Source organism: Parapedobacter koreensis (assembly GCF_900109365.1).
Taxonomy (GTDB): Bacteria; Bacteroidota; Bacteroidia; order Sphingobacteriales; family Sphingobacteriaceae; genus Parapedobacter; species Parapedobacter koreensis.
Map to the genome: position 1 here is coordinate 57,672 of NZ_FNZR01000003.1, position 57,671 is coordinate 115,342.

Annotated in this window: 53 protein-coding genes, 1 tRNA gene and 1 pseudogene (2 of these 55 cut by a window edge); 37 read left to right on the forward strand and 18 right to left on the reverse strand. The window is 48.5% G+C overall.

The window, feature by feature from the left end; genetic code table 11:
- Positions 1–475, forward strand: the 3' portion of a protein-coding gene (locus BMW65_RS07930) for a D-alanine--D-alanine ligase (protein WP_090604385.1). The gene continues 527 nt to the left of window position 1, outside the view; only the last 475 of its 1,002 coding nucleotides appear in the window; the start codon falls outside the window, past its left edge; its stop codon occupies positions 473–475.
- A 10-nt stretch (positions 476–485) separates the two neighbouring features.
- Here BMW65_RS07930 and BMW65_RS07935 read toward each other — a convergent pair whose 3' ends face one another.
- Positions 486–6,074, reverse strand: coding sequence for an alpha-2-macroglobulin family protein (locus BMW65_RS07935; protein ID WP_090604386.1), 5,589 nt, complete (start codon positions 6,072–6,074; stop codon positions 486–488).
- A 37-nt stretch (positions 6,075–6,111) separates the two neighbouring features.
- Positions 6,112–7,035 (reverse strand): helix-turn-helix transcriptional regulator, encoded by a 924-nt coding sequence (locus BMW65_RS07940; protein ID WP_090604388.1) that lies wholly within the window; start codon positions 7,033–7,035, stop codon positions 6,112–6,114.
- Between the two features lie 210 nt (positions 7,036–7,245).
- On the opposite strand from BMW65_RS07940, the gene BMW65_RS23870 reads away from it, so the two are divergent.
- Complete coding sequence (locus tag BMW65_RS23870) at positions 7,246–7,497, forward strand: hypothetical protein (RefSeq protein ID WP_143053839.1); 252 nt, start codon at positions 7,246–7,248, stop codon at positions 7,495–7,497.
- Positions 7,498–7,513: 16 nt separating this feature from the next.
- Here the strand turns inward: BMW65_RS23870 and BMW65_RS07950 are convergent, their stop codons facing one another.
- On the reverse strand, positions 7,514–8,635 hold the full coding sequence (locus BMW65_RS07950; protein WP_090604393.1) for an MBL fold metallo-hydrolase: 1,122 nt from the start codon (positions 8,633–8,635) through the stop codon (positions 7,514–7,516).
- 74 nt (positions 8,636–8,709) lie between these two features.
- A complete protein-coding gene (locus tag BMW65_RS07955; protein WP_090604395.1) occupies positions 8,710–9,546 on the reverse strand; it encodes an alpha/beta fold hydrolase in 837 nt (278 codons plus the stop codon).
- Between the two features lie 156 nt (positions 9,547–9,702).
- On the opposite strand from BMW65_RS07955, the gene BMW65_RS07960 reads away from it, so the two are divergent.
- From BMW65_RS07960 to obgE, 3 genes are all read left to right on the forward strand, one after another.
- Positions 9,703–9,776: transfer RNA gene (locus tag BMW65_RS07960), tRNA-Arg, on the forward strand.
- Positions 9,777–9,842: 66 nt separating this feature from the next.
- Positions 9,843–10,418 carry an adenylate kinase gene (locus tag BMW65_RS07965; protein WP_090604397.1) on the forward strand — a complete coding sequence of 192 codons (576 nt, stop codon included), beginning with the start codon at positions 9,843–9,845 and terminating at the stop codon, positions 10,416–10,418.
- 29 nt (positions 10,419–10,447) lie between these two features.
- A complete protein-coding gene (gene obgE / locus BMW65_RS07970; protein ID WP_090604399.1) occupies positions 10,448–11,446 on the forward strand; it encodes a GTPase ObgE in 999 nt (332 codons plus the stop codon).
- Here the strand turns inward: obgE and BMW65_RS07975 are convergent.
- From BMW65_RS07975 to panB, 3 genes are all read right to left on the reverse strand, one after another.
- Positions 11,436–12,512, reverse strand: coding sequence for a mechanosensitive ion channel family protein (locus BMW65_RS07975; RefSeq protein ID WP_090604401.1), 1,077 nt, complete (start codon positions 12,510–12,512; stop codon positions 11,436–11,438). The genes obgE and BMW65_RS07975 overlap by 11 nt on opposite strands.
- Before the next feature lie 130 nt (positions 12,513–12,642).
- Positions 12,643–14,115, reverse strand: coding sequence for a S10 family peptidase (locus tag BMW65_RS07980; RefSeq protein WP_090604403.1), 1,473 nt, complete (start codon positions 14,113–14,115; stop codon positions 12,643–12,645).
- A 164-nt stretch (positions 14,116–14,279) separates the two neighbouring features.
- Positions 14,280–15,095, reverse strand: a complete 816-nt coding sequence (gene panB / locus BMW65_RS07985) for a 3-methyl-2-oxobutanoate hydroxymethyltransferase (protein ID WP_090604405.1) — start codon at positions 15,093–15,095, stop codon at positions 14,280–14,282.
- Between the two features lie 159 nt (positions 15,096–15,254).
- On the opposite strand from panB, the gene BMW65_RS07990 reads away from it, so the two are divergent.
- The gene (locus tag BMW65_RS07990; RefSeq protein WP_090604407.1) at positions 15,255–16,079 is read left to right on the forward strand and encodes a universal stress protein; all 825 of its coding nucleotides are present in this window, start codon (positions 15,255–15,257) and stop codon (positions 16,077–16,079) included.
- Positions 16,080–16,097: 18 nt separating this feature from the next.
- Here BMW65_RS07990 and BMW65_RS07995 read toward each other — a convergent pair.
- Positions 16,098–16,381 (reverse strand): annotated as a pseudogene (locus BMW65_RS07995) (ROK family protein); the annotation flags it as partial.
- Between the two features lie 5 nt (positions 16,382–16,386).
- Here BMW65_RS07995 and BMW65_RS08000 point away from each other — a divergent pair.
- From BMW65_RS08000 to BMW65_RS08035, 8 genes are all read left to right on the forward strand, one after another.
- On the forward strand, positions 16,387–17,172 hold the full coding sequence (locus tag BMW65_RS08000) for an MFS transporter (RefSeq protein ID WP_090604408.1): 786 nt from the start codon (positions 16,387–16,389) through the stop codon (positions 17,170–17,172).
- Between the two features lie 3 nt (positions 17,173–17,175).
- Positions 17,176–18,261: a Gfo/Idh/MocA family protein gene (locus BMW65_RS08005; protein ID WP_090604410.1), complete on the forward strand. Its 1,086-nt coding sequence runs from the start codon at positions 17,176–17,178 to the stop codon at positions 18,259–18,261.
- 63 nt (positions 18,262–18,324) lie between these two features.
- Positions 18,325–19,212, forward strand: a complete 888-nt coding sequence (prpB, locus tag BMW65_RS08010; RefSeq protein WP_090604412.1) for a methylisocitrate lyase — start codon at positions 18,325–18,327, stop codon at positions 19,210–19,212.
- Between the two features lie 67 nt (positions 19,213–19,279).
- On the forward strand, positions 19,280–20,440 hold the full coding sequence (prpC, locus tag BMW65_RS08015) for a bifunctional 2-methylcitrate synthase/citrate synthase (protein ID WP_090604414.1): 1,161 nt from the start codon (positions 19,280–19,282) through the stop codon (positions 20,438–20,440).
- A gap of 36 nt (positions 20,441–20,476) precedes the next feature.
- Positions 20,477–21,931 carry a bifunctional 2-methylcitrate dehydratase/aconitate hydratase gene (locus BMW65_RS08020; RefSeq protein WP_090604416.1) on the forward strand — a complete coding sequence of 485 codons (1,455 nt, stop codon included), beginning with the start codon at positions 20,477–20,479 and terminating at the stop codon, positions 21,929–21,931.
- Between the two features lie 38 nt (positions 21,932–21,969).
- Positions 21,970–22,665 (forward strand): RluA family pseudouridine synthase, encoded by a 696-nt coding sequence (locus tag BMW65_RS08025; protein WP_090604418.1) that lies wholly within the window; start codon positions 21,970–21,972, stop codon positions 22,663–22,665.
- Positions 22,666–22,696: 31 nt separating this feature from the next.
- Positions 22,697–22,978 carry a hypothetical protein gene (locus BMW65_RS08030; protein ID WP_317040437.1) on the forward strand — a complete coding sequence of 94 codons (282 nt, stop codon included), beginning with the start codon at positions 22,697–22,699 and terminating at the stop codon, positions 22,976–22,978.
- An 8-nt stretch (positions 22,979–22,986) separates the two neighbouring features.
- Entirely contained in the window at positions 22,987–23,400 is a 414-nt protein-coding gene (locus BMW65_RS08035; protein WP_090604422.1) for a DUF983 domain-containing protein, read from the forward strand.
- 18 nt (positions 23,401–23,418) lie between these two features.
- Here BMW65_RS08035 and rfbC read toward each other — a convergent pair whose 3' ends face one another.
- The gene (rfbC, locus tag BMW65_RS08040; RefSeq protein WP_090604424.1) at positions 23,419–23,967 is read right to left on the reverse strand and encodes a dTDP-4-dehydrorhamnose 3,5-epimerase; all 549 of its coding nucleotides are present in this window, start codon (positions 23,965–23,967) and stop codon (positions 23,419–23,421) included.
- Between the two features lie 7 nt (positions 23,968–23,974).
- A complete protein-coding gene (locus BMW65_RS08045; protein WP_090604426.1) occupies positions 23,975–24,271 on the reverse strand; it encodes a DUF4286 family protein in 297 nt (98 codons plus the stop codon).
- A gap of 157 nt (positions 24,272–24,428) precedes the next feature.
- Between BMW65_RS08045 and BMW65_RS08050 the strand changes: the two genes are divergently transcribed.
- The 9 genes from BMW65_RS08050 (at position 24,429) to BMW65_RS08090 (ending at position 33,173) form a co-directional block, all read left to right on the forward strand.
- On the forward strand, positions 24,429–26,312 hold the full coding sequence (locus tag BMW65_RS08050) for a S9 family peptidase (RefSeq protein WP_090604428.1): 1,884 nt from the start codon (positions 24,429–24,431) through the stop codon (positions 26,310–26,312).
- Positions 26,309–27,976, forward strand: coding sequence for a sensor histidine kinase (locus tag BMW65_RS08055; RefSeq protein ID WP_090604430.1), 1,668 nt, complete (start codon positions 26,309–26,311; stop codon positions 27,974–27,976). Before BMW65_RS08050 ends, BMW65_RS08055 begins: the two co-directional genes overlap by 4 nt.
- A gap of 36 nt (positions 27,977–28,012) precedes the next feature.
- Positions 28,013–28,705, forward strand: coding sequence for a response regulator (locus BMW65_RS08060; protein WP_090604432.1), 693 nt, complete (start codon positions 28,013–28,015; stop codon positions 28,703–28,705).
- Positions 28,706–28,833: 128 nt separating this feature from the next.
- On the forward strand, positions 28,834–29,307 hold the full coding sequence (greA, locus tag BMW65_RS08065; RefSeq protein ID WP_090604434.1) for a transcription elongation factor GreA: 474 nt from the start codon (positions 28,834–28,836) through the stop codon (positions 29,305–29,307).
- A gap of 122 nt (positions 29,308–29,429) precedes the next feature.
- The gene (locus BMW65_RS08070) at positions 29,430–29,843 is read left to right on the forward strand and encodes an HIT family protein (RefSeq protein WP_090604436.1); all 414 of its coding nucleotides are present in this window, start codon (positions 29,430–29,432) and stop codon (positions 29,841–29,843) included.
- Between the two features lie 67 nt (positions 29,844–29,910).
- Positions 29,911–30,570 (forward strand): DedA family protein, encoded by a 660-nt coding sequence (locus BMW65_RS08075; protein ID WP_090604438.1) that lies wholly within the window; start codon positions 29,911–29,913, stop codon positions 30,568–30,570.
- A gap of 11 nt (positions 30,571–30,581) precedes the next feature.
- Complete coding sequence (locus BMW65_RS08080) at positions 30,582–31,133, forward strand: inorganic diphosphatase (RefSeq protein WP_090604440.1); 552 nt, start codon at positions 30,582–30,584, stop codon at positions 31,131–31,133.
- Entirely contained in the window at positions 31,133–32,446 is a 1,314-nt protein-coding gene (locus BMW65_RS08085) for a hemolysin family protein (RefSeq protein ID WP_090604442.1), read from the forward strand. Before BMW65_RS08080 ends, BMW65_RS08085 begins: the two co-directional genes overlap by 1 nt.
- Positions 32,447–32,468: 22 nt before the next feature.
- On the forward strand, positions 32,469–33,173 hold the full coding sequence (locus BMW65_RS08090) for a 16S rRNA (uracil(1498)-N(3))-methyltransferase (protein WP_317040455.1): 705 nt from the start codon (positions 32,469–32,471) through the stop codon (positions 33,171–33,173).
- A 13-nt stretch (positions 33,174–33,186) separates the two neighbouring features.
- On the opposite strand, the gene BMW65_RS08095 is transcribed toward BMW65_RS08090, so the two are convergent.
- Genes BMW65_RS08095 through BMW65_RS08105 form a run of 3 tightly spaced genes read right to left on the reverse strand, consistent with a single transcriptional unit; the run spans position 33,187 to position 35,717 of the window.
- Positions 33,187–33,669, reverse strand: a complete 483-nt coding sequence (locus BMW65_RS08095; protein WP_245747556.1) for a hypothetical protein — start codon at positions 33,667–33,669, stop codon at positions 33,187–33,189.
- A gap of 5 nt (positions 33,670–33,674) precedes the next feature.
- The gene (locus BMW65_RS08100) at positions 33,675–35,015 is read right to left on the reverse strand and encodes an ABC transporter permease (RefSeq protein ID WP_090604446.1); all 1,341 of its coding nucleotides are present in this window, start codon (positions 35,013–35,015) and stop codon (positions 33,675–33,677) included.
- Positions 35,016–35,039: 24 nt separating this feature from the next.
- The gene (locus BMW65_RS08105) at positions 35,040–35,717 is read right to left on the reverse strand and encodes an ABC transporter ATP-binding protein (RefSeq protein ID WP_090604447.1); all 678 of its coding nucleotides are present in this window, start codon (positions 35,715–35,717) and stop codon (positions 35,040–35,042) included.
- A gap of 390 nt (positions 35,718–36,107) precedes the next feature.
- Between BMW65_RS08105 and ald the strand changes: the two genes are divergently transcribed.
- The 5 genes from ald (at position 36,108) to BMW65_RS08130 (ending at position 43,297) form a co-directional block, all read left to right on the forward strand.
- A complete protein-coding gene (ald, locus tag BMW65_RS08110; protein ID WP_090604449.1) occupies positions 36,108–37,220 on the forward strand; it encodes an alanine dehydrogenase in 1,113 nt (370 codons plus the stop codon).
- A 224-nt stretch (positions 37,221–37,444) separates the two neighbouring features.
- Positions 37,445–38,665, forward strand: coding sequence for a right-handed parallel beta-helix repeat-containing protein (locus BMW65_RS08115; RefSeq protein WP_143053840.1), 1,221 nt, complete (start codon positions 37,445–37,447; stop codon positions 38,663–38,665).
- A 102-nt stretch (positions 38,666–38,767) separates the two neighbouring features.
- A complete protein-coding gene (locus tag BMW65_RS08120; RefSeq protein ID WP_090604453.1) occupies positions 38,768–41,587 on the forward strand; it encodes a TonB-dependent receptor in 2,820 nt (939 codons plus the stop codon).
- A gap of 412 nt (positions 41,588–41,999) precedes the next feature.
- Positions 42,000–42,716, forward strand: coding sequence for an MIP family channel protein (locus BMW65_RS08125; RefSeq protein WP_090604455.1), 717 nt, complete (start codon positions 42,000–42,002; stop codon positions 42,714–42,716).
- A gap of 110 nt (positions 42,717–42,826) precedes the next feature.
- On the forward strand, positions 42,827–43,297 hold the full coding sequence (locus tag BMW65_RS08130) for a Dps family protein (RefSeq protein WP_317040439.1): 471 nt from the start codon (positions 42,827–42,829) through the stop codon (positions 43,295–43,297).
- A 47-nt stretch (positions 43,298–43,344) separates the two neighbouring features.
- Here the strand turns inward: BMW65_RS08130 and BMW65_RS08135 are convergent, their stop codons facing one another.
- Positions 43,345–45,261 carry a TonB-dependent receptor plug domain-containing protein gene (locus BMW65_RS08135; protein WP_090604459.1) on the reverse strand — a complete coding sequence of 639 codons (1,917 nt, stop codon included), beginning with the start codon at positions 45,259–45,261 and terminating at the stop codon, positions 43,345–43,347.
- 64 nt (positions 45,262–45,325) lie between these two features.
- On the opposite strand from BMW65_RS08135, the gene BMW65_RS08140 reads away from it, so the two are divergent.
- Complete coding sequence (locus BMW65_RS08140; RefSeq protein WP_090605372.1) at positions 45,326–46,816, forward strand: aminotransferase-like domain-containing protein; 1,491 nt, start codon at positions 45,326–45,328, stop codon at positions 46,814–46,816.
- Here BMW65_RS08140 and BMW65_RS08145 read toward each other — a convergent pair.
- Positions 46,813–47,763 (reverse strand): zinc dependent phospholipase C family protein, encoded by a 951-nt coding sequence (locus tag BMW65_RS08145; protein ID WP_090604461.1) that lies wholly within the window; start codon positions 47,761–47,763, stop codon positions 46,813–46,815. The two genes, BMW65_RS08140 and BMW65_RS08145, sit on opposite strands and share 4 nt — an antisense overlap.
- Positions 47,764–47,992: 229 nt before the next feature.
- Between BMW65_RS08145 and BMW65_RS08150 the strand changes: the two genes are divergently transcribed.
- The 8 genes from BMW65_RS08150 (at position 47,993) to BMW65_RS08185 (ending at position 55,977) form a co-directional block, all read left to right on the forward strand.
- Entirely contained in the window at positions 47,993–48,994 is a 1,002-nt protein-coding gene (locus BMW65_RS08150) for a glycosyltransferase family protein (RefSeq protein ID WP_090604463.1), read from the forward strand.
- A 4-nt stretch (positions 48,995–48,998) separates the two neighbouring features.
- A complete protein-coding gene (locus tag BMW65_RS08155; RefSeq protein WP_090604465.1) occupies positions 48,999–50,342 on the forward strand; it encodes a GH1 family beta-glucosidase in 1,344 nt (447 codons plus the stop codon).
- A 51-nt stretch (positions 50,343–50,393) separates the two neighbouring features.
- Positions 50,394–51,221, forward strand: a complete 828-nt coding sequence (locus BMW65_RS08160) for a carboxypeptidase-like regulatory domain-containing protein (RefSeq protein ID WP_090604467.1) — start codon at positions 50,394–50,396, stop codon at positions 51,219–51,221.
- A 126-nt stretch (positions 51,222–51,347) separates the two neighbouring features.
- Positions 51,348–52,028 (forward strand): DedA family protein, encoded by a 681-nt coding sequence (locus tag BMW65_RS08165; RefSeq protein WP_090605373.1) that lies wholly within the window; start codon positions 51,348–51,350, stop codon positions 52,026–52,028.
- Between the two features lie 93 nt (positions 52,029–52,121).
- Complete coding sequence (locus BMW65_RS08170; RefSeq protein ID WP_090604469.1) at positions 52,122–53,360, forward strand: MFS transporter; 1,239 nt, start codon at positions 52,122–52,124, stop codon at positions 53,358–53,360.
- Positions 53,361–53,409: 49 nt separating this feature from the next.
- Positions 53,410–54,144, forward strand: a complete 735-nt coding sequence (locus tag BMW65_RS08175; protein WP_245747557.1) for a BamJ family beta-barrel-assembly machinery protein — start codon at positions 53,410–53,412, stop codon at positions 54,142–54,144.
- A complete protein-coding gene (locus BMW65_RS08180; protein WP_090604473.1) occupies positions 54,141–55,037 on the forward strand; it encodes an aldo/keto reductase in 897 nt (298 codons plus the stop codon). Before BMW65_RS08175 ends, BMW65_RS08180 begins: the two co-directional genes overlap by 4 nt.
- Positions 55,038–55,128: 91 nt before the next feature.
- Positions 55,129–55,977: a sugar phosphate isomerase/epimerase family protein gene (locus BMW65_RS08185; RefSeq protein ID WP_090604475.1), complete on the forward strand. Its 849-nt coding sequence runs from the start codon at positions 55,129–55,131 to the stop codon at positions 55,975–55,977.
- A 27-nt stretch (positions 55,978–56,004) separates the two neighbouring features.
- Here BMW65_RS08185 and kdsB read toward each other — a convergent pair whose 3' ends face one another.
- The 3 genes from kdsB to trpS form a co-directional block, all read right to left on the reverse strand.
- Positions 56,005–56,757, reverse strand: a complete 753-nt coding sequence (gene kdsB, locus BMW65_RS08190; RefSeq protein ID WP_090604477.1) for a 3-deoxy-manno-octulosonate cytidylyltransferase — start codon at positions 56,755–56,757, stop codon at positions 56,005–56,007.
- Between the two features lie 62 nt (positions 56,758–56,819).
- Entirely contained in the window at positions 56,820–57,434 is a 615-nt protein-coding gene (locus tag BMW65_RS08195; RefSeq protein ID WP_090604478.1) for a deoxynucleoside kinase, read from the reverse strand.
- Position 57,435: 1 nt separating this feature from the next.
- Positions 57,436–57,671, reverse strand: partial view of a tryptophan--tRNA ligase gene (gene trpS, locus BMW65_RS08200; protein WP_090604480.1) — the 3' portion only. The gene runs 760 nt beyond the window's last position; 236 of the gene's 996 nt are visible here — the last part of the coding sequence; its start codon lies beyond the right edge, outside the window; its stop codon occupies positions 57,436–57,438.

Consider the following 57,671-nt stretch of genomic DNA (forward strand, 5'->3'; position numbering starts at 1 on the left):
GGAAGCGGAATTGCCTGAAGCGATTGAAAAAGCATTCAATGCAGCGAATACCGGCAGACAGGTTATTGTGGAAGAGTTTGTGGAAGGCAGGGAGTTTTCCGTCGGCATCTACCGGCGTGCCGATGGGCTGTTTGTATTGCCGGCTACCGAGGTCATCACCGAGCGTGAGTTTTTCGATTTTGAGGCCAAATATGTGCCGGGCTTGACGGAGGAAATCACTCCGGCAATCCTCACACCGGAACAGCGGGCCCGCGTTGAGCGGTTGGTGAAGGCTATTTATATCCGGCTGAACTGCAAAGGCATGGTGCGTGTCGATTATTTCCTGGAAAAGGATACTGATCGTTTCTTTTTCATTGAGATCAATACCGTGCCGGGACAGACCGCCCAAAGTTTCATCCCGCAGCAGGTGCGTGCCGCAGGAATGACGGAAACGGATTTTTATAGCGAGTTGATTGTGATGAGTTTAAAGTCGTAACTCTTCCAACTCAATTCCCCACCACTTCCACCCAGTTTCCGGGGATGACAGCCTGTATCCGGTTGTCATACATCGCTTCGGCGCTTACCGCTGGCATGAAATACTTTCCGACATAGGAGGCATTGAGTAACACCCGAAAGGTCAGCGTCTCCTGTGGCCTGACATTGAAATGGGTAAGCACACGGTCGTCACGGATATCCTTGTAGGTGGCAGGCGATGAATGTAAGGCCGACTCGGTATCGCTCAGCCGCGTGTTGATGATTTCCCAGCCCGATGGGAAGATCTGCGCAAGCGCCATGTGCTCGTATGTACCCATATTCCCGGTGTTTTTGATGGTTACTTCGGCGATGAAATCCGTGCCTTGTGCAAGTTTTACGGGATTGATGGCTTCGCCCTTGCCGTTGGTATAACGCACGTTCATCGCCAGCAGATTGGGATTGTTGGTCACGGGTGGGTTATCGCCTGCGGGCAATTGACCTTCGCGTACAACGCGGATATACAGTTTGCTGCCACCGTTGTTTTGGATGCGCAGCTGATTGCTGGGGTTTGCCCCAGCTAGGGTGATGCGGTGTAGATAGGTATCCATTGCCACGTTAGTCGAGTTGCCGTTGAGCACATACGCAAAAGCAGCTTTGTCCTGGGTATTGCCACCAAATTTACCGATGGCCAGCAGAGCATAGGCGGTAGTTTGTGTACTGTACCAACTGTCATCCCCTAATCCGGCGGCGACGGCGCGTAATACACGTTCGGCTTCCTCGCGCCGTCCCATCAATTCCAATGCCTCCAATATCATCGCACGGTCGCGCAAAGCCGAGCCAAAGGTGTGGCCGGCTTGCTCGTAGGGTTTTCCGTCAATGGGCCGGTTCCTCACCAATTGGTTGGCTGCAATGCCCTGGCCAGCCAATTGATAGGCGGCCGCAAGGCGCCACGCCGCTTCATCGGACAGGTGCTGGGATTCTTTCAGCCGGTTCATTGCGCCCAGCTCGGGCGCCTTGGCCAGTGCCATCACGTACAGCCGGTAGGCTTGCACCAAGTCACCGCCGCGCCAATTGTATTGGTCGGGTGTCCAGTTTTGTGCCATGCCGCGTTGGTAGCGCAACCATCCATCAAGAAAGCCCGTTGGCAACACGAAGCCTTTCGCCTGCGCTTCCAGCAGGAAATGACCGGCATAGTTGGTGCTCCACTCATCGGCCTCGTTGGCACCGGGCCAGTAACCCAATCCGCCGTTGGACAACTGGTAGTTGCGCAGCCGATTGATGCCAGCTTTTATATTGCGATCGATGGCAGCCTTGTCTGCTTCGTTTAGTGCCACGATCCGATTGAGCATCAGCTGGGGGAAGACGCTTGAGGTGACCTGCTCCACGCATCCGTACGGATAGCGGATGAGGTAATTGAGCCGCTTGCTCAGGTTGATGGGCGGTAGGGACGATACTTCCACCATCGCACTGTTGCGGTTGCCCGGCCCGAGCGGCCGGATGTCTTGCTGCCACGAGGCACCAGTATTGATTTCGGCCTTGTCTATGGAAGTAATGAAGGGATTGGGATTGCGGATGTCGATTTCCACTTCATATACGGCAGTTTCATTGCCACTTTTGGCTACGACCCTCACGTTGCCTATGCCGGTACGATTTCCAGCGGTGACTGTTGCGTAAGCCATCTGTTCGCCCTGCTGGGCGAACGTGAGCGTTTGTTTCCCTTGTTGCACGGATAGTCCACCGGAGGCCGTTGCCTCAAGATTTACCTGCTTGATGTGGTTTTCCATGGCAAAGACGGTGAGTGGCAGTTTGAAGGTTTCCCCCGGGCCAACTACCCGTGGCAAGGTAGCCAGTAGCATCAGCGGTTTTTTGACGGCCACAGCCTTTTCGGCGAATCCGTAAGCGCCATCTTGACCAGCAACAACCATCGCGCGGACGGAGCCAACATATTGGGGTAGCGTAAAGGCATGTGTGTTTTTCTCACCTTTGCGCAGCGTAAAGGGTCCGAGGAATTTGACTACGGGTTGAAAACGATTGGCCTTGGCGGGATTTACGTTGCGGTCGATTTCACCGTCGCCTCCGATGCTGAGGATACGTTCAAGATCGCCTCCCCATGCGCCAAGTACTTGGTCAAATAGATCCCACGATTTGACGCCAAGCGCTTCGCGGGCATAGAAGCTGGCGTGCGGATCAGGTGTCTTGAAGCGGGTCAGATCCAACAACCCTTCATCCACTAAGGCGATGGTATAGGTCATGGCCTTGCCTGACGTTTCAGAAATGGTGATGCTGGATTTCGTTTCTGGGCGCAAGGTTTCAGCCATCGTTATTGCCGGCTTGAGGATGGTTTGCGGGTTTTCAACGTGCAGCGGTATCACTCCGTACATGCGTATGGGAAGGTCATTGGCTGTTTGCGCGTGCGGTTGCAGCAGCGTGACGTTGACGAATACATTTGGGGCCATTTCTGCTGTTGCTTTGAATGTATAGGTGGTCTGTCCCTGCTCGGTGGCTATCCATTTGCTTTGGAGCACACGGCTACCATTTTCGATGCTGATGAGGCCTCTGCCATCGGCGGAGGAAGGGATGGTCAGTGTGATTTCTTCACCCATGCGGTAGGATTCCTTGTCTGCCGTAAACGATAGCATGGCTGCTTCGGTAGGGTTGTTTTGTTGCTCGCGCTGTGCCCATCCGGGCCAGTCGATATACAACGTCTTCCCCGAGGCATGGCCGCTGGCGAGGTCGACGATGCGTATCAGGTAGCGCCCCCAATCGGGGTAATTCACGCGGATATTCCATTTGCCACGGCCATTGTTGAGCGTAATGGTTTCCTTCTTGAGCAATTGGTTGTATTGGTCTTGCGTGAAGTTGCCCAAGTATTCTTCTTCCTGGTTCCACCACCATCGCCAGCGAATTTTGTAAAACTCCAGCTGCACGCGGCGTGTGCCAGTAATTTTCTTGCCGTTGGCATCCACGTCTACGATTTCCACTTCATGATTCTCGTCGGTGAGCAGCATGCCCGACAGGCGGTTGCCCTGTGGCGTACGCAGTCCCACATAGCTTTCATATGGGCTGTACGGCATGCTCACATTGTCAATACTGAAATTGCCTCCCGGCTCGAATACACGCGTAGTAAAACTGGCCCGAAGCATGCCAGGGGCTTCGTTGGTAGCCGTGATGTCAGCAGGGAAGGACGCCCGTCCCTGTCCATCCAACGTGCCGTCGAAGAGCACCTCGCTTTCGGTCGTGAAGTTGCGTGTCGGGTCGTCAAACGTGTACTGTCGGTAGTTCGGGAAAACGGTGGTCACCGGAGACACGACGGCCTCTACACGGGCGTCGAGATTTTGTACATCGGCACCGAAGAGCCATTGGGCAGCGAGCTGTATGGGCGTGCTGCTACCTTTGCGCAGTACCTTGTGCGCACCAAAGTCAAGCGCAATGCGCAGGCGATTGGGCATGACTGTCTCTATTTTCAGCGTTTTCTGGAACACAGCGCCGCCGACACTCACCTTGGCCAGCCAATTGCCTGTCGGTGCGGTGGATTCCGTCTGTGTCTTGAAGGCATAAAAGCCATTGGTATGCTTGGACTCCACCAAGCGTCGGCTCAATTGCCCCTTGGGATTGTACAATTCAAATGTGACGGGGTGGCCCTCGGGGAGGTTGGCTGATTGGTTTTCCATGATAAACCCGATGAAAAGGGAGTCTCCGGGACGCCAGACGCCGCGTTCGCCATAAATGAACCCTTTGATGCCTTTTTGTACAATATCGCCACCTACGTCAAAACGTCCCAGGGGAAGCGTAGCGCCATCATCGAGCTTGAGGTAGCCGCGTTCCTCACTTTTGGTGGCAATGAGCATGAAAGGTTTGCGAGAGGCATCGATTTCGACGAATCCCTCGCCATTAGTCGTGCCGGTCTGGATGACCTGCTGCTGGTAATCCAGCAGTTTCACTTCTACACCTTCCATGGGCTGGGCGGTGAGGATGCTGGTGGCAATGACGGTCATGCTGTTGTCATTACCACGCTTGGCAATAAGCCCAATGTTGGAAGCCAACATATCGCGGCTGGCCCACCGTTCGGTGGTATAGTATGACGGGTGGCATGGGTTATTGCGTTCGTTCCAGTCATAGTCATAAGGGTAGTAGCTGTTGTACCGCGACCAGAATTCGTCGTCTTCATCGATATTGTCGGCATAGTAGTAACTGTATTGGTCCGCGTCGCCCCGGGTATCTTCCGTCGCCCCGGTATCACCACAGGGATATATGGAATAGCTATGGCGGAAGCCAACCAAGATGCGGTAGATAGCGCCGGGTTCGGCTTTCAGCAACTGGTCAATGTCCAGTGAAAAGCGGTTTTTGCGCCGTAGGTTGAGGCCTTTGTCGGTATCCAGTGCGATGGTTTTCTGCACGACGGGCTTAGCTACACGACGAAGCTCGTATTTGCTATCATACGTATTCTGAAAATATTGAGGCACATTGTTTTCATAGATTTTTACGATGGTCACATCCACGGCGCGCAGGTTGACCGCCTCGAAGGGTATGGTAAGCTTGCCTGATCCGGGTAGGATGGTGCCCTTGCCGGGAATGTTGACGGATGGCAGCCTGTTTTCGAAGGTCACATTGGCGGAATACGTAGCGGTGATTTTTTTGGTATCGATGTTTTCCACGCCTTCGTTTATAACTACGGCGTAGTCTCCCTCCAGCCTGTCTGTAGCATATACCTTCACCTCGCTGCCGTCAATGGTGTAACGCGCGTCACCGATGCCACTGACGCCAATCAAGCCGTTGAGCTGTTGGGCTACCAATAGTGGATCCGAAAACTGCACCAGCACGTATTGTTCCGGCTCATGTACTGCTCGGATATCGAGCACCTTAAATGCTCCGATTTCCGGCACTTCAACATCCCGGCTATCCTTCTTTTTGGAACCGATGGGAGCGCCGTCCCATTGCAGCGTAAGCTTAGCAGGCTGCTTACCGCGGGGGATGGAATCAACGGTGAATGCCGAGACACGACCTGCACCATTATGCGCCCACTTAATGCCTATGGGTTTGCCACTATATGTGGCCGTCAGCATCTTTTCGATAGCTTCGGGCTGTTCGGTATCGGCAAAATAGATAGTTCCAGTAAACTTCATGCGATCCAGCGCACCGGTGGTCTGTGCTTTCAGTCCGTCCGTTTCAAGGCTATACGAAGGGTCGATGACTTTAAAATCAAAGACAAAGGTCTGCAACTCAGCACGGACTTCGGCTACCTTGCCAAGGCCGAAGCTTACGCGGTATTCCGCTCCCGGTTTGAGCGGGCCATCGGGCCTGAACTCCAGGGTACGGGCATCTATCCAGTAGAGCTTGCCTTTTACCGTGGGGCTGATGGCAATGAGCTGGCGGCTTTCTTCCTGGTTGGTCTGCTGGAATGTATTTACTTGGGCTGCAAGGCGCACGCGTATCGCACTTTCACGGGAAACCACGCCCGTGGTATATCCTTCGATATATTCAGCGAAGGCTGCATTGCCGGCATTCACGATGGCCGGTTGATGGTGCTTCCAAACAAAAAAGGTGATGGCTGCGATGACGAAAACCCCGGCTGCTGCAATGGTGGTAGTCCTGCGTGCCGGGATCCAATTGGCTTTGTCCATGTGCAATAGGATTTATAAAAGCGAATGTACGGATTTTTTACGCTTTAAGCTTGCTGGGCAAATAGCCGAAGTGTTTTTTGAATGCCTTGGTAAAGTTATAGGGTTCACCGTATCCCAGGGTATAGGCCACTTCATGTACGCTATACGCCGTGTCAAGCAACAATTTACGTGCGTATTCCATCCGGAGTTTCGTGAAATATTCGAATACCGTAGTGCCGAAAAGTTCCTTGAACCCTTTTTTCAGCTTGAAATCATTGAGTCCTGTTTCCTGGCATATTTTCCGCATGTTTAACGGTTCAAGCATGTTTTTATCAATGAATGCCCTGGCTGCGTGTAGACGTGCCCTGTCGGGCGATGACAGGTTTTGTACGCTAATGCTGTTGAATGTCTCTGCCTGCAATGCCTGGGCTAGGAAAAGTTCAGCGATTTTGGATTCGTAGAACAACTTTTTCATTTCACCCGTATACGCACAATGCTGGAGTTCATGGATCAATATTTTTTGCTGCGGCGTTATGGGCAGTGGGATCGGCGAAATATCGGCCTCTTCCATGCGGCTTACTTTTTCCCAGAATCGCTGAAGGCAATCGAGTTCATTGACCATCAACCGTTTGAAGTGGTGTTCGGTCATGCTTACGCCGAAGGTGTCTATACGTTCGCCTTTTACGGAATACATCCCTTCAAAATACGGCGAGAAGCTGAGGATATGATGGTTGTGCTGAAGTTCGTATACTTTCGGGCAATGTTTTTCCTTGGCTTGGCAGATGCCTACTATGGAAAAATACATGGTCAGTATCGGCTCTGTCTGGCAATCCGTTACCCAAGCGTGCTGGTATCGTTGGCTGCTGGCTGAGAACACGCCCAATCCATCATGTGACAGGTGGATGGTGGCGGCGATATCGCCAGGGTTTTCGAGGCCGATATGTTGAACGTTTGCCAAGGGGGAGTGTTGGTAAAGATCCATGTTCCACGGAAATTAATGCCAGCATGTTTGTTGCCCAAAAATAATTCTTTGGGCTGACATTGCCTAATGAAAAATATTTATTTTTTAGGTAATCAGTATGTTATGTTTTTTGGCGGGTTTTTAATCCGTTTTGCATGGGGTGTTTTCATTTCCCGTTTTTCATTTTCGCATCTGTCGAAATTAGATACGCTAATGGTCTACCATATCGGGATGAAAAGTGTTTATATGCAGCCTTCATTGGATGGCAAATTATTGATTACGGTATATCGGACAAATGTGGCTGAGGAATGGCAGGCACAGTCCATATTGGAAACGCTGGCGTTGCGATTTCCCGGCGGCTGCCGGTTTAGTTTTGACCTTTGGGATTGCGATCGCGTGTTCAGGATGGAATCGGCGACAAATATCGATACGGAAGTAGTGTCGTTATTTCGCGACCAAGGGTTCGAATGTGAGGTGCTATAACCGCTGTGTTGCCAGCTTAATCTACTCCTTCCCACCAGCGAGTAAATACCTGTGTGCTGTCTTTAAGGTATACCGGCTGGCCGATTAACGGTGTCAACAGCGGCATATGGTCTTTTTTGCTCGTTTCAGATATACGAATCAAAGGGTCATCCCAGGCATGCATGGCCAACGAAAATTTGGAATTATGCACGGGCAATAGGCGCTTTGTACCCAAATCTTTCGCGGCAAGCACTACTTGGTCAGGCAGCATGTGTATATATATCCAATAGGGGTTGTATTGCCCGTCTTCCAGGATAGCCAGGTCAAACGGCCCATATTGGTTGCCTATTGTTTCAAAGTGTTTGCCATAACCGCTATCACCGCCGATAAATATGCGTTGCGACGGCGTATTAAGTACGAAGGAAGCCCAAAGCGTACCGTTGCGCTTGAACCCACGGCCGGAGAAATGCCGTGCCGGGGTGGCCCGTAGCGTAAACCCGTCGGCCAATGGTGTCAGTTCGTGCCAATCAAGTTCTGTGATTTTCGCAGCCGGATAGCCCCAATATTCAAGGTGGGCACCGACGCCCAAGGGGCAAATCACGTAGTCGACTTTCGGTTCAAGTTTTTTGACGGTATTGTAGTCGAGGTGATCCCAATGGTCGTGCGTGATGATGAGGTAGTCAATGCCGGGCATATCTTCGGCATGGTAGCTGGTGGTACCCGGAAAACTCTTCGTCGTGAACGACACGGGCGAGGCATTACCGTTGAATACGGGGTCGACCAAGAACCGTTTGCCATCGGTTTGCAGGAAATATGATGAGTGACCAAACCACACCAGCACATCCGCCTGTGGGTCGATTGCCTGAAGATCGGTCTGCGCATGAGGGATGCTGTCTGTGGGGATTTGCCTTGGCGTTTTATCAACTAAAAAGCTCCACATGACGGTAAGCATATTGGCGCCTTCCGCTAAACTGGGTGTCTCTTCAAGATTTTGAAAACTCCCGTTTTTGAAGTTGGGTGAATTTTTCATGCGTTCCAAGCGATCGCCCGTAGGGGTCTTGCCGAATGGAGGCTGTCGGATAAATAAGGCAATAACGACGGCAAAAACCGTAAGGATAATGACCAGGGCTAGCAACATGCGCGTAATGATTTTTTTCATGCTTCGTGTCAATAAGAGACAGCGCAGCAAAATAACCCTATAGCATGCAATAATGCAATCGGCGGAGTGGATTTTTACAATGGCTTGATACGATTCAGGAAGTTGTTCATTGCCGCATTAAAGTGTTCGGGATCTTCCAGGTTGGGCAGGTGCCCGCATTCCGGGATTTCTACGTATTGTACATCCGGTATATGGGACGCTAAAATCTCAGCCTGTTCTTTCGTGGATATTTTGTCTTCCGTACCCCGGATAACCAACGCGGGGATAGATATCCCGCTTAAACTGTCGGTAGTATCCGTGCGGGATGCCAGGGCTAATAAGGTGGCACAGATGCTGGTCTCCGTATTGCGGCGTATGCAGCTTTTGATGAGATCTACAGCCTCCTGGTTTTCGGCAAGGCTCTTAGGTGAAAACACATTATTGACAAAGCCGATGGAAAATGCCCGTTTGCCATTCTTCAGTACGGACTGGATGCTGTCGAACCGTTTGAGCTTAGCAGCATTATCATCCGCCAGTGAGTTGGTGTCGCTCAATATCAGGCCGGAAAAGATCTCCGGCTGGATTTGGTAAGCACGCAGCGCAATATATCCGCCCATGGATACGCCGCATAGCACGGTTTGGGTGATGCTCAGTTTCCGGAGGAACACCAATAAGTCTCTCGCAAAAACATCCACACTGAAGAAACCATGGCCCATGGTGCTGTTGCCATGGCCACGCACGTCTACAGCAATGCCGACGGTGTTGGCGGGCAGTGCCTCCAGCTGGGGTATCCACATGTTCTTGTTGAAAGGGAATCCATGAACGAATACGATGGTCTTGTGTGGTTGGGCTACGTCTCTCGATAAATAGCTGATGCTGATGTCTCCAATGCGGATTCGTTTTCTTTTGATTAGGCTTTTGTTATATTCCATATATGCTGTAACAAACCGGTGCGTAGATAAGTTTTAATTTTTAAAAGTAATGAAATCAGCGCAATAATGCAATCCGACAGGCTTATCTTGTGATTTTTCCAAAATTATTTCGGTTATATCGATCAGATTTCTATCTTTGCAGACCGATTCGGGAATGCGCTTGTAGCTTAATTGGATAGAGCACCTGACTACGGATCAGGAGGTTAGGGGTTCGACTCCCTTCAAGCGCACATGTTTCACTTATATAGCCTAATCAATATGCCGGTTAGGCTATTATTTTTTACAGATATACGTATATGCTAAACCTTGTTTTGTTTGGCCCCCCCGGGGCGGGGAAGGGTACCCAATCGGAGAAGCTTATTGATTACTATCAATTGGTGCACATTTCAACTGGCGACCTGTTCAGGGCACATATCAGCAGCCAAACGGAATTGGGACAGCGGGTAAGTAAGCTGATTGCCGACGGCGAGTTGGTTCCGGATTCCATTACCATTGCGATGCTGGAGGAAGAAATCGACAAGAATCCCGAAGCAAAAGGTTTTATTTTTGATGGCTTTCCACGTACCGTTGCCCAAGCTGAAGCGTTGGATCGTTTCCTGGAATCCAAAGAAACGGCAATTGCAGGCGTCATTGCACTTGATGTCACGGAGGAGGAATTGACCGCGCGTATCGCTAAGCGCAAAGCCATTAGCAACCGTGCCGATGACGATAGTGAAAAATTGAAAAAGCGTATCGTGGAATATTTCAGCAAGACCATCCATGTGCTGCCTTATTACGAGCAGCAGGGCAAGCTGACCAAGGTCAATGGCATCGGTGAGATCGAAGCCATTTTTGAGGAAATCAAAGGGATTGTTGACGGGTTGCCCGTTTAGAACGGCGTCTCCGCATGCTATAAAAAAAAGTGCCACAGGGTTCGAACTTCGTTGACTATGTAAAAATATGCTGCCGTTCCGGTCGGGGTGGGGCGGGATCTACCCATTTGCACCGGGATAAGTTTACGGCTAAGGGTGGCCCCGATGGCGGTGACGGCGGCAGGGGCGGGCATATTATCCTCAAGGGGAATGCACAACTTTGGACGTTGCTTCACCTGAAATACCGCAAACACGTCATCGCTGAAGATGGTGAGCCCGGGGGCAGTGCATTGCGACATGGGGCAAATGGAAAGGACGAAGTGCTGGAAGTGCCGCTGGGCACAATAGCCCGCCATGCCGATACCGATGAGATCTTATTTGATATCACGGAAGATGGAGAGACAAAGGTCTTGACCGCTGGCGGGCGCGGTGGCTTGGGCAACTGGCATTTCAAAAGCGCGACGCAACAAACACCACGGTTTGCACAGCCGGGCGAATTGGGCAAAGAGGAGTGGATGATCCTTGAATTGAAAGTGTTGGCAGATGTTGGCTTGGTGGGATTCCCGAATGCAGGCAAATCTACGTTGCTCTCCGTGGTCTCTGCCGCAAAACCCGAGATAGCAGACTACCCCTTCACCACTTTGGTGCCCAATCTGGGCATTGTCTCCTACCGCGACAACAAGTCGTTCGTCATGGCCGATATACCGGGTATTATCGAAGGGGCATCCGAGGGAAAAGGGCTCGGCCATCGCTTTTTGCGGCATATTGAGCGCAATTCGGTATTGTTGTTTATGGTTCCTGCTGATACCCAACGATCGATAGCCGAAGAGTACCGGATACTGCTGGATGAACTGATAGCCTTCAATCCCGAATTAAAGGATAAACCCCGCATATTGGCAGTAACCAAATCCGATCTCTTGGACGATGAGCTCCAGCAGGAAATGCGGCAGGAAATTCCAAAAGGGATTCCTTTTGTATTTATTTCAGCTGTATCCGGCAAAAATATCCAACAACTTAAGGACATGATTTGGCAGGCGATTAACGGCTAGTGTCGTCATCGCCTGATTCATTTGAAACTGCCGGATTCCGTACGATCAGGCTTTGTGTCGGATAGGCAAATTGGATACGTGCATTCCTGAACGCTTCGTAAATATGCAAGTTCATCGCTTGGTTGATATCCATATACTTGTTGAAATCATCACTTAATACAAAATAGACAACCTCAAAAATCAAGCTGAAATCACCGTAAGACAGAAAATGCGCCCGATCAAAGAGGGTGTCCGGTTGGCTGGTAATTGCGTCGCGTATGATCTGCGGAATTTTTACCAGCTTGTCTTTTGGCGTGTCATAGGTGACACCGATGGTAAACACGATGCGCCGCCTTTGCAATCGTTTAAAATTATGCAGGCGTGAGTTGGTGAGATCCGTGTTGGAAAAGACCAACTGTTCGCCGGTGAGCGCCCGGATTCGGGTGGTTTTGATGCCAATGGATTCCACCGTTCCGCTTTTATCTTCCACCACGACAAAATCGCCCACTTCAAACGGACGGTCAAAAAAGAGCACAAAGTAGTTGAATAAATCGGCAATGATATTCTGCGTAGCTAGTGCGATGGCAATACCGCCTATGCCGAGGCCGGTAAGCAACGTAGCCACGTTGTAACCAAGGTTGCTGATAAAGAAAAGTATAGCGATTATCCAAATCAAGCTCGAGAGGATAAGCGCAATGCCTTTTACCTGTTGAAAACTTGCATCTCCGCGACCCCGCCGCTGGAGGTGATCCCTTAAAAAATAGCGGATTGCAAAGATGACGAGCCGGGTGATTAAGAATGTCCATACCAACATGCTCGCAATGTCCAATGCGCGGTCAAGCCATAAAGGAAGGACAAGGCTTTTGAGGGCAAAATAGAAAACACTGAAATACAAAAGCGGCAACAAAGCGTTGCTGACGCCTTGCAGCAGAAAGTCATCAAACGAGGATGCCGTCCTGTTTACGACCCGCTTGAGCCAAGTCAGTATGGCGCGTTTGAAGAGCCGGATGAGCAATATGCCCAAGAGGATGGTGGCAATAACGATAAGGTAGGACTGCAGGGTGTTTCCGAAAAAGATGGTTTCCATAGCCAGCTAACAATCTGCTGCCGGGAATTGTTGGATTAAATGTTGATTTGGAACATGCTGCCAAATGGAAAAGCCCTTTATTCGAAGGGCTTTTCCATTTTGGACGATAAAAGTACCGTTGGTTGGACATTTAGTATTTAGCCGGTACGCCTTTTCCCGGCGTACTAGCCTTGATGAAATTACGGATATCCTCATTTCCTTTTTGGAGGTCTTCCTTGCGGAGGTACATCATGTGTCCGCTGCGGTACCCTACAAAGCTCATGCGGTCCTGCAATTTGCCGGAAGGATCCATTTGCCACATGTTGTATTTGGCATTGAAGTAATCACAGGCACCGTCATAATACCCGGATTGCACCATCAAATGCAGGTATGGGTTTTGTGCCATGGCCTGCCGTAGGTTTTCACCAGTATGGTCGTTGCTGTTGTCCCATGGACGTACAGGGCCGAACATGTTGTATTTTACGTCAGTCTTGAAATTCAATTCGTTGCGCATGTAGTAGTTGATAGCAGGCGTAAACGAATGCAGCCAGGAAGTGAGTTCGGCGTTGAAGTCGGGTCGCTCGCCTGCGTCTTTGCGGTCGATACCGCGGTAACGGGAGTCTAACCGACCTACGGTATACCCACTGTCGCGCAGCAATTCTTTCCAGAACAACGATGTCGAAATGTCCAGGTTGTTTTGAAGAATCACTTTTTCAGGCAACCCGGTGTAATGTGCCATCCTACCAGCTACGGCTTGTTTTTCAGCTTGCGTAAGCGTACCGCCTTTTACCAAAGCAGGCAACAGCTCATTGACGGCGTATTGCTCCACTTGGGGCAGCACATCGGTGAGGTCTTTCTGCTGGAGGTCTGCTGGCAATACCTTGTGGTACCACGCGGTCGCCGCGAAGTAAGGCAGCCGCAATGCAACTTCCACAGGGCCGCTGCGATCGATGCCTAAGTCTGTCGGCGACACCAGGATGACGCCATTCAGGTACATCCATTGGTTGCTTTGCAATTCAAGCGCCAAGCCGGATACCCGTGTGGTACCATAGCTTTCGCCAATCAGGTACTTGGGTGATGGCCAGCGATTTTGGCGGGTTACAAACGTATTTAACCATTCACCCAAATACTTGATGTCAGCATTTACGCCGAAAAACGTGGATTTTTTTGCATCCTTATCAAGGATACGGGAATAGCCGGTATTGACGGGATTGACATATACGATGTCCGCCACGTCCAATAGGGAATACGGGTTTTTCTTGATACCATAAGGCTGAATGGGATAGCCTTCATCATCGATTTCCAATAATGTGGGGCCCGTGTAAGCAATTTGCATCCATACAGAGGCCGATCCGGGGCCGCCATTGAAAGAAATAACCAAAGGGCGTGTTGCACGGTCGCTGATACCGTCGCGTTCATAGTAAGTGTAGTCAATGGTGGCAATGGCTTTGCCGTCTTCATCCCACACGGGTTGGGTGCCCTTGTAAGCGGTGTAACTGATGTTTTGACCTTTGATGGTCGTTTCGTGTTTGGTGACAATGACCGAATCTGTCGGCATTTTCGGCTGTCCAATTGCAGACAGGCCAATCGAAAAGGCGAGTACAATAGTTAAGAGGTGTTTCATAATGCGTTTTGAATGTGTCTTAAGTTAATTTGTTAGACGTGCAAATTAACGCATCCCACCCGACAGCTGATGCTGTATGTCAATATTATTACATTCTTGGCTATTCGGTTATCGGCAGTCGGCGTTAGGCTTCCGACTTCAGACCCGGAACTTCCGACTAAAAATCAATACTGCTCGTTTTCATTCGGGAACGTGGCGGATTTCACATCGTGGATATACCGTCCTACGGCTTCGCCGATTTCTTCATACAGGTTGAGGTATTGGCGCAGGAACTTGGGCTTAAACCCTTTATTGAGGCCCAGCATGTCGTGTACGACCAGCACCTGGCCATCGCAGCCAGCGCCAGCACCGATGCCGATGGTGGGGATATCGAGGCTGGCAGTCACTTCGGCAGCTAATTGCGCAGGGATTTTTTCGAGCACGATGCCAAAGCAGCCTGCATCTTGCAGGTATTTTGCGTCCGTTTTCAGTTTGTTGGCTTCGGCTTCTTCCTTAGCCCTGACCGTGTAGGTACCGAATTTGTATATGGATTGCGGTGTGAGGCCGAGGTGGCCCATCACGGGGATACCCGCATTCACGATACGCTTGACGGTATCCTGGATTTCAATGCCGCCTTCCACTTTCAGCGCATGCGCTCCAGTCTCCTTCATTACGCGCACAGCTGCTTTTAGTGCATCACTGCTATCACCTTGGTAGGTACCGAAAGGCAGATCGACCACAACCAGCGCGTGTTTGGCTGCGCGGACTACGGCAGCGGCATGAAGCATCATTTCTTCCAGGGTAATGGGTACAGTGGTCTCATAACCCGCCATGACATTGGCGGCGGAGTCGCCCACCAGGATGATATCGATGCCGGCATCATCCAATATCCGGGCCATCGAATAGTCGTAGCCGGTGAGCATGGCTATTTTCTCGCCGCTGGCTTTCATTTGACGGATGGTATGCGTGGTGATGCGTTTGATTTCTTTGTTTACTGACATAACGCAAATGTAAGAAAATTTAAGAAGCTGATAGCTTGTAACGCTTATGGATAGTTAAACACACCAAGTTATTTTTTAAGGTGACGATTATCATTAATTGCATGGTAATTTGAGGTATCTTTGTAACACAAAGCTTACCACTTATTTGTATTAAATGATATGAAAACGATACTAGTTCCTACAGATTTTTCAGAAAACGCGTATGTTGCCGCAGAATATGCTTGCGCGTTGGCTAATGCTTCCAATCAAAAAGTGCAATTGTTACATGTGTATATCGCCTTATATTCAGGTTATGGGGAAGAAGGCAACAGCGTAAAGCAAATCAGGTGGGCCGAGACGGAATCTGCGGAAGCCATGAAGAATTTGGTGGAAAACTTAAGCCGGCAATTTCCGGAGGTGGATATCGAGGGTGAATGTATCAAGGGATTCATGATTGAAGTGGTGATTGAAAAGCTTAAAAAAGGAGAAAACTCCCTGGTGGTGATGGGCACCAAAGGCGTGACTAACATTGCCGAAAGTATTTTGGGAAGCACGACTTATGAAGTGCTTAAGAAATCGCCAGTGCCCGTATTGGTGGTGCCCATCGATACACCGGATTTTTCGTTCCAGCGTGTGGGGTTTTTCACGGCTTACGACGATCAGGAATTGGACGCATTACTGGTATTCCAGCAGGCACTTAATCTCAGGCCGCATTTATCCATGTTACATTTTTACAAAGCGGGAGAGCAGGCTCCGGAAAAAGAGCTGGAGCGTTGGCAACGTAAGGTGGAAGAAGCTTATCCGGATTGGGGTGTTTCCTGCAAGGCCATGCCGGTGGAAAAGGTCGATATCAATGCGGTGACGCAAGAAGCGAAAGCCGATCGGCTGGATTTGCTGGTATTTGCTAGACCCCATAAATCGTTTTTCCAGAAAATTTTTGTACCCAGCCTTACCAAGGCGGTAGTGAATTACCCATCGATCCCTTCGCTTTTTATCAAAGTCTAAACAATAGTGTACAGCTGATTAGGTGTTGAGCGCCAGTAGGCGATCGCACACAAGCAGGCAGGCGCCGACGATGCCTGCCTGTTCGCCCAATTGGGATATGCTCAATTGGGTGTCATTGTTGACCAGGCTGAGGGAATATTTGTTGAGGGCATTTTTTATGGGCAGCTTGATGTAGTCGCCCGTGGCGGCTAAACTCCCGCCAAGGATAATTAATTCCGGGTTGAACAGGCGGACGATGGTCTGCCCCGAGGCTTCCGTTTCCAAGCAGCCCTTTTACCGCAATGGCACAGAATCTCGTTGTTGCATAATGCGTTCAGCGATTCTTCCGTGTTATTCAAATGGTAAGGGATTCCCCCTGATCCGGGTGTTTCAAACATCAACTTCATCGTTGCTATTGGGCATACTCAGCTTTTTCCTGCCCGATACACCGCCTAATCGGCAGGCGTCACCGGGACTTTCTGCAACACTTGGGTTTGATGCGTTGTTTCTCTTTAAGCGCCGTTCATTCGTCGTCTTCTTTTTGGCATCCATAGCGGTATGTATTCCGTTGTCTTTTTACTACAATTTCACGAATCCGTTTCTGAACGATGTGGGTATGGAGCATGCTGCGGGAAAAATGACGTTGGGGCAGTTTTCAGAATTTGCTTTCATGTTGCTTATCCCATTCGCTTTCCGTAGGCTGGGCGTAAAAGCGATGATTGCCATCGGGGTGCTGGCTTGGGTGGTGCGGTACGTGCTATTTGCCTATGGCAATGTTGCCGATGGGGCATGGATGCTTTACCTGGGTATCCTTTTGCATGGGCTATGCTATGATTTCTTTTTCGTGACGGGCCAGATCTATACCGATCGGCAAGCGGGCATGGCGGTAAAAAATGCTGCCCAGGGATTGATTACTTTTGCCACATATGGTGTGGGGATGTTCATCGGCTCGTATGCCTCAGGTGTGCTGACCGCAGTTTTTGCGACCCCCGGTGAAGCCATGCAATATGACTGGCGGGGGGTATGGCTGGTCCCGGCAGGGATCTCGATACTGATTTTTATACTATTTTTGTTGATCTTTAAAGAAGATAGCGAGCAAACAAACGATAAATAACAGATGGAAACACAAAAAAAACCGATACGGGTACTGGTTGTTGGCTGCGGCAATATGGGAGCTTCCCATGCCAGCGCCTATCATGAAATGGATGGATTTGAGATTTGCGGACTGGTATCCACCGGTGATAGCAAAGTCAAATTGAATAACCTCCTTGGCGGTGGATATCCCCTGTACAATGATTTTGAGCAAGCCCTGGCTACTGCCCGTCCGGATGCAGTATGTATTTCCACCTACCCCGATACGCATGAGCAGTATGCCATCAAATCGCTGGAAGCCGATTGCCACGTGTTTATCGAGAAGCCGCTTGCCGACAGTGTGGAAGGCGCTGAGCGGGTCGCCGCCGTCGCCGCCAAAACGGGAAAGAAGCTGGTCATTGGCTATATTCTGCGGTACCACCCTTCCTGGCAGCGGTTTATTGAACTCAGCGGCGAGCTCGGCAAGCCGCTGGTGATGCGGATGAACCTGAACCAGCAGAGCCACGGCGTGATGTGGGATGTGCACCGCAACCTGATGAAAAGCCTCAGCCCGATTGTAGACTGCGGTGTGCATTACATCGACGTGATGTGCCAGATGACGGGCAGCAAACCTGTCCAGGTGAATGCCATCGGTGCCAGGCTTACGGATGATATCCCAGCAACTAACTACAATTATGGCCAATTGCAGATCCGTTTTGAAGACGGTTCGGTGGGATGGTATGAAGCAGGCTGGGGGCCTATGATGAGCGAGACGGCATTCTTTGTGAAAGATGTGATTGGTCCGAAAGGCGCCGTATCCATTGTGGCCAAGGAAGCTGGGGCAAGCGGCAAGTCGGATTCCGTGGCGGCGCATACCAAAACGGAGTCGCTGCGTTTCCACTATGCTGATATCGATGAGGCCAATAATTTTACCCGTCAGGATCGCTGGATTGATCTGGCGGATGAGCCAGACCACCAGGAATTGTGCAACCGCGAACAGCGCTTCTTTCTAAAAGCCATCCGGGAGAACGTGGATTTGACCGAAGCGACCGAACATGCCATCAGTAGCCTTCGTGTGGCATTTGCCTGTGACGAATCGGTGAAGACCGGTGAAGTGGTACGGTTGGCGTAATTAGCCATCCGTTTGCCTACGTGATGGATATCCCGTATATTTACGCGATTCGTAAAAATAACCATGATAAACGGGAATCCATCATCCGCGGGAGCGCGCTGGCAAGCTGCCCTGAAATCCGAACAGCCACTGCAAATCGTAGGGACTATCAATGCTAACCATGCGTTGCTGGCTACCCAAGCTGGCTTTCGGGCTATTTACCTTTCAGGTGGCGGAGTAGCAGCGGGTTCCCTGGGCGTGCCCGATTTGGGCATTTCGTCTTTGCAGGACGTGCTCATCGATGTGGAGCGCATTACCAACGTGTGCGATACCCCGTTATTGGTGGACGTCGATACCGGATTCGGCCCTTCGGCGTTCAACGTAGCCCGTACCGTGAAGAGCTTAATCAAAGCTGGCGCAGCAGCCTTGCACATGGAAGATCAGGTTGGTGCAAAGCGTTGTGGCCACCGTCCCAATAAGGAGCTGGTGAGCACCGCCGAAATGGTAGATCGGTTAAAAGCGGCCGTAGATGCCCGTACGGACGACCAATTTGCCATTGGGGCACGTACCGACGCCCTGGCCAATGAGGGATTGGGGGCAGCACTGGAACGGGCCGTAGCTTATGCCGAGGCGGGTGCCGATTTTATTTTTGCGGAAGCAGTAGCTGAATTGACACAATACCGTGCATTTGTGGAAGCAACGGGCCTGCCAGTGCTGGCCAACATCACTGAGTTTGGCATGACGCCGTTGTGGACGGTGGCCGAATTGGCTCAGGCGGAGGTTTCCATGGTATTATACCCACTATCAGCGTTCCGGGCAGCGAATAAGGCGGCCTTGAATGTCTACGCACATGTCCGTAAGGATGGTACACAGCAGCACGTGCTGGATACCATGCAGACCCGCGCCGAATTGTATGACAGCATTGGTTATTATGACTTTGAAAAGAAATTGGATGCGTTGTATGGGAAGTAGTTGGGAAGTTCGAAAGTCAGGAGACCGGAAGTCTAAATGCTAAGTACTTAGTACTAAATACTAAATTATGAGCGATAGCAATCAGCAACCAACGTTTAAGCCAAAGAAATCGGTAGCGCTCTCGGGGATAGCCGCCGGCAACACTGCGCTGTGTACAGTAGGTAGGAGTGGCAATGACCTGCATTACCGGGGATACGATATCCTCGATTTGGCGGAGGGGGCATCCTTTGAGGAGGTAGCCCATTTGCTTATCCACGGGAAATTGCCGAATAAGGCGCAACTGCATGCTTACCGAGGCAAACTGAAGACCCTTAGGGGATTGCCGCAGGTGGCTAAAAATGTGCTTGAACAGATCCCTGCTGCTGCACACCCGATGGATGTACTGCGTACGTATACCTCCGTGCTGGGTACGGTTTACCCGGAAAAAGATGATCACCATCCGGTGGGCGCGTGCGATATTGCTGACAAACTGCTGGCTTCCTATGCATCGGCTTTGCTGTATTGGTATCATTATGCCCATCATGGGCGGCGCATCGATGTGGAAACCGATGACGAGACGGTAGGCGCACATTTTCTCCACTTGCTCCACGGCAAGGAACCGTCGGCATCATGGATTAATGCCATGGCGATTTCGCTGAACTTATATGCCGAGCATGAGTTCAATGCTTCTACATTCACCGGGCGGGTAATCGCCGGCACGGGATCGGATATGTATTCCTGCATCACGGGAGCCATTGGCGCACTGCGCGGGCCAAAGCATGGCGGAGCCAATGAAGTGGCCTATGAAATCCAAAGCCGCTATGCCAATGCCGATGAGGCTGCTGCGGACATTAAGCAGCGACTGGAACGCAAGGAGGTCATCATTGGATTTGGCCACCCTGTATATACCGTCTCCGATCCGCGGAATGTGGTCATCAAAAAAGTAGCCCGGCAACTATCGGATGAATCTGGTGATAGTGCATTATTTACCATTGCCGAACGGCTGGAAACGTTGCTTTGGGAAGAGAAAAAGATGTTTCCCAACCTGGATTGGTTTTCGGCGGTTTCCTATCACCTGATGGGCGTGCCCACATCTTTCTTTACGCCGTTGTTTGTCATTGCGCGCGTGACGGGATGGAGCGCCCATGTCATCGAACAGCGGCAAGATGGAAAGATTATCCGGCCAAGTGCAAACTATACAGGTCCGGAGCCGAGGGAATTTGTACTTTTGGAGGATCGTAACGCTTAAGTCTTATGACTTTTGACTTTCAACTAACTAAAAAATATGTCATCACCTATTTCAAACGTACGTCCGGAAACGGATAACGTTATTACTGATATCGTAGATTATACCCTCCACTACAACATCACGAGCGATCTGGCTTTTCAAACCGCCCACTATTGTTTGTTGGATACCTTGGGCTGTGGGTTCGAAGCGCTGACTTACCCTGCATGTACCAAGCTGCTCGGCCCTATCGTGAGTGGCACCATCGTGCCCCATGGTGCTAAAGTGCCGGGTACGCCCTACCAACTTGATCCCGTACATGCGGCGTTTAACATCGGGACGATGATCCGTTGGCTGGATTTTAATGACACCTGGCTGGCGGCGGAGTGGGGGCACCCTTCGGACAACTTGGGAGGTATCCTGGCTACAGCTGACTGGCTTTCGCGTACAGCGGTAGCCCAAGGGAAGGCACCGTTGACAATGCGCGAGGTGCTGGATGCGATGATCAGGGCTCATGAAATCCAAGGGGTGATGGCGCTGGAAAACTCATTCAACAAGGTAGGGCTTGACCATGTGCTGCTCGTGAAACTGGCATCTACGGCCGTGGTGGGCAAGCTGCTGGGGCTTAGCCGGGATGAGCTCATTAATGCTGTATCGCTCGCCTTTGTAGACGGCCATTCGCTACGCACATATCGGCATGCGCCGAATACGGGTAGCCGCAAGTCGTGGGCCGCTGGCGACGCCACTTCTCGCGCCGTGCGGCTGGCCTTGATAGCCGAGACCGGTGAGATGGGCTATCCCTCGGTGCTCACGGCCAAGACATGGGGTTTTTACGATGTACTGTTTAAAGGCAATCCCTTCCAGTTCCAGCGCGGCTACGGCTCGTACGTGATGGAAAATGTGTTGTTCAAAATCTCGTTTCCAGCGGAGTTCCATGCGCAGACGGCAGCGGAAGCAGCCATGACCCTGCACCACAAGCTCAATGAATTGGGGAAGACAGCTGCTGATATCCGGCATATCCGTATCCGTACGCACGAGGCCGCTGTCCGCATCATTGATAAGAAAGGCCCCCTGCATAATCCGGCCGACCGGGATCATTGCATCCAATACATGATTGCGGTGCCCTTGATTTTCGGTAGGCTGACGGCAGCTGATTATGAAGATAACGTGGCATCCGATCCCCGGATAGATAGCTTACGTGCAACGATGGAAACCGTGGAAGACCCGCAGTTTACGCTGGACTACCACGACCCTGAAAAGCGTTCCATTGCCAATGCGCTGACGGTGACATTGACAGATGGGACGGTGCTGGATGAGGTCATCGTGGAATATCCCATTGGCCATAAGCGCCGACGGGAAGAAGGGATGCCCGTATTGATCGGAAAGTACAAAACCAACCTTGCCCGTATATTTTCAACAAAACAGCAGCAGTTGATTCTAGCCGCATCGTTGGATATCGACAAGCTGGCAGCCATGCCTGTCAATGAATTTGTGGATTTGACGGTCATGCCGTAAATTCTTATCTTTGCCGCGTAACGTGAAGATACTGGAATATGCCTATTGCCGATAGCGATATCATCTATGAAGACAACCATTTGCTTGCCGTAAATAAACGAGCTGGATACCTCGTGCAGGCTGATCCCGGCGGTGATGAGCCGCTGGAAGCAATGGTCAATAAGTATTTAACCAAAAAATACAACAAGCCCAATGGCGCTTTTGTAGGTGTGGTACACCGGCTTGATCGCCCGGTGAGCGGACTGATACTTTTTGCCAAGACAAGCAAAGGGCTGGAGCGTATGCAAAAGCTTTTTAAAGATCGGGAAATCCAAAAGACGTATTGGGCGGTGGTTCGGAAAGCCCCGGAACAGCCGGAAGGCAAATTGGTACATTGGCTTTCACGTGACCGCACGCAGAATGTCACTAAAGTACATAGCGAACAGGCAGAAAGCAGGGTGTACGCCGAGCTGGACTACAAAGTGCTGGGTGAACTGGATGGCTACTATTTAATTGAGGTCTATCCATTGACCGGGCGTACCCATCAAATTCGTGCACAGCTTGCTTCCATGGGGTGCCCTATCGTGGGCGATCATAAGTATGGCTACCCAAGGGGGAGCCTCAGGCGATCCATTTGCCTGCATGCCAGGAAGCTGTCTTTTGTCCATCCCATTAAAAAGGAACCCATTGAATTATTTGCCAAGCTGCCGAAAGATGGCTTCTGGGATCGTTTCGAGGTATTCTATGGCAGATAGGAAATATGGCCGAACAATTTTGTATCTTTGTATGATGAACAGGATAATGCGGTTTTTAGGAATCCTAATGGTTGCAGCTACACTATTTGCCGCTGTGCCGAACGACACGAAGGCACAGTGTGCCATGTGTACACTTACTGCCGAAAATGCCACCGAGCATGGCAATACACAGGGAAAAGGGTTGAACAAAGGTATATTATTCCTACTGGCTATTCCCTACCTGGCAGCGGTAGGGATTGGGGTGCTGTGGTATAAAAAATATCGCAGCAAAAAAACAGTGAATGTAGACAATGACCCCATCGTATTGAATTAGTGTCTATCATGGCTGCTGCTTCACATACCCCTAAATTCAAAGCGGTAATTACTTCCAAATGCCCGAAATGCAGGGTAGGGAATATGTTTGTGGGTAAAACTTATGGGATTAAGCGGCAACGGATGAATGACGTATGCCCCCACTGCGGCTTCCGGTTTGAGATTGAGCCGGGTTATTTTTATGCAGCCATGTATGTAAGCTATGCCATGTCTGTTGCCCAGGTAGTGACGACAGGTTTATTGACTTACCAGGTGACCAAAAGTGAATCCCCATGGGTATACCTCGGTGTGCTGGTGGTGGCTATCCTAATTTTTGCCCCCTTTAATTTCCGCTATTCAAGGTTGATTCTTTTACATTACCTTACGCCAAAAGTGAAGTATGATCCCAAATATGAAGATCAGCTCCACGAAGAAATCCCTTAGTGGAGCTGGGAAAAGGATTCAGAAGGGACTGCTGATGTCTTTCAGGAAAGGTAACTGACGATCCTTTTCCGAAACGATAAGCTCTTCCGGATTCATGGGCCAATCAATGTGTAAATCGGGATCATCCCACCGAACGCCTATTTCGCCGCTTTTGTCATAAAATCCGGTTACCTTATAGGCGAATAACGTATCATCTTCAAGCGCCACGAATCCGTGGAGAAAACCAGGGGGGATCCACATGGATTTTGCTTCATGCTCATCAAGTGTAATGGAAAAGCTTTGGCCGTACGTTTTCGAAGCTTTCCGGATGTCCACCGCGATATCCACCACACGGCCACGCAAGACCCTTACCAATTTGCCTTGTGCATTTTCCCCTGCTTGGGCATGCATGCCGCGCAATACACCACGGCGGGAGCAAGAGAGGTTGTCCTGCACGAAGGTTGCTGTGATGCCGTTGCTGGCGAATAGTTTTTGGTTATACGTTTCAATAAAAAAACCGCGATCATCGTGCCACAATTGCGGCTCGATGACAATGAGATCGGGTATTGGTGTGGGTAAAAATTTCATACGAGTATTAGCTGTTGAGGTATTTCATGACACTATCAAAAAACAGGATTTTTCCTGCATAATGCTGATTTGCAAAAGCTTGGATAGCCGCCAAGTGATGCTGTTGAAATGCTGCAATTTCTTCGCTGTTCTCCGCGCGCAGCTGAACGCAATAGGTGGTGCCTTCATGTGGCGAATCCAATAACTCCAGCAAGGCAACCGATATTTTTTCATCCCTGCGGCCTTGTATTTGTGCTTCGATATATTGCCTGACAATGTCTTGGATGTCGTTTTCAGTAATGATGGTGACGTTATATAAATACATGGGGACGAAGATAAGCAATCTATCTAAAGCCTGCTTAAAATAGCTTGGCAATAGGTATGAAATCGTTATATTCCGACGTGTAAAATTAAGGTTGCATAACAAGCTTTTACCGTAAATTTTTCCACCTTTGGAAGAATGGAGAGGGAAGTCAGTTAATATGGTACGTCATATTGTGTTTTGGTTGCTCGGAATGACGTTCACGGCCTTTTTGGGTGGTTGTGATGATCACAAGGCACGCATTATACCTGTGGAGGATTTTTTTTCCGAGCCTGAAAAGACCAATTTCAAGATATCGCCTAACGGCAAATATATCGCTTACCTAAACAATTACGGAGGGCAGAAGAATATCTATGTCCTTGAGCCTGATAAAGTAGGGCAGGAGCAACGCATCACGTCGGAAACGGAATTGGGTATCCAATCTTATTTCTGGGGCAATGATAATGAATTGATTTTTACCAAAGATAAGAAAAACGACAGCCTGCAGGTGTTTGCCGTCAACCGGGCTACGCTGGCTGTACGGCATCTTATGCCCGCTTCTTCGGTGAAATTGCGGTGGATATCGCCGAAGGTAATCGATAATGGTTTCTTGATTTCACTTAATGAGCGGGACTCGTCTGTATTCGATGTTTATAGACTCCATACGGATGCTTGCAAAAAAGAGTTGGTGGCCAGGAATCCCGGCAACATTATCAAATGGTTTGCTGATTTAGATGGGCAATTGCGGCTGGCGCTGGCCAGTGATAGTGTAAAAGAAACCATGTTGTACCGGGCGAGCGAAAAAGATGCGTTTAGACCGGTGATGAGCAATAGTTTCAGAAACTCCATCATGCCGATTGGATTTTCGGGAGAAAATAAAAACCATGTGTTTGCCCTTTCCAATATCAATAGGGATAAATTGGCATTGGTGGAAATCGACATGGAAACCGGTGAGGAGGTCAGGATAATTTACAGCCACCCGGATGTGGATGTAGATAATGGCGGATATTCCAGTGACCGTGGGGAGATGTCGTATGCGACGTATGCTACATGGAAGCAGCAGCGCCATTTTCTCAATAAGCAGACGGAGGAGGTGTACCAGGCAATCAGCCAGAAACTGGACGGTTATGAGGTGAGTATACTCGATAGGGATACCGCACGCACGCGGTTTATCTTACGTTCGTATACAGACAAAGATCCGGGCGCAACCTATTATTACGACATTACCGAGGATGCATTGATCAAATTGGCCGACAACAGCCCCGCACTGAAGGACTGCTTGCTTGCCGAAATGAAGCCTATTACCTATCGGGCACGCGATGGCCGCCAGATACAAGGATACTTGACCATGCCAGTAAAGGCGAAAGGCAAAAAGACGCCGGTGATTGTATACCCCCACAATGGCCCGAGCGACCGGAATCGCTGGGGATTCAATCCGGAAGTACAGTTTTTCGCAAATCGCGGATTCGCGGTATTTCAAGTCAATTACCGGGGATCCACCGGATATGGCAAGGAGTTTTGGTCATCCGGATTCAAGGAGTGGGGCGGAAAAATCCAGGACGATATTACCGATGGCGTACGCTGGCTGATTGACGAAGGCGTGGTAGATTCATCCCGCATAGGTATCTACGGTGCTGGTTTTGGTGGCTATTCGGCATTGCACGGAGCTTGCTTCAATTCTGATTTGTATGCCTGCGCGGCTTCTTATTCGGGTTTTGCCAATTTATTTACCTACCTCAAGGAGGTGCCGCCCCACCTCAAGCCTTACTTGCAAATGTATTACGAAATTATCGGTAATCCCGAATCTGAACCCGATTTGATCAAAGCGATGTCCCCGGTGTTTCATTCAGACAACATTGAAATACCCGTTTTTATTGCACAAGGGGGGAAGGATAGCTGGAGTACCGTCAACGAGACAAACCAGTTCGTTCAGAAGCTCAAAAAGCGGAAAATACCGATTACTTATATCTTGCGCGAAGAAGAAGGCCGATATTTCCGCAATGAAGAAAACCGAATTTTATTTTACAGGGAATTAGGTGCATTTTTTGATAAGTATTTGAAATGACGCATCGACGCAATACCTATCGCATAAACTATGTATTGGTTAGTGCTTTTATAGTTGTTGTCATTGCCTCGTTTGTGCTGGCCCTCATCCTCGCCCGGGATTTGACCATCACCTATGTTGAAAATGAATTTGCATCCAGGAAAGTAGAGGTACTGGAATATAATATTGGGCCGTTCAATGATTTTTTTCAAAACCGGATTCCGGAAATATCATTCTACCAGGGTTATTTGGATTCAGCTGGGGTGGCATCGTATGCTGATAGTGTATTGCAGACCTATCCCTTTGTCGAACGCATCGTTTTTTATGACGTGGCGCTGAGTAATAGCGAATACATCGATTACGGTTTTTCGGCAAACAGCTTGGTGGTGTATCCCAAGGGTGTGTACCAGTTCAGCCAGCATAACAAGCCCGATAGCCAATCAACGGCAACCAATCACACGACACAATTGCCGCTATCACTATCGGATGATTTCAACAACATGGCCGTGAAATTTGCAGCTTTTATCGAGCGGGTAGATACGACCAAGGCGTTGAGGGATGATGATATCTTCAAAGTGTTTTATTCGGTGACGCCGGGAAAAATATCCTACATGAATATTCCCCGGAGGGACGACCTGAAAACCTATAAAGAACTGATGTATAGGAAACATTTGCACGACGCAGTCTATGAGCAGGACATTCTAACTTATTTCATCGATCCGAATAAATTGTCGCTTAAAAATACCGTGCCCGAATTGTACCAGCATATACAGATACAACCCTTGGTCTACGAGTCTATAGACACCGATCCGGATTTATTTACGACGGAAACGCCGTTGCCGGGCGCCTTGGCCGATTACAAGATATACTTCAGTTCAAGCCGGCCCTTCCTACAGACTGAAATCAATCGGCGGTTTTTACCCGTACTGGCTGGTGTAGTCGCCATTTATCTGCTGCTGGCGGTCATTGCTTATTTAATTTATCGAAACCTCTACGTAAACAAGCGTATGTTTAAATTGCAGTATGATTTCATTAATAACCTGACACATGAATTTAAGACACCAGTGAGTGTCATCAAGATTGCGGGCAATAATATCAAAAGTGCAAAGCAACTTTCGGATAACGAACGTATACACTATGGGAGAATTTTGGATGAGGAAGCGGATAGGCTCAATAATTTGATGAATACGTTGCTCTCTTTTACCCAAATTGAAAATAAATCCATAAAAATGGAACGGGAAGAGGTTGATTTGCACGAATTTTGTGATAAAGTATTGGCGGCTTCCAAAATTAAATATGGAGATTTAAATATCCAATGCAACGTGGATGCGAAGCGTACGTTATATATCGATCCGGTTTTGTTGAACAGTATATTCCAAAATTTGATAGACAACGCTTATAAATATTCCAAGCCGGACAATAAAGTGCTGAATATACAGATTGCACAAACAAAAAAGCAAGTGACCATGCGGTTTGCCGATAAAGGTATCGGTATTGCCAAGAAGGAATTGGTTCATATCTTCAAAAAGTTCTATCGTGTGCAGAATCAATATAACCAGCAAGGCAGTGTAGGGCTTGGGCTTGCTTTTTGCAAGGAACTGGTCAACTTTATGGGCGGCAATATCAGTGTGGAGAGCGAACTAGGTAAAGGCACTACGTTTATCATTATTTTTCCAGTAGATTAGCAACGTGGATTACAAATCCATAAATCGTATCAAGATATGCAAAAAAATATCAAAATAGCCGTCATCGAAGACGACGAAAATTTACGTTTCTTGGTTAGTCATCGCTTGGAGTCGGAGAATTTCCATGTTATCCAGGCAGGAAACGGCGATGAAGCGGAAAAAATGATATTGGAGCAAAAGCCCGATATTGTTTTACTGGATTGGATGTTGCCTGGCAGGCAGGGCTCAGAAATATGTGCCAGCCTGAGGAAAGAAGGGTTTGCCAATCTCATCATCATGATGACGGCCAAATCACAGGATGTGGATAAAATCGATGCCTATAGCTTTGGGGTTTCAGATTACATTACCAAGCCGTTTAGCATGGACGTGCTGGTGGCTATGATTGAAAACAAAATTAAATACTTTGTCAATAGCCAAAACGCCGATTTGTATACCTTTGGTGATACCGAGCATCATCCCAATATCCATTCGCTGGTACGCAATGGCAAGAAGATCGAACTCACCATTCTGGAAAACCGTATTTTGCTTTATTTCTTGCAAAATGTAGGACGTGTCATCAGCCGTGATGAACTGATGCAGGTGGTATGGGGGTACAGCTCCAATGTCAATACCCGCACATTGGATATGCACATTGTGCGTTTGCGCAAGAAAATCGAGGTCAATGCCGATAAACCGGCATACTTGCAAACCGTCAGAGGCATGGGTTATAAGTTTGTAGACAATCCCTGATTATCTACGTTCTTTTTTTGTTTTTTTAAAAAACATTCGCTATCTTCGTCGCAACGAGCAAGGCCATGCCACTTAGAACGGTATGGTCTTGCTTCTTTTTTTGACTTTATTTTTAATTCATAATTACTATGGCAGAAGTAACGTATTACAGCAAAGAGGGATTGGAAAAACTCAAGGACGAGTTGCAGTATCTCAAAACAGAAGGCAGAGCAAGGATTGCCAAGGCCATTGCCGAAGCACGCGACAAGGGGGATTTGTCTGAAAATGCCGAATACGATGCAGCAAAGGAAGCTCAGGGATTGCATGAGGCCAAAATCGCCAAATTGGAGGATAGCTTGGCCTATGCCCGCGTTATTGATGAGTCTACACTGGATACTTCCAAGGTGCTAGCACTATCGATTGTCAAACTCAAAAACGTGAAAAACGGCGCCGTGATGACGTATCAATTGGTGTCAGAAACGGAAGCGGATCTCAAAGCGGGTAAAATATCCGTGAAGTCGCCCATTGCCCAGGGATTGCTGGGCAAATCAATCGGCGACAAGGCGCAGATACAGGTGCCGGCAGGCCAGGTAGAGTTGGAAATCTTAGATATTTCCAGGTAATAGCTGTGACGGTTATGTGCGGGTCTGCCATAACCGCACATAAACAAACATTATTATCCAGCGGCTGTTTACCAAAGACAGCCGTTTTTGTTTAACTTTGCACACACCAACTAAAAAACAATATGCCAACCCTATTTTCCAGAATCGTCGCCGGTGAAATACCGGCCTACAAAGTAGCCGAAAGCAACGATTACCTTGCCTTTTTAGATATCAATCCGTTGGCTAAAGGACATGTGCTCGTCATCCCCAAGCGGGAGACGGATTACGTGTTTGATATGGAAGATGACGATTATATGGGGCTTTGGATTTTTGCGAAAATTGTCGCGCACGCCATTAAGCAGGTATACCCTTGTGAGAAGGTTGGCGTGGCTGTGGTCGGATTAGAAGTAGCTCATGCACATATCCATTTGGTGCCCATCAATGCGGTGGATGATATTAACTTCAGCAGACCAAAGCTGACACTGACCCAAGAGGAGCTTGCCGAAAGTGCAGAAGCGATCAAAAACTCGGTCTTGTCAATAACGAATAAGCCATAGCTTTCTGCTATACCCCCTTAGCATTTTGCCCATACGCGCAATTTGCGTAAGTTTGTAACTGATATTTATGCAAGAGTTCTGGGAGTCATTTTCGCAATTGCTGGATGCCGAGGCATTGATAAGGTCTGGAGGCTTCTATCTTGTCATCTTTATCGTGTTTGCAGAGACCGGGCTTTTTTTCGGTTTTTTCCTGCCGGGAGATTACTTGCTGTTTTTGGCAGGTTTGTTTTGTGCTTCCGGCATGCTGAATGTAGACATCGCGACATTGTGTCTTGGGCTCTTTGCAGCAGGGGTAATGGGTAATTTTATGGGTTACTGGTTCGGCTGGCGAACAGGCCCGATGCTCTTCAAACGTAAAGATACCTGGCTTTTCAAGCGCCGGTATGTGGTGATGGCGGAGGAGTTTTACCATAAATACGGTGGGCCTGCATTGATTATTGGTCGTTTTGTGCCAATAATCCGTACATTTGCACCGATATTAGCGGGTATCGTACAGCTAAATTTCCGGAAATTCGTGCTTTACAATATTTCCGGGGCGGTGGTGTGGGTGTTGTTGCTGACCCTGTCCGGTTTTTTTTTGGGACGCGAATTTCCGCAAATCATTAATTACATTGAGTATATTATTATTGGCTTTATAACGATTTCGTTTACACCGATATTGATAGCGTTGATTAGAAGAAGACTACGCCTTAAGAAAAAAGCTGAAATTACAAATAAACAACCATAGCGCTATATAGCATGAGTAAATCGCATCCTTGGCATGGCGTGTCTCCAGGTGACGACATCCCTTCGTCGGTCAATGCCATTATTGAAATCCCTAAAGGTTCAAAAGCAAAGTATGAAATAGACAAAGAAAGCGGACTGATTAAATTGGATCGGGTGCTGTTTTCGTCGGTGATGTATCCGGCCAACTACGGATTTATCCCGAAAACTTATTGTGATGACAAAGATCCATTGGACATTTTGGTGCTTTGTTCGGTGGATGTTTATCCCATGAGCATTATCGAAGCCAAGGTTATTGGCGTGATGCACATGATAGACAACGGAGAACAGGATGATAAGATTATCGCTGTAGCGAAGAATGATATGTCCGTCAATTACATCAATGACCTTTCGGAACTGCCCCCGCACACGATGAAAGAAATCGTACGTTTCTTCCAGGATTATAAGGCGCTGGAACGGAAGAACGTCACGATAGAACGCCTTTTTGGTCGTTCGTACGCCTATCAAGTCATTCAGGATAGCCTCGAACTGTACCAAAAGGAATTTGCTAACCTAATAAGGACCTAATGGGCTGGGAAATTTTCTGGACACTTTTTCTGGTTTTTGCCAATGGCTTTTTTGTGGCTGCGGAGTTTGCGATTGTCAAAGTAAGGGCGTCGCAAATCGAGATTAAAATCAAGACGGGCAGCCAAGTAGCCCAAGTGGCGAAACACATCACCAGCCACCTTGATGGGTACCTGGCGGCTACCCAGCTGGGTATTACGATATCTTCCCTGGCCTTGGGCTGGATAGGCGAGGCGGTGATGACAGACATTGTGACGGGGATTTTCGGCTGGTTTAATGTAGAGCTTACCGGTGCATTGGCCAAAAACCTAGGCCATGTGCTGGCTTTCAGCGTCATCACCGTATTGCATATCGTATTCGGTGAATTGGCTCCGAAGTCGATAGCGATTCAACGGCCTGTGGCGACCACCATGAGCATTGCGTTGCCGTTACGATTTTTCTACGTGGTATTTAGGCCTATCATTTGGGTGCTTAATGGATTCGCCAATCTCATCCTTCGATTGATGGGATTTGAAGTCAACGTAGGCGAGGCCCACCACTCATCGGAGGAATTACAATACCTATTGGATCAGGGCAAAGAAAGCGGCGCGCTCGATACGATAGAACACGAACTGATCAAAAATGTATTTGATTTCAACGAACGGATAGTCAAGAACATCATGGTGCCGCGGACAAAAATTTCCGCCATTGAAATGAATTGCCCCGGAGACGAGTTTATCGAACGGATTACCAAAGAAGGGTATTCACGGATACCCATTTATGACGATAATATCGATCAAATTATCGGTATCGTACACACCAAGGATGTGCTGCCTATCATTGCTAAAGGAAAAGAGTTGGTGCTCCGAAATATCATCCGCAAACCGTATTTTATTCCGGAAACCAAAAAGATCAATGATTTGATGGCGGAATTCCAGCAAAGGCGTATCCAGATTGCAATCGTATTGGACGAATTTGGCGGGACAGCGGGCATGGTGACGTTGGAGGATATCGTGGAAGAACTGGTCGGCGAAATTCAGGATGAATACGATGAAGAGACACCCGTGGTAGAAAAGATTTCCGAAACGGAATACATGGTAGATGCCAGCGCAAGCGTGCACGACGTCAATGAATTTTTGCCGAAGGAATTGCCAGAAAGCAACGATTACGATACCATCTCCGGCTTGGTGAGTGACCTATTTGACAAAATACCCGATGTGGGCGAGCGTAAAGAGTTTCATGGGTATAATTTTATTGTCATGAAGAAGACCCAGCAAAACATTGAGTTTGTGAAGCTGGAGCTTATAGAGGTGATCGGTGGCGATGAGGTAGAATAACTAAACGATTGTTGATTTGCAAGTGTTTTACACACCCGGCATCCTACCAGGGGATAGTGCTTTTACGCTGGATGAAGAAGAGAGCAAACACGCCGTGCGTGTATTGCGTATGGCGGAAGGGCACCATGTACATCTTGTCGATGGACGCGGTGGATTATACACGGCCGTAGTGGTTGATGCGCATCCTAAGCGGGCAGTCTTGGAAATTATCTCGGCAACAGCTAACCATGCCAAGCGACCTTACTACTTGCATATCGCGATAGCGCCCACGAAAAATATCGACAGGGTGGAATGGTTCCTCGAAAAGGCCACCGAAGTGGGCATCGACGAAGTGACGCCACTCATTTGTGAGCATTCCGAACGTAAGGAGGTCAAGACCGATCGCTTGAACAAAGTGATGGTAGCGGCGATGAAACAGTCATTGAAAGCACATCTTCCCAAGCTTAACGAGCCAGTGAAATTTGCTGATTTTCTGGATGCTACGCAGCGGGGAAGCCAAAAATGTATTGCGTATTGTGCAGAAGGGGAAAAGGGGTATTTGAGCCAGATGGTAGCCCCAGCGGGCCATTACACCATCTTAATCGGACCGGAGGGGGATTTCAGTGATGCGGAAATTGAAGCAGCCCTAAGCTTGGATTATGCGCCGATAACGCTGGGCGATGCCCGCTTACGTACGGAAACAGCAGCATTAATGGCTTGCTTGGAAGCGGCGATAATCAATCGTTGATTGCGATCGCTGATTATTGAATAAGCTCGGCATCCAGAATCTGTATTTCCGAATTGCCTTCTTGCGTATTGGGATTGAGCCGTACCCGGCCCCTTAGCTTGATGGGTTCCTCTGTAAAACGCACCTTCGTGCCTTTTTTCATAAAGATTTCAACCATGGGGGGGATATCACCCTGGCCGCAAAACATGCACTGCATAATGGGCAATACCGAAAGCATGAAGGTTTCATGGTCACGTCCACCCTGCATCGGTACCAAATAGCCCGGCAATGTGACTGTCGTTTTGTCGATGGCCTTCAACTCATCGGGAAAATGAGGGGTATAGACCGTCTGATTGTCCTTATAGGTGACCTTATACATCAATTTATTGATGGTTTCCCATGTATCGTTCATCATGGGAGTGTGATCAGGCACTTCCCCAAATGGGTTGTCCTGCTGAGCGCTTGCCAGTTGTACACCAAACGCGATGAATGCCGTGATGATGAGTTGTTTTATCATTTTGTTTAATTTCCTGAGAGCGTTTGCGAAATTGAAGTCTTGTATGCCTTTATGGCAGGAAGCACGGCAGCGATAAAGCCAATGGCTACACCGATAACTACCAGCCATGCTTCTTCTGGCAATAAAACCAAAGCCTGTAATAGCGTCGCCGTACCTCCGGTGCTTGCGCCAATGAGATAAATAGCGATATGGCCAATCACAACTCCCGCTATTGCTCCTACAAAGGTAAGCAATATTCCTTCTGCAATCACTATGCCGAATAGTTTTCCTTGCGAGGCTCCCAAAGTGCGCATAATAGCAAGGTCATATTTGCGGCTTTTAAGGGCATTATACAGGCTGATAAAGACGCTAAGCGCTGCCATCAGCATGATGACGTAGGCCAATATCTGCAAGGAGTCAATCCCGATACCGAGCAGCGAAAATAACCGGGCACTTTCGATGGCTGGTGAGGCAGCTTGCATGGCTGTATTCTGGTTGACAAGCCGTGGAAACATACCAATGGCAGCAGGATTGCGGTATTGGATGAGCATGCTCGTGATTTCCCGTTCTCCGGAACCGATATCACCCATGATGCTTTTGACCAGCTGCGGCTCTTCGTGATCATGTCCATCATGCTCCTCACCGTGGTGGTGTTCATGTTCTTCCACGCCGGCCACATCGTGGCTATCGTTATGTTCGTGTTCGTGATCATGTTCTTCGCCATGCTCGTGTTCATGCTCATCCTCGTCGTGGTCACCGTGCATGCGCCACACACTGGCGAGGTTGGTCAGGATCAAGCGGTCTGCGACATGGTGTGCGGGTTTGAAAATCCCGGTAATGGTATAAGCATGTTCATCATGGGCATGCCCTTCACTGCTGAGGCCGTGGGCACCATATATATTGTCGCCAATTTTAAGGTTATGCTTTTGCGCCACTTCAGCACCTATTGCAGCCTCGAAGTCGGCCTGCCAGATACGGCCCTCGGCCAGTTCCAGTCCGTATAGTTGCAGGAATGTACTATCGGTGCCCACAATACGGTGGCCGCGGTAATTATCGCCCAATGATAGTGGAACTGCCAATTTGACCATCGGGTTGGCGGCGAGTTGCTGTGCTTCAGCAAGGCTGATGTTGCCCGTAGGATTATCCATGTGATAAATGCTGCTCAAGATAAGCTGAATGGGGCTTCCTTTGGCACCCACCACGAGGTCGATACCCCGGCTGTTGTTGTCCAGTTGCTCTTCAATCTGGTGGGAAGTCAGCAGCAATACACATAATATACCCGTGCCGAAGGCCGTTAATAAAATCCCCAGTACGGATGTTGCTGGGTTTTGACGGATATTTTTCCAAGCGATTTGCAATACGTTCATCTGCGCGTTGTTATAGCTGATTGATTATTCATTGATGGGATGCGGGCGTGTTGCCATTTCATAAGCATGGGCTATACGGGTCTTTACCCGCTTGTCATGCGTAGCAATAATCAGTGTAGCCCCCTGCTGGTTGGCCTGATCGAGCAACAGATTCAATACGCTTTCCGTGTTGCGGTCATCAAGTGATGCCGTAGGTTCATCGGCCACTAAAATCGCGGGCTTGTTGATGACCGCACGGGCAATGGCTGCCCGTTGCATTTGCCCGCGGCTCAGTTTGCTGGGATAGCTGTCTGCTTTATGATCCAAGCTGAGCAACGCCAGTACCTCGTTGATTCGACTGTTGTCTATCCTGGCACCAGCAAATCCTTGGGCGATTTGCAGATTTTCCCTTACAGTGAGGCTTTTCACCAAGTGTGCTTCCTGAAAGATCAGCCCGATACGTTGACCCCTAAATTCGTCCAGCTTTCGCGCAGTTAATTCATAAAGCTGTTGCCCATCAATGGAAACAATGCCTGTTGTCGGTTTGAGCAATCCGCTGAGGATATGCAGTAACGTAGTTTTACCGCTGCCTGAATCCCCCAATATCAAGGTGTGTTGTCCGGATGGTACTTCGAGATCGGTAAAATGCAACGACTCCCCCCGTGGGTATTGATAAGTAAGCCCATTCAACCGAATAACCGTATTTGCAAAACTATCCTGCATAATCCTGGCGTTAAAGTTAACCCAAAAGGTAATGCCCTTAGGTTTCGCAAGTTTAATGTATTCCGATTAAATATGCATCGTATTAATGCAACTTTATTGATATTGTTTCGTGGAAATGTGGTGCTGTAAATTTAAGTGTTTAAGCATGAAAATTACCATGATATTGGTTATTGGTAGGTAAATTATTGAAAATAGGTATTGTTTGTATTGATTTGAGTGTATTTTTAGGTTATTTGTGTATTTATTGTCGTAAGAAATGCTGTATTTATGTGTTTTACAAATAATAAACGGCTTTATACTGTTTTATTTTGAGTTATTTGTTTGTGGTATTTTAATTTATTGGAGCTAAATCTGTATAATTGCGCAAAATTTAGATTTATCTATAAAAAAATGATTATTGGTATCCCGAAAGAAATCAAAAATAACGAGAGCCGTGTTGCATTGACTGCGTCCGGTGTATTTGAACTGAAACAATACGGCCATCATGTTTTAGTAGAGCAGGGCGCTGGAAAGGGCAGTGGGATATCGGATGCAGAATATGAAAGTGCGGGAGCCGAAATTGTGACGGATCCCCATGACATCTGGCGGCAGGCTGAAATGATTGTAAAGGTGAAGGAGCCCATTGATGAAGAATTGCGATTAGCCCGCGCCGGGCAAATTGTTTTCACCTATTTCCATTTCGCGTCAAGCATCGTACTCACAGAAGCCATGATTGGGCGTGGGTCCGTATGCATTGCCTACGAAACTGTTGAAAAACCAGATCGGTCATTACCTTTGCTTACGCCCATGTCCGAAGTGGCTGGGCGAATGGCGGTACAGCAAGGTGCGCGCTATCTTGAAAAACCGGTGAAGGGCAGAGGTGTTCTACTTGGTGGCGTGCCGGGCGTCCCTCCCGGTAGGGTGCTTATCCTTGGTGCAGGCATCGTAGGCGTCCAAGCAGCCAAAATGGCTTCGGGATTGGGGGCGCATGTGACGATTTTGGATATCAATACGGATCGGCTCCGCTATATCAATGACATATTACCTCCTCATGTGATTACCCAATATTCCAGCCAATATACCATACGCAAGCTGGTGCAAACGCATGACCTCATTATTGGTGCCGTCTTGATACCGGGTACAAAAGCACCCAACTTGGTCACGCGTGATATGCTGAAGACCATGCGCCCCGGTACCGTCATCGTCGATGTGGCGGTTGATCAGGGTGGCTGTGTGGAGACATGTGTGCCTACGACACATGAAAATCCAACTTATATCATCGACGATGTACTGCATTATTGCGTAGCCAATATGCCGGGTGCTGTTCCCTTTACTTCTACACTTGCCCTTACCAATTCCACCTTGCCCTATATTATTAATATTGCCAATAAGGGTTGGAAGGCAGCCTGTGCTAATGATTCGGCGCTGATGAAAGGGCTCAACGTAGTGGAGGGCAAAGTGGTATACCGGGGCGTTGCTGAAGCGTTTGATTTGCCGCTGCATGACGTGGTAGAGGTGTTTTAAGCGCCGCCTCTTGTAGCATACCATTCCTGTAGATACCTCAAAACCAATCATCTTATTTTGTAGTCAGTTCATAAAGAGGGAGATACTTATTTCCCTCTTTATGTTGTTCATGATTAATTAACACTAAGTTTATCAAAACATGATTTTCATTAAATGTTGGCTTTATATTAAATAAATTCCTTTGTAGAGGATAAATGAGGTATCAAACATTAAAAATGAAAATCATGAAAAAGTTATTTTTACCATTCCTTACCGTATTTGCATTGGGGTTTGTGACGAGCTGTAGCGACGATGATGATCCAACGCCAGATCCAGGTGATGGGGGTGAAGAGCTTGTAAAGCAAGGCATCCTTACGGAGAACGAGACTTGGACGGCGGACAATATTTATATTTTGGATGGACGGGTTGTTGTTGATGAAGGCGTAACGTTGACCATCGAACCAGGAACTATTATCAAAGCAGAAGACGGCCAAGAAGCCAATGCTTCGGCATTGATCGTTGACCAAGGTGGCCGGCTGCTTGCGAACGGCACGGCAACTCAACCTATTATATTTACTTCGGTCAATGATGGCATTCAACCGGGCGAAACCGAAAGCACCTTGGATGTAGAAGATTCAGGCCAATGGGGAGGTGTTATTCTGCTGGGACGTGCTCCAATTTCATTTGATGCCTCCAGTGGTGAGGCTATCATTGAAGGTATCCCTGGGGGACTTTCCTATGGTAACTATGGAGGAGATAATCCTACTGATAATTCTGGATCGTTGCAATATATCTCGATCCGTTTCAGCGGTGTTGCGTTAGCGCCAGACTCTGAGATTCAGGGGCTGACATTAGGTGGCGTTGGTTCGGGAACGGTGATCCGGAATATCGAGATCTATTCGAACAATGACGATGGCGTGGAGTGGTTTGGCGGTACCGTAAATGTGGAAAACCTGCTGGTTTACGGACAACAAGACGACGGCATCGATATCGATCAAGCCTATTCTGGTACGATTTCCAATGCATATGTTATCCAAACAGCCAGTTCAGGAAGCGCATTTGAAATTGATGGGCCAGAAGGCAGCGCGACTGGTTCGTTTACTTTGCGTAATATTACTGTAGATGCAGGCAATTTTGCAGGCAAATTATTGGCTGATTTTCGGGACGGCGCTATGGGAACTTTGGAGAATATTTACATATTCAATATCGCTGGCGAGTCAACCATTAACATCGCAGACGCTGCCACAGTAACAACTTATAACAGTGGAGAAATTGTCTTTAATTCATGGGAATTGGTGTTGCCGGAGAGCGCTGAGCTTGCTGACCTGTTTACTTCGGCGGTGGATGGCGTTTCTAATACAGCATTTGTCACCAATGCCACAGGTGTTGCTGCTGGTGAAGCAAGTGTAGGTGCTGACCTGTCGGTATTCAACTGGACCTATACAAAATCACAAGGTGTTTTTTAATTCAATACGATAACACCCATAAAAGTCCATCTTCCACAACCAAAAAAAGGAAGATGGACTTCTTTTTTAACCAAATCAACATTAGAATAAGAAAGTTCGTAAATGAATAGGCGTTTTTATATATTGCTTAACGCAATCGTGTGTTTGCCTTTTTTTCTATTTGCAGATGAAGTAGGCCGCGTTACAGGGAAGGTACTGGATGAGGGATCGAATTCGCCTTTAGCAGGTGTAAGTGTGCAGGTGATTGGTGCCAGCGAAGCCACAAGTACAGATTTTGAGGGAGATTATACCCTAGGATTGGAGGCTGGAACATATACGTTGCGATTTTCATCGGTGGGATACGCGGTGAAGGAAATCAGTGAGGTGAAGATTGAGGGCGGCAAAGCGGTGGAAATAGATGTTACGCTGGTTCCATCGGCGGATGAATTGGAGGAAGTGGTCGTGACCGTTTCGGCCCGCAGGAATACCGAGATTTCACTGTTGAATATGCAACGGAATGCAGGTGTCGTCATGGATGGGCTGTCTTCGCAAAGTATCCAGCGTTCGGGTGCAAGCACCATCGCAACGGCCGTGCGTACCGTACCCGGGGTATCCGTACAGGATGGCAAGTATGTGTACGTCCGTGGATTGGGCGACCGTTATAGCAAATCGATTTTAAACGGTATGGACATACCGGGTTTGGATCCGGATAAAAATACGGTACAGATGGATATTTTTCCAACTAACATTTTGGAAAATATCGTGGTGGTAAAATCGGGTTCGGCCGAGCTCCCAGCTGATTTCACCGGAGGGGTGGTCGACATCGTTACTAAAGACATCCCGTCTCAGAAACAAATCGGTATTTCGGCATCTGTGGGCTATAACCCCGATATGCACTTAAATAACAACTACGTCGGGTATAAAGGGAGCAGTACTGATTTCCTTGGGTTTGACAACGGAGATAGGAAATTGCCGATCAGCCCGACATTGGATATTCCAACCCCGGCACAAGCGCAAGGCAGAGAAGCTTTGGAAGGCATCACACGATCCTTCAATCCAGTAATGGGAGCCGAACGCGAAAATAGCATGCCCGATTTGAGCCTCGGTTTTGATTTCAGCAACCAGTATAAGCTTTGGGGCAATCAATTGGGTGTCATCGCCGCGTTGAACTATAAGAACACTACCACTTTTTATGAGGGTTTTCAGAACGGTATTTACCGTCGGCCCATCCAGACAGATCCAGATCCCGCACTTCGACCGGACAGGACTCAAATCGGCGATTTGGGTGGGCGCAATGTGTTGTTGTCAGGTATGGTCGGTCTGAACTATAAGACAGGTATGTCAAAATATAGCTTGAATTTGTTACATATCCAAAATGGAGAAAGCCGGGCCGCGATTTACGATCAAGTAACTCGGATCGCTAATATCATCGATGTATTTAAGCAGACGTTAGATTACAGCCAACGGTCGGTTTCTAATATATTGTTCAGTGGCAAACACAGCAACGAGGACGCGACGTTCCTAACGGAATGGAAAGTGTCTCCTTCGTTGGCAAGAGTGCAGGATAAAGACGTACGAACGACAACATTTGTAGAAGAGGGGTCGCGTTATACTATCCGGACGGATGCGGGTATACCGACACGGATATGGCGGGATCTGGAAGAAATAAACGCCGTGGGGAAGGTTGATTTCACTAAAAAAATGTCGCTGTTTAATCGGGATGCAGCACTGAAATTCGGAGGATTGTACAGCTACAAACAACGGGATTATTCGATTTATAACTATTCGATTGATTCGAGGGCCGTAGATCATTCGGAATTAAACGGAGACCCGAATGCGATCCTATTGCCGGAAAATGTTTGGACGTCTGGAACCAATACAGGTTACTACATCCGTGGCAATTATCAGGCTTCCAATACTTTTGATGCTTCTCAGCATACCGGATCGCTCTATGTTTCAGGCGAATTCCGCCCGTGGGAAAAGTTGCGTACCATTGTGGGCGTTCGCGCGGAACAATATACCACCTTTTTTACCGGAGTGAATATTGATAGGTTAGAGTATGATAATGAACGCACTATCAATAAATTGGATTTTTTTCCGTCGATCAACTTGATCTATAACGTTGTAGAAAATCATAACTTACGGGCATCGTATGCTCGGACCACGGCACGGCCCTCGTTCAAGGAATTATCTGTAGTCCAGATTTTTGATCCACTTACCGATACCCGTTTTTTGGGGAATTTGGAACTGGTGCCTACTTACATTGACAACATTGACTTAAGATACGAATTGTTTGGCGACCAGTCCCAGATGTTTGCCGTCAGTGGTTTCTATAAATATTTCAGAAACCCGATTGAACTGCAAGTATATTCGGATTCGGCACCAAACAATTTTACGCCCCGAAATGCACCCTATGCGAATGTATATGGTGTAGAAGCGGAAGCACGTAAGAATTTCGGATTTATTTCGGAGTCGTTGACTAATTTAAGTTTGAATGTGAATGTTTCTGTGGTCAACTCGATTATCGAGATGGGCGAAGACGAGTATGAATCCAGGCAGTTTTTTGCACGGGAAGGAGAGGAGATTGATGATACTCGCCAGTTACAAGGGCAATCACCATATCTTATCAACGCCGGATTGAACTACAATAATCTGGATATGGGTTTTGAGGCGGGATTATTTTACAATGTGCAAGGAAAGACATTAGAGGTTATCGGTTTTTCCCGTAATGCAGATGTATATGCAAAGCCTTTCAACAGTCTTAATTTTAACCTCACCAAAAAAATGGGGGTTAATAAAAGGGGCGCACTTAATATCAAGGTTGAAAACATTTTGGATGCTGAGCGCCGGAGTGTTTACGAAGCGTATCAGGCGACCGATCAAATTTATCAGTTACGCGCACCTGGTCGTAATTTTAGCATTGGATACAGTTATACTTTTTAACATTTCCGCCATAGCAAAAGGTTCAGTATCTACGGGTACTGAACCTTTTCTTTTTCACACACCTTTCTCCCGCCTTCCTTCTTCCTTTTTTCTGCCGTAATGCGGGCTGGATACGGGCCGTATGCGGTGCGGATCTTACCTTTTCCCGGATACGCCCCGGATCAGCCCCGCATCGTACACGGGAGATGGCAGGAAAAGGGAGGGGATTGACAATAAGTTAATCCCTATTTAATTACAGGATAATACACCCGACCTACTTTTGCCATAGTAAAAGAAACATAGAGCAGCATTCATTTTGTTAGGTTTGGTTAAATGGAAAGACCCCGCTGTGAAGCGGGGCTTTTTTCTTAAAGTTTATATTGTTTTATAACAAAAAACTTTTTACTTTAGATAAACCAATTGTTATATAATTATGGAGATCAAAACATCAACGAAATTCGTGGCCGAACTCGTTGGCACTTTTGGATTGGTGCTTTTCGGCTGTGGTGCTGCTGCCGTGGCGGGAGTAGACACATTGGCAGGCCTTTCTGGTTTGGGGTTATTGGGTATCTCTTTTGCCTTTGGCTTGGCTGTAGTAGTCTTTGCGTATGCCATTGGTGGTATCAGCGGTTGCCACATCAATCCCGCCATTACCATTGCCATGCTGGTTAATGGTAAGATTTCTGCAAGTGCAGCCGTTGTCTATATCATTGCTCAACTCATCGGGGCCTTGCTGGGTGCGTTTGTGTTGCAGCAGGTGTTGGGCGGGCAACTCGCGGGTTTCACGCCGGGCGAGTGGGCTTATGGTGCCAATGGTTGGGGTGAAGGTTACCAAAATGAGTACGGTACTGCCGCAGCCTTCCTTGCTGAAGCCGTGTTGACATTCCTCTTTTTGTTTGTAATATTCGGTGCCACTTCCAAATGGGGGAACGGTACCATGGCCGGATTGGCCATTGGGTTCACCTTGGTGCTCATTCACTTGGTTGCCATCCCCATTACAGGCACTTCCGTCAACCCTGCCCGTAGCTTTGGCCCGGCTGTTTTCGCGGGAGGTGCCGCCCTAAGTCAGCTATGGCTGTTTATCATAGCCCCGATTGTGGGCGCCGTGGCAGCAGCATTCGTCTGGCGGGCATTAGCGCCCAAAGAATAATCATCCAAGCGGGCATAACAGATGTTTTGGCAATATTATGACATCAAGAAAATCAGCATGTGTTTTCGAACGCTTATCTTTGAAAAAAAGTCAACTAATATTTAAGAATCATGTCACAAATTGGTATTAACGACAAGAATCGGGCTAAAGTAGCTGAAATACTTGGTGTCTTGCTTGCAGATGAATTCGTGTTGTATACAAAAACCCGGAATGCGCATTGGAATGTAGAGGGGCTGGATTTCCATTCCGTACACGTGTATTTCGAAGAATTGTATGACGAGCTTGCGGAATGGGTAGATGAAGTGGCTGAACGGATACGATCGCTTGGCCATTATGCTCCGGCATCGTTGAAAGTATTCCTGGAACTCACTCACCTGACTGAGTTGAACGCGAAAGGTAATACCAGTAAAGGTTTTATTGCCGAGATGGTACAGGATCACGAGGCCATCATTACGTATATCCGGGAAAGCATCGATGCTGTTTCGGAAAAATACAAAGACGAAGGCACAGCGGATTTCCTGACGGGGATCATGGAGAAACACGAAAAGACCGCTTGGATGCTGCGTTCACACCTGAAATAACTGGGAAAATGTACGGAGTACAAGGAGATGACTCCGTACTTCCTTAACTAAATCCGATGTTTCAGTCCCAGGCTCAACCACCTTCCCGGCATGGGTATAGCAGCGGCTTCGATATAGGTGACATCGAAGATGTTTTGTACATCCAGGTATACATCGACGGGCTTGAAGCCATAGGCAATCCGTATGTCGCCCACAAAGTAGCTTTTATAGCTGATACGTTCGTTGAAGCGTGCGGCGGCTGTGACTGAAAGGTCTCCGGTTGAAAGCTGGAGGTTGGCAACCAACTGGTGCCGCAGGCTTTCGATGACATATTTGGAAAGGAAGCCAGCTGCTTGGCTGTCTTCAAAATGCGGAGACAGCCAAGTATACGAAAGGCCGGCCACCAATCCCGTTTCGCCTTGTTCCGGGATTACACGATAGCTGCCTGAAAATGTAATGCCTTGTGTGCGATTACGCTGGAAGTTATGAGGCTGCCAGGGGTCATCCGGAGATGTACGCACCCAATCGATGAAATCATTCATGTTGCGGTAGAAATAGCTGGCTTGTGCCATCACGCGGTTGGCCAAGTATTTGATGCCTCCCTCGGCATGCCAGGCGCGCTCGGATAGCAGGGAAGGATTGCCCATGTTGCCCGGACGCTGGTCAAGATACAGGTCGGTAAACGACGGAATACGTTGCCCCGTCCCCGTGTGGGCAACCAATTTCCATCGTTCGCTTAGTTGGTAGCCTAAGTCGATTCCCGGAAATATTTGCCAGCCGTAGTCTGAATTATAATTGAGGTAAGCGCCCGCATTGAGCAGCAGCCTGTCAATTCTTTCGGTTTTAAACTCTGCATACACGCCATAATTGGCCCGGTCGTGATTGCCAATGTTGGTGCTCCGGATGATTTCATTACGCATTTCCAGTCCTACGCCAATATCTCCCGCCGTAGTCTGCAACGTGCCATTGATTTCCGAATTAATGGCATGGCCATGGTGCTGGCTTCGTGCACGGCCGAGATCATGGCGGAAATAACGGTAATCGTCGTATGCATAGCGATAGCTGACGCGCGGGGATAAAGAAAACCGGTTGGACAACTGGCTTCGGTATCCGATGGCGGCCAAAACGGTTTGGACAATTTCCTGTGATTCCTTGTCACCCGGTGCTGCATAGAAGCCATTCGCGCCGAAGTCATTGGATACATAGCCGCCCATGAGCGAAAATGCACTAGCAGTACCCACAGGGATTTCACCCTGGTAAAAGGCTTTATCGTTGCGGAACGCCGTGTTGTAGCGGTAGCCGTTGCCGGATTCGTGGCTGCCATATAGGGAATGGCTGCCTAAAGAACCTGTAAGTGTGCCACCCAACTGTATACCCCGCCCATTGAAAAGCGCATCGTTATTGGCCGTATCTTTTTTGAATCCAGTGCCGGTATAGGCATGTGCGATGACCTCTGATTGCTCAGGCTTGCGGGTGACGATGTTGATGGCACCGGTAAGGCTATTGATGCCATAGATGCGGGCTGCCGGGCCCCGGATGATCTCAATACGCTCAATGGCATCCGTGGGGATGGGTAGGTTGAGGCTGTTGTGTCCGGTTTGGGCATCAAGGACCTTCATGCCGTTGACCAATATAAGGGTTTGCTCAAAGCTCCCTCCGTCAATGCTGACGTCAGCCTGCGCGCCGAATGGTCCGCGTTGCCTTAAATCCACGCCCGCAACGTGGCTCAACAGCTCATTGAGTGACCGCGCGGGTAAAGCTTCGATCTGCTTCCGGTCGATGATTTGAATGTTCCGGTTTTGTTTGGCAAAGGGAAGCTGGAGGCGGTTTTCGGTGATAACCACTTCATTCAGCGGGATGGCACTGGTATCGGATAATTGGGCACGGGATTGGACTCCTGTTTGACTTTGGGCTGCTGCATAGGTCGACCAAAGGACGGTGAGTACAGTTGCCGTGATGCGTGTTATCGGTAATAGTTGCTTCATGTTCATTCTTTTTTTGCAAAAATCGTATCTTGCCGGCACATCAAGATGTGCCAGTTTTTATTTTATGGATAGTCCGGTTTTGGTTCCTTATCGAAGTTTCATTCAAATAGACCGCTCGTCGGCCACCCCTGTGTATTTACAAGTGGCCCACCAGCTAATCAACGCTATCCAACGAGGCTACTTAATGGATGACCATAAACTGCCGGGAAGCAGACAGATGGCCAAGCTGTTGGGGTTGCACCGCAATACCGTAGTGGCAAGCTATGCGGAGCTGGATGCGCAGGGATGGATAGCGACACATCCCAGCAGGGGCGCGTTCGTGCGGAATGGAAAGACGGATAAGCCCCGACGGCTGAGTGCAAAAGGACTCATTACTTATCCCCAGCAGACCGGTTTTCATTTCAAAAGATGGAACGTGTTGGACAATCCCTTTGATTATTCGGTGGCTACGCACAGCCTTGATGATGGGCTTCCGGATCCGAGGTTGTCCCATGTTGATTACCTCTCCCGCTTGCTCCACACCAACATGAAACGCAGAGGTAACCGAGCTAAGCTGGGGTATAACAATTTGATGGGGGCTGCTTATTACAAAGAAAACCTCGCCAACTTCCTGAACCTGACCAGGGGATTGCACATTTCAAAAAGAAACATCCTCGTAACGCGTAGCTTGGAACTGAGCATATACATCGTGGTGGAAACGCTGATATCGCCGGGCGATAGGGTGGTGGTGGGTGAGCTCAGCTACTTTGCGACCAATATGATCCTGCAAAAGGCCGGGGCCGCCATCGTGACGGTGCCGGTGGATGCGGAAGGGATCGACGTCGAAGCCGTCCGTGCGCTTTGTGAGCGGCGCCCTTTCCGCATGCTATACATTACGCCCCATCACCACTATCCCACCACAGTGACGTTCAGCGCACAACGGAGGGTAGAGTTGTTGGCGCTGTCGGCACAGTATGGGTTCATTATTGTGGAAGACGATTATGACTATGATTTCCATTATGACGACAGCCCCCAATTGCCGATGGTTAGTGCAGATACGGAAGGGATGGTGGTCTACGTCGGGACGTTCGGCAAATCTATGGCACCGGGCTTCCGCTCCGGGTTTATTGTGGCTCCACCGGAACTGATCAATGAAATGGGCAAGTTGTTGGGCATCATGGATCGTCATGGCGACGCGCTGACGGAATTGGCGTTGGGGGAACTGATTGCGGATGGCGAAATCCACCGTTACTTGAAAAAAACAACCATTGAATACAAGGCTCGTCGGGATGTTTTGGTGTCGCTTCTGAACATGCACTTAACCTCATTTGTTGATTTTAGTGTGCCGCGGGGTGGATTGGCCATTTGGACAAAATGGCCTAATGATCTCAACTTAATGCGTCTCAGGGAGCTTTGCGCCCGACGCGATGTTTATTTGCCGCGCTATTTATTGTACCAATCTCAAAAGCACTGCGGAATCCGCATGGGATTTGGTAGTCTCCAACAGACGGAATTGACGGAAGTGGTGGAACTCATGGCCCAAGTGGTCAAAAACATGGCCATTCCGCAGCGTTAATGCCACTCGCTTCGGCCAAGGATTTCCTGCCCTTCGGTGGGCATGGATAGGGTATCCGGGATGTTGCCGTTTTTGAATGTGAGATTTTGCAGGTCTGGCTGCCCGGCATCCACCCATGCCGAATACCAGAAACTGCCGATACTCAGGACAGCTCCACGCATCCGCCGTTCGACCATTCCCTGTAGCGCTTCGTGGTAGGCAGATGAATATGCGTCGGAATAGGTGCGAATAAGGATTCGATTGCGCTCGGAATAGCCATATTTGCGGTCTGTGGGGTATGCGTTATTCAATTTGCCTTCGATACCCAGCACGGAATCTACCAGCGCATAGCTTTCTCTTACAATGCGCCATGCTTCTTCCACGGGCGTCTCCACGTAGCGAGCGCGCCCAACGAGGAAGTCATAGCTGCCGGCAAAAAGTTCCGGCAGGCGGCTTTCCCAAAAGGCGTGGATACCTACTTGATTGGTCTGTTGCCCGTTGTAATTGCTTGTCGTGTGCAGCGGTACATGAGCGTCCGCAAGGTAATGACCGATATCTGCTGAATGACGTAATATTCGCCGCAAATCTTTTGCAGCGAGTGCATTGACCAGGCTGCGGTAGCTCCGGTTGATTTGCCACGGAAGGACACCGGCTGCGAGGAGCTTGCGTTCTGTAAACTTGTCGACCGCGGCTGTCCAGTGTATTGGAATCGTGTCAAATGGTTGCCGGCCATACTTATCGGCATCAATAAAATGCCGGGGCGACTCTGCGGTGTCTACATAGCACCGTTTGTCTGCGTCGATTGCGTGTTCAGTAATATAATCCACATGATGTTTGTAAAATCCGGCAAGGGCAGTTGGCAAGGTAAATACGGCCATCTGGTTGATGAGCTTGTGGGCATGGAACCCCCAAGACGAAAGCAATAACGTGCTTATGAGGCACAATGGCAGTAGGTAGATTCGGTTCATGCATTAAAGTTAGGTGATTTGGGGTAAAATCACAAATCTTTCACTGGTTTTTAACGCAGGGATAATATTAAATTCCGTAATTAGCATAAGGATTTAATACACGGCAGCCATGAAAAAATTAATAAGTTGGTTGACAGGTTTGAAAAGTCGTATTTTTTTTCGTTTTTTGGCCTCAGCGTTCAGGCATTGAAGAGTCGGAAATTTCACGTCTGATGTCTATCGTCTTAATATGAAAATCCTCTACGCAGTACAAGGTACAGGCAACGGCCATCTGAGCCGGGCTATGGATGTAGTACCTTGTTTACAACGGCGTGCCACGGTTGATGTGTTAGTCAGCGGCATCCAAGCTGACCTGGCATTGCCTTTTCCCGTAAAATACCGGATGCATGGGCTCAGCTTTATCTTTGGCAAAAAAGGGGGGGTGGATTTGTGGAAGACATTCATGAGCTCCACGGTACGCAGACTTATCCACGAAGTCAATACGTTGCCGATAGAGCAGTACGATTTGATTATCAATGATTTTGAGCCGATATCGGCTTGGGCATGCAATATCCGAGATAAGGAATGTATCGGTCTCAGCCATCAAGCTGCAGCAATGGATGCCCAGGCTCCCAAACCGAAGGATCAGGACATGCTGGGAAAATTTATCATGAAGAACTATGCACCCGCCACGCTTAATTATGGGTTTCACTTCAAACGATACAGCCCACGGATATTTACTCCCGTCATCCGCCAGCAAGTGCGCCAATTGGAGGTGGCCGACAAAGGGCATTACACCGTATACCTTCCAGCATATGACGACGCCCGGTTGCTGAGGCATTTGATGCGTTTTCCAGATATCCAATGGCAGGTGTTTTCCAAGCACAATAAGATCCCGTTCGAGATGCGTAATGTAAGCGTCCAACCCATTGCGAATGAAGCCTTCATCCAAAGCATGGCCTCGGCATCGGGTGTGTTGTGCGGTGCGGGGTTTGAAACACCGGCTGAGGCAATGTTTCTCCAAAAGAAATTGCTGGTCATCCCGATGAAAAACCAATATGAACAGCACCTCAATGCGGCGGCGCTTGAAGAGATGGGGGTCTCCGTCATTAAGAGCCTGAAACCCAAAAATGACCCCGCTATTGAGGCATGGTTGAGTAATAAGCACGTTGTTGCCGTAGATTATCCGGATTGTACACAAGCAATTATTGACGACTTGCTGGAAGCGCACATTTCCAAAGCATTGGCCTAGCTACATGGTAAAAGCAGATTTCGGACGTGACTTTCAATGGGGTGTTTCCAGTGCCGCTTTCCAAACGGAAGGGGTCTGTGATGCCGATGGAAAAGGCCCTTCAATATGGGACACATTTACCAGCAAAAAAGGCAAAATCAAGCTTAATCACCATGCTCGCACGGCCTGCGATTTTTATAACCGGTATGAAGCGGATATCGACCTGATTAAGGGGATGTATATTCCCAATTTCCGATTTTCGCTATCATGGCCGCGTATTTTGCCGGAAGGAATAGGTAGGCACAATACCCAAGGCATGGATTTCTACGAGCGTGTAGTAGACCATTGTTTAGCGCAGGGCATTACACCCTGGATCACGCTGTATCATTGGGATCTTCCCCAGTCGCTCCAAGACAAAGGCGGATGGACCAACCGGGATGTGCTCAGCTGGCTGGAGGAGTATGCCGCTTGTGTAGTGAAGTGCTTGGGCGATCGGGTGGGGCATTGGATGGTGCTCAATGAGCCTGCTGTGTTTACCGGGGCAGGCTACTTCTTTGGGGTGCATGCACCTGGCCTAACCGGATTACGCAATTTTTTCCCTGCGGCGCATCATGCAGCGTTGGCAATGGGGCACATCGGCAAATTGTTGCGATCGGAGACAAAAAATGCCCGGATTGGGACCACGTTCAGCTGTTCGAGCATCCATCCGGCTAGTTCCAGTAAGCGCGATATGGATGCAGCGAAACGCGCTGATGCGCTGATTAACCGATTATTCATTGAACCCATCTTGGGATTGGGCTATCCTACGACGGATTTAAAGGCATTGGCAGGTATTGAAAGGTACATGGCGGCTGGTGATGAAGCACGTTTGCCATTCGATTTTGATTTTATCGGCATTCAAAATTACACGCGGGAAATGATACGCCATTCGTATTTCGTGCCGTATTTGCGGGCGCAGCTTGTTCCTGCAAAAAAGCGCCGTGTACCGCTCCTCACCGAAATGGGATGGGAAGTATATCCCGAAGCAATCTATGAGATGATCAAACAATTCAATGCGTATCCCAATATTCCTGATATCTATATCACCGAAAATGGGGCAGCGTTCGCTGATGTTGTGGAGAATGGCGCTGTACATGACGACTTGCGCATCCGATACCTAAAAGACCACCTTGCTCAGGTGCTGCGGGCCAAGCGTGAAGGATTGAATATCCACGGGTATTTTATATGGACGTTGATGGATAATTTTGAATGGGCTGAAGGCTACCATGCACGGTTTGGATTGGTACATCTTGATTTCGATACGCAACAGCGGACAGTGAAAGATTCGGGAAAGTGGTATGGCGACTTTCTTGCGGATGCTGTTGGATAGCCTTATGATAGGTGCTTTAAGAATGCCTTTAAAATTGTATCTTTGCTTGGAATGATAAACAGAACATACCGCTACCTATCCTTATTGTTATTTGGGTTCAATATGGTGCATGGCCAAACGGCCGTGACAGGTATTGTCAAGGATGGCAGTAACGGTGCTCCACTTTCGTATGTCAATATTGGTATTTTGAATAAAGGCGAGGGCACGGTATCAGGCAAAGATGGGCGGTTCTCCATTCCGCTAAATGAACAACACAATGGGGATACAATACGGATTTCTTATATCGGTTACCAAAGTCAAGATTATTTGGTTTCGGATTTTCGTAAGCATATTGTCCAGCAACCTGAGGTGATATTGATGCCTAAGTCGATTCAACTTCCTGAAATAGCAATTTCCAATAAAAAGCGGAAGCTACATATCCTCGGCAATGAGACGTCGGCGTCGGGTTCCAACGCTGGGTTTACGTCCAAAGATCTCGGCACAGAAATGGGACTACGGTTGAAAATAAAACGACCGACATACCTGAAAACATTCCATGCAATTATCCAGGAGAATAACTATGGTGCCCTGAAGTTCCGGCTGAACATCTATGACATAAAAAATGGCAAACCAGGTAATATCATCCTCAACGAAAACATCGTCATCGAAACGAGTCCAAGGCAAACCGGCCCTCTTGTGGTAGACTTGACGCCATACAACCTGACCTATGATGACGATGTCATTGTGACATTGGAGTGGATTGAGGGCGTGGGTGATGGAAGGCTGTTTTTTTCAGCCAAGTTTCTCGGTAGTGCACTACTTGCGAGGGAAACAAGTCAGGCTGTTTGGGAACGGGTCAATATTGTGGGTATTGGTTTTTGGATTGATGCGGAAAGCTGATTTGTCAGCCCAATGACATTTCAAATTGATCGCTCCTGAAAATTAATGGTATTTCTTAAAATGGCATGATTTTATACAACGTCTTTCCAGTTTTCATTAGTTCTTTTGCTTTTATTTTTTGTACCAGTGGCTGAGTTTTTAGAGTTTTTGAGCAATCTTACCAATCCGGATTGGATTGTTGCACATGGCGGTCTTTATTTATTGTTGTTTATCATTTTTGCCGAGACGGGCATCCTTATCGGTTTCTTCTTGCCGGGTGATCCCATTCTGTTTATTGCTGGAATCATTATTGCCAATCTGACACTTGGCCCCATTGATTCTGCGCTCACGCTACTATATTGGGTTGCGTTGATAGCGGCAGCAGGCATTTTAGGCAATTTTGTAGGCTACTGGTGCGGAAAGTATTTTGGGCATCGTCTCTTAAAGCAACGGGATACCTGGTTTTTTAAAAAAGAATATGTTTTCAGGGCGCAGGATTTTTACCATAAAAGGGGCGGGGTAGCCATTATCCTCGCACGTTTTCTCCCTGTGGTGCGTACCTTTGCTCCCATCGTGGCGGGCATTGTGGAAATGGATTTCAAGAAATTTGCATTTTATAACATCATCGGCGGCCTCCTGTGGGTAGGTAGCCTGGTGACCCTGGGTTATTTGCTGGGCGAAAACGAATGGGTGCAGCACAACCTTGAATATGTGATTATCGGTATTGTGGTAGCCGCTACGGCGCCTGTCGTGATAAAAATGATTACCGGGAGGAAGAAAACGACGGTACACGCGGAGGCAGCAGTGCTGGAAGAAGAGGAATACTGAACATATCCGGAGGCCGTAACAAAAGTTGTTACGTAAAAAGGCATTGGGGATTGGAAGGAATGTTTAGTTTTGCGCGAACTTCATCTTGTACTTATGGACACCGAAGAATCCGTCGTTGGCAAGCAAATACCTGCTACTATTTATCCCGTACTATTCGCCGTAAGCTTTTCGCACCTGCTCAATGATACCATCCAGTCCCTTATCCCAGCCATCTATCCCATTGTAAAAGATTCTTTCCACCTGAGTTTCTCGCAGATTGGGCTGATCACGCTGGTATTCCAGCTTTCGTCTTCTTTGCTGCAACCATTGGTAGGTGTGATTACGGATAGTAAGCCTTATCCTTACGCATTGCCAGTGGGAATGGGATTCAGCCTTACTGGCTTGGTGATGATGGCTGTGGCACCAAGTTACCATTGGATATTGGTGTCCGTGGCTTTCGTGGGGGCCGGTTCGTCGGTATTTCATCCCGAGGCCTCCCGGATGGCTTATGTGGCTTCGGGGGGTAGACGTGGCTTTGCACAGTCGCTGTTTCAATTGGGTGGTAATGCAGGGAGCGCCATCGGCCCGCTGTTAGCAGCGATGCTTATCGCGCCCTTTGGCCGATTCAATGTCATTTGGTTTTCATTTGCCGCCCTTACGGCCATTATCATCCTCTATCGCGTGGGCAAATGGTATAAGCCAAAGTCTATCCGCAATTATATCCTACGGAAAAATAAGGTTGTGGCTGCTGTTCAGCAATCGCTGCCACGTAAAACGGTGGTTGTCTCCATTGTCGTGTTGCTGGTGCTTATTTTTTCGAAATACTTTTATTTTGCCAGCCTTACCAGCTACTATACGTTTTACCTGATGGACAAGTTTGGGGTATCGGTGCAACAATCGCAACTCTACTTGTTTATCTTTCTCTTTGCTGTGGCTGCCGGTACCATGATTGGCGGCCCGGTGGGCGATCGTATCGGCCGTAAGTATGTAATCTGGCTGTCTATCCTGGGGGCCTCACCTTTTACATTGGCATTGCCTTATGCCAATCTTTTTTGGACAGTTATCTTGTCTTTTATCATTGGCGTAATCATCGCTTCGGCATTTTCGGCGATACTGGTATATGCGCAAGAGCTACTACCCGGCAATGTCGGACTGGTATCGGGGTTATTCTTCGGGTTTGCTTTCGGCATGGGTGGGATAGGATCGGCCGTGCTTGGTAAACTCGCAGACAGCCATGGTATTGATTTTGTATACCATATGTGCTCATTTCTTCCGCTTATTGGGATCGTCGCTGCGCTATTGCCGAACTTAGCGAAGCGATCTTTGAAGAAAACAGCCGTAGGAAAAAAATAAGTGTGTATATTTGACACGCTGAGTAAACGTCATCACTTTTTATAGCTATATGAACTATTTACGTATAACCACGGTGTGTTGTTTGATGTATGCTGGACTTGCGAACGCCCAGCAAACCGGCAGCAGCACGATTGCATTAAAAAGCCGTACAGATTCAGTTGCTTATGCTTTCGGTGCTTCCATCGCACGTGATTTGAAAAGCACCGGGCTTGAAGAAATCAATGCTACGGCGCTTGCTCAGGCCGTTGCTGATATCTTTGCGGGAAAGGAATCGATTTTCGGGGAAGAACAGGAGCGTGAACTGATTATGAACACCATTACGGCTGCCCGGGAGAAGCTGGATTCGCAGCTCAAGAATGACGCGAATGCGTTCATGGAAAACAATAAGGCCAAACCGGGGGTGCTGACCACGGCTTCGGGACTTCAATATGAAATTGTTCGGGAGGGCACGGGAGACAAACCTGCGCTTACGGATACGGTGACGGTACATTACAAAGGACAATTGAGCGACGGCAAGGTGTTTGATAGCTCCTATGATCGTGGTGAACCGGCCACGTTTCCGCTTGATCGTGTGATTGAAGGTTGGCAGGAAGGACTGCAACTGGTACCTGTCGGGGCGCATTATCGGATTTTCATACCGTATGAACTGGGGTATGGCGAGCGCGGTGCCGGGCAGGACATCCCGCCTTATAGCCCGCTTATTTTTGATGTGGAGCTTATTTCTGTGCAAAAAGCCAAAGAAGATGTGCCCGTATCGGCTGGTTCGCCTGAAGCAATTAAATGAATCAATTAGGTAAATCGGATTTATATGTAAGCCCGCTCAGCTTTGGCTGCATGTCATTGGGCGAAAATGCTACAACGTATAAAGACTTGCTGCGGAAAGCTGCCGATGCGGGCATCAACTATTTCGATACGGCCGATTTGTACCAAAAAGGATTAAATGAACTTTATGTCGGAGAAGCTCTCCGGCCTATTCGGAAGGACGTCATCATTGCCACGAAAGTGGGCAATCAATGGCGTGCCGATGGAAATGGCTGGGACTGGAATCCGCATAAGGAATATATCCTGAAAAGTGTTGAACAAAGCCTCAAGCGGCTCAAAACGGATTATATAGACCTTTATCAGCTACATGGTGGGACTATCGAGGATCCCATTGACGACACCATAGCGGCCTTTGAATTGTTGAAGCAGCAAGGGAAAATTCGTTGGTATGGTATCTCATCAATCCGTCCCAATGTGATAAGGGAGTACATTGAGCGATCAGGCATCGTCAGCGTGATGATGCAATATAGCCTGCTGGATCATCGGCCGGAAGAAGAACTGCTGGATTTGCTGCATGAGCAGGGCATCGGTGTCATTTGCCGGGGAGCCATTGCCCAAGGGCTATTGGCAGGTAAGGCGGCTGACGGTTATCTGCAATACACGGATGGCGAGGTGGCCAGGGCGGCGAAGGCAGTGGCTAAATTGGCAGATGAGGCAGGGCTGGGCCAGCTGGATGTTGCATTGGGTTATGTGTGGGCGCATCCGGCCGTAGCTACCGCTGTTTTGGGGGTACGGACAGCGGCGCAATTGGATGGAGCGATCCAGGCCTTGCGCCTTGCAACACCATTATCCAAGCAGCAGCGGGACGAATTGCGCCAATCCGTGCGGTCATTTCGCTACGAAGCGCATCGCTAACGATAGCCTTGGGCCTCGGATGACTGAAGGTTGAGTCCGGGGGACGATAAAAAGCTTAACACGATATTATAAACACATAAATTAAACAGCAATGAAAAAGCACCTGAAATTGGCCATGCTTGCGGTATGCGTGGCTTTGGCAATGGGAGTAACTGCCGTGCAGGCGCAGCAACCAGAAAAGAAATTGGGTTGGTACCTGTCTGCGCAAACGTATACGTTCAACCGATTTACCTTTTTTGAGGCCGTCGATAAAACGCTGGGTGCCGGATTGAATTCGGTGGAAGCGTTCAACGGGCAGGAGATAGGGGGCGGAATCGAAGGGAAAATGGATTATAAGATGGATGCCGAAAAGCGTAAGGCGATTTTGAAAGCATTAAAGAAGAAAAAGGTAAAGCTATGTGCCTTTGGTGTGGTGAATGGTACTACCGATGAGGAATGGCGGCAATTGTTTGAATTTGCAAAGGCCATGGACATCAAGGTCATCAATTCTGAGCCGAATGCAGAATTCCTGCCCTTGATTGGCCAGCTGGCCAACCAATATAAGATTAAAGTAGGTATACATAATCATCCGAACCCTACCAAGTATTGGGATCCGGCTATTGTATTGGATGCAATAGCAAAGGCAAATAGCGAGTATGTAGGCGCTTGCGCAGATATTGGGCACTGGGTGCGGTCGGGCTTGGATCCGATAGAAAGCCTGAAGAAATACGAAGGGCATTTGGTGAGTTTGCATTTTAAGGATCTGGAAGAAAAGTCGCCGAAGACCCATGACGTGCCTTGGGGTACTGGCGTATGTAACGTGGAGGGTGTGATCGCTGAATTGAAACGCCAGGGCTTTAAGGGCAATATTTCCGCGGAATACGAATATAACTGGGACAATAATGCAGGCGACGTAGCTCAGAGTGTCGCTAACTTCAGGGCGCTATTGGCCGGAAAGTAGGAGGGCTTAGGTTTTGAAGCTATAGGCTTACAGCCTACGGCCTATAGCTTTCAACCGCTCCAGGTCTTCGGGCGTATCCACGGCGATGGTTTCTGCGGTAGTTTCTGCTGTTTGGATAAGGTAGCCGTTTTCTATCCATCGGAGTTGTTCAAGTGCTTCAGCACGCTCCAGCGAGGATATGGGAAGCTTGGTCAATTCGGCCAAGGTGGCAGCGCGGTAGCCGTAGATGCCAATATGTTTATAATAGGGATGCAGGTGAAGCCAATCCTGGGAGGGGGCATTCCGTTGGAATGGAATAGTTTGCCTGCTGAAATAAATGGCGCGCCCGTTATGATTGACCACCACTTTGGGGATTCCTGTATTAAACAGTTCTTCTACCGTCGAGATTCGTTTTATCAATGTCGCGATTTGGACATTGGTGTTTTCAAAACAGCTCACCAATAAGTCAATCTGAGCCGGGTCTATATAAGGTTCATCGCCCTGAATATTGATGGCTACCTCAAAATCGGAATAAACAGCAAGCACCTCTGCACAGCGATCCGTGCCGCTTTGATGGGTGTCTGCGGTCATCAGCACATTCCCGCCGAAGGAATCAACATGGGAAAAGATGCGATCATCGTCGGTGGCCACGACCACCTGATCAAGGGAGTGACTTTGTATGGCCTGCTCGTATACCCGTTGGATCATGCTTTTGCCTGCAATATCAACGAGGGGCTTGCCCGGAAAACGGCTTGATGCGTAACGAGCGGGGATGATGCCGATGGTTTTTGTTTGAGACATTAGACACTAGATGTTAGACATTAGATATTGCAACTGTGTAAATCCGATAGCTGACAACCAGCTCAAAACAGCCCAAACAACTCCGTTTCGATTTTCTGAAGCACAAAACCCATATCCTCCGGATTATTGGCAAAATCGAGCTTATCTTTGTCTAAGATAAGCAGTTTCCCATCCTTGTAATTCTTGATCCATTTTTCATACTTGGTATTGAGCTTGGAAAGGTAATCCAAGCGGATGTTTGCCTCGTATTCCCGTCCCCTGGTTTGGATATTTTCAACCAATGTCGGTACGGAGGCCCGCAGGTAAATAAGTAGGTCTGGGGGCTTGATGTACGAGATGATGCTTTCGAAGATATTGCTATAGTTTTCGAAATCGCGTGCACTCATCAACCCCATGTCATATAAGTTTTCCGCAAAGATATATGCATCTTCATAGATCGTTCGATCTTGAATCAGGTTGGTTTCTTTCCGCTGTAACTGTACAATGTGCCTAAATCGGCTATTGAGGAAATAGATTTGCAGGTTGAATGCCCAGCGCTTCATATCACTATAGAAATCTTCCAAATATGGATTGTCATCCACGGCCTCAAATTGTGGTTCCCATTTGAGGTGGTTGGCCAACAACTGCGTGAGCGTTGTTTTCCCTGCTCCGATGTTTCCTACGATGGCGATGTGCATATTAAAACTTCCTAATACCGATAATTTCGCGTACATCCGCTATGGTTTTGCGGGCACTTTCCCGTGCTTTTTCGTTCCCATGGCGAATCATTTTGCTAATATACTCGTTATCGTTGGAAATTTCATGGATGCGTTCGCGAACAGTTGCCGTTGCGGCAACCATGTCTTCGGCCAGTTGTTTTTTGAGATCGCCATAGCGTATTTCGCACCGATTGTATTGCGCATCAAAATGCTTCA

Excerpts from the sequence above, each read along its gene's own strand:
- BMW65_RS07935 (WP_090604386.1), bottom strand. The coding sequence starts at position 6,074 with ATGGACAAAGCCAATTGGATCCCGGCACGCAGGACTACCACCATTGCA.
- BMW65_RS07940 (WP_090604388.1), bottom strand. The coding sequence starts at position 7,035 with ATGGATCTTTACCAACACTCCCCCTTGGCAAACGTTCAACATATCGGC.
- BMW65_RS23870 (WP_143053839.1), top strand. The coding sequence starts at position 7,246 with ATGAAAAGTGTTTATATGCAGCCTTCATTGGATGGCAAATTATTGATT.
- BMW65_RS07950 (WP_090604393.1), bottom strand. The coding sequence starts at position 8,635 with ATGAAAAAAATCATTACGCGCATGTTGCTAGCCCTGGTCATTATCCTT.
- BMW65_RS07955 (WP_090604395.1), bottom strand. The coding sequence starts at position 9,546 with ATGGAATATAACAAAAGCCTAATCAAAAGAAAACGAATCCGCATTGGA.
- BMW65_RS07965 (WP_090604397.1), top strand. The coding sequence starts at position 9,843 with ATGCTAAACCTTGTTTTGTTTGGCCCCCCCGGGGCGGGGAAGGGTACC.
- BMW65_RS07975 (WP_090604401.1), bottom strand. The coding sequence starts at position 12,512 with ATGGAAACCATCTTTTTCGGAAACACCCTGCAGTCCTACCTTATCGTT.
- BMW65_RS07980 (WP_090604403.1), bottom strand. The coding sequence starts at position 14,115 with ATGAAACACCTCTTAACTATTGTACTCGCCTTTTCGATTGGCCTGTCT.
- panB (WP_090604405.1), bottom strand. The coding sequence starts at position 15,095 with ATGTCAGTAAACAAAGAAATCAAACGCATCACCACGCATACCATCCGT.
- BMW65_RS07990 (WP_090604407.1), top strand. The coding sequence starts at position 15,255 with ATGAAAACGATACTAGTTCCTACAGATTTTTCAGAAAACGCGTATGTT.
- BMW65_RS08000 (WP_090604408.1), top strand. The coding sequence starts at position 16,387 with ATGCGTTCAGCGATTCTTCCGTGTTATTCAAATGGTAAGGGATTCCCC.
- BMW65_RS08005 (WP_090604410.1), top strand. The coding sequence starts at position 17,176 with ATGGAAACACAAAAAAAACCGATACGGGTACTGGTTGTTGGCTGCGGC.
- prpB (WP_090604412.1), top strand. The coding sequence starts at position 18,325 with ATGATAAACGGGAATCCATCATCCGCGGGAGCGCGCTGGCAAGCTGCC.
- prpC (WP_090604414.1), top strand. The coding sequence starts at position 19,280 with ATGAGCGATAGCAATCAGCAACCAACGTTTAAGCCAAAGAAATCGGTA.
- BMW65_RS08020 (WP_090604416.1), top strand. The coding sequence starts at position 20,477 with ATGTCATCACCTATTTCAAACGTACGTCCGGAAACGGATAACGTTATT.
- BMW65_RS08025 (WP_090604418.1), top strand. The coding sequence starts at position 21,970 with ATGCCTATTGCCGATAGCGATATCATCTATGAAGACAACCATTTGCTT.
- BMW65_RS08030 (WP_317040437.1), top strand. The coding sequence starts at position 22,697 with ATGATGAACAGGATAATGCGGTTTTTAGGAATCCTAATGGTTGCAGCT.
- BMW65_RS08035 (WP_090604422.1), top strand. The coding sequence starts at position 22,987 with ATGGCTGCTGCTTCACATACCCCTAAATTCAAAGCGGTAATTACTTCC.
- rfbC (WP_090604424.1), bottom strand. The coding sequence starts at position 23,967 with ATGAAATTTTTACCCACACCAATACCCGATCTCATTGTCATCGAGCCG.
- BMW65_RS08045 (WP_090604426.1), bottom strand. The coding sequence starts at position 24,271 with ATGTATTTATATAACGTCACCATCATTACTGAAAACGACATCCAAGAC.
- BMW65_RS08050 (WP_090604428.1), top strand. The coding sequence starts at position 24,429 with ATGGTACGTCATATTGTGTTTTGGTTGCTCGGAATGACGTTCACGGCC.
- BMW65_RS08055 (WP_090604430.1), top strand. The coding sequence starts at position 26,309 with ATGACGCATCGACGCAATACCTATCGCATAAACTATGTATTGGTTAGT.
- BMW65_RS08060 (WP_090604432.1), top strand. The coding sequence starts at position 28,013 with ATGCAAAAAAATATCAAAATAGCCGTCATCGAAGACGACGAAAATTTA.
- greA (WP_090604434.1), top strand. The coding sequence starts at position 28,834 with ATGGCAGAAGTAACGTATTACAGCAAAGAGGGATTGGAAAAACTCAAG.
- BMW65_RS08070 (WP_090604436.1), top strand. The coding sequence starts at position 29,430 with ATGCCAACCCTATTTTCCAGAATCGTCGCCGGTGAAATACCGGCCTAC.
- BMW65_RS08075 (WP_090604438.1), top strand. The coding sequence starts at position 29,911 with ATGCAAGAGTTCTGGGAGTCATTTTCGCAATTGCTGGATGCCGAGGCA.
- BMW65_RS08080 (WP_090604440.1), top strand. The coding sequence starts at position 30,582 with ATGAGTAAATCGCATCCTTGGCATGGCGTGTCTCCAGGTGACGACATC.
- BMW65_RS08085 (WP_090604442.1), top strand. The coding sequence starts at position 31,133 with ATGGGCTGGGAAATTTTCTGGACACTTTTTCTGGTTTTTGCCAATGGC.
- BMW65_RS08095 (WP_245747556.1), bottom strand. The coding sequence starts at position 33,669 with ATGATAAAACAACTCATCATCACGGCATTCATCGCGTTTGGTGTACAA.
- BMW65_RS08100 (WP_090604446.1), bottom strand. The coding sequence starts at position 35,015 with ATGAACGTATTGCAAATCGCTTGGAAAAATATCCGTCAAAACCCAGCA.
- BMW65_RS08105 (WP_090604447.1), bottom strand. The coding sequence starts at position 35,717 with ATGCAGGATAGTTTTGCAAATACGGTTATTCGGTTGAATGGGCTTACT.
- ald (WP_090604449.1), top strand. The coding sequence starts at position 36,108 with ATGATTATTGGTATCCCGAAAGAAATCAAAAATAACGAGAGCCGTGTT.
- BMW65_RS08115 (WP_143053840.1), top strand. The coding sequence starts at position 37,445 with ATGAAAAAGTTATTTTTACCATTCCTTACCGTATTTGCATTGGGGTTT.
- BMW65_RS08120 (WP_090604453.1), top strand. The coding sequence starts at position 38,768 with ATGAATAGGCGTTTTTATATATTGCTTAACGCAATCGTGTGTTTGCCT.
- BMW65_RS08125 (WP_090604455.1), top strand. The coding sequence starts at position 42,000 with ATGGAGATCAAAACATCAACGAAATTCGTGGCCGAACTCGTTGGCACT.
- BMW65_RS08130 (WP_317040439.1), top strand. The coding sequence starts at position 42,827 with ATGTCACAAATTGGTATTAACGACAAGAATCGGGCTAAAGTAGCTGAA.
- BMW65_RS08135 (WP_090604459.1), bottom strand. The coding sequence starts at position 45,261 with ATGAAGCAACTATTACCGATAACACGCATCACGGCAACTGTACTCACC.
- BMW65_RS08140 (WP_090605372.1), top strand. The coding sequence starts at position 45,326 with ATGGATAGTCCGGTTTTGGTTCCTTATCGAAGTTTCATTCAAATAGAC.
- BMW65_RS08145 (WP_090604461.1), bottom strand. The coding sequence starts at position 47,763 with ATGAACCGAATCTACCTACTGCCATTGTGCCTCATAAGCACGTTATTG.
- BMW65_RS08150 (WP_090604463.1), top strand. The coding sequence starts at position 47,993 with ATGAAAATCCTCTACGCAGTACAAGGTACAGGCAACGGCCATCTGAGC.
- BMW65_RS08155 (WP_090604465.1), top strand. The coding sequence starts at position 48,999 with ATGGTAAAAGCAGATTTCGGACGTGACTTTCAATGGGGTGTTTCCAGT.
- BMW65_RS08160 (WP_090604467.1), top strand. The coding sequence starts at position 50,394 with ATGATAAACAGAACATACCGCTACCTATCCTTATTGTTATTTGGGTTC.
- BMW65_RS08170 (WP_090604469.1), top strand. The coding sequence starts at position 52,122 with ATGGACACCGAAGAATCCGTCGTTGGCAAGCAAATACCTGCTACTATT.
- BMW65_RS08175 (WP_245747557.1), top strand. The coding sequence starts at position 53,410 with ATGAACTATTTACGTATAACCACGGTGTGTTGTTTGATGTATGCTGGA.
- BMW65_RS08180 (WP_090604473.1), top strand. The coding sequence starts at position 54,141 with ATGAATCAATTAGGTAAATCGGATTTATATGTAAGCCCGCTCAGCTTT.
- BMW65_RS08185 (WP_090604475.1), top strand. The coding sequence starts at position 55,129 with ATGAAAAAGCACCTGAAATTGGCCATGCTTGCGGTATGCGTGGCTTTG.
- kdsB (WP_090604477.1), bottom strand. The coding sequence starts at position 56,757 with ATGTCTCAAACAAAAACCATCGGCATCATCCCCGCTCGTTACGCATCA.
- BMW65_RS08195 (WP_090604478.1), bottom strand. The coding sequence starts at position 57,434 with ATGCACATCGCCATCGTAGGAAACATCGGAGCAGGGAAAACAACGCTC.